This window comes from Sporosarcina sp. P3, assembly GCF_002743415.1.
Taxonomy (GTDB): Bacteria; Bacillota; Bacilli; order Bacillales_A; family Planococcaceae; genus Sporosarcina; species Sporosarcina ureae_A.
The window spans coordinates 288,358-346,028 of sequence record NZ_PDZE01000002.1 but is presented as its reverse complement, the minus strand read 5'-3'; the positions used below and the strand labels follow the sequence as shown (position 1 = coordinate 346,028).

60 protein-coding genes and 2 riboswitches (2 of these 62 only partly in view) are annotated in these 57,671 nt (G+C 41.5%); of the genes, 5 read left to right on the top strand and 55 right to left on the bottom strand.

All coding sequences use genetic code 11. From position 1 onward, the window contains the following. The 17 genes from spoIVA to CSV61_RS03775 form a co-directional block, all read right to left on the bottom strand. Nucleotides 1–1,315, bottom strand: partial view of a stage IV sporulation protein A gene (gene spoIVA / locus CSV61_RS03855; RefSeq protein WP_099638168.1) — the 5' portion only. The gene continues 164 nt to the left of window position 1, outside the view; 1,315 of the gene's 1,479 nt are visible here — the first part of the coding sequence; the start codon lies at nucleotides 1,313–1,315; its stop codon lies off the left edge, out of view. Nucleotides 1,316–1,654: 339 nt separating this feature from the next. Next, complete coding sequence (locus CSV61_RS03850; RefSeq protein WP_099638167.1) at nucleotides 1,655–2,365, bottom strand: LptM family lipoprotein; 711 nt, start codon at nucleotides 2,363–2,365, stop codon at nucleotides 1,655–1,657. A 3-nt stretch (nucleotides 2,366–2,368) separates the two neighbouring features. Continuing rightward, nucleotides 2,369–2,572 carry a DUF2768 domain-containing protein gene (locus CSV61_RS03845; protein ID WP_083035582.1) on the bottom strand — a complete coding sequence of 68 codons (204 nt, stop codon included), beginning with the start codon at nucleotides 2,570–2,572 and terminating at the stop codon, nucleotides 2,369–2,371. A gap of 20 nt (nucleotides 2,573–2,592) precedes the next feature. After that, entirely contained in the window at nucleotides 2,593–3,612 is a 1,020-nt protein-coding gene (locus CSV61_RS03840; RefSeq protein WP_099638166.1) for an NAD(P)H-dependent glycerol-3-phosphate dehydrogenase, read from the bottom strand. Between the two features lie 26 nt (nucleotides 3,613–3,638). Then, nucleotides 3,639–4,949: a ribosome biogenesis GTPase Der gene (gene der, locus CSV61_RS03835; protein ID WP_083035580.1), complete on the bottom strand. Its 1,311-nt coding sequence runs from the start codon at nucleotides 4,947–4,949 to the stop codon at nucleotides 3,639–3,641. Nucleotides 4,950–5,079: 130 nt separating this feature from the next. Beyond that, nucleotides 5,080–6,228 carry a 30S ribosomal protein S1 gene (gene rpsA / locus CSV61_RS03830; protein ID WP_083035579.1) on the bottom strand — a complete coding sequence of 383 codons (1,149 nt, stop codon included), beginning with the start codon at nucleotides 6,226–6,228 and terminating at the stop codon, nucleotides 5,080–5,082. A gap of 80 nt (nucleotides 6,229–6,308) precedes the next feature. Beyond that, nucleotides 6,309–6,893, bottom strand: a complete 585-nt coding sequence (locus tag CSV61_RS03825) for a lysophospholipid acyltransferase family protein (RefSeq protein ID WP_083035578.1) — start codon at nucleotides 6,891–6,893, stop codon at nucleotides 6,309–6,311. Further along, entirely contained in the window at nucleotides 6,890–7,567 is a 678-nt protein-coding gene (cmk, locus tag CSV61_RS03820; RefSeq protein WP_099638165.1) for a (d)CMP kinase, read from the bottom strand. The genes CSV61_RS03825 and cmk overlap by 4 nt, the downstream gene beginning before the upstream one ends. A 76-nt stretch (nucleotides 7,568–7,643) precedes the next feature. Further along, on the bottom strand, nucleotides 7,644–8,285 hold the full coding sequence (locus CSV61_RS03815) for a flagellar brake protein (RefSeq protein WP_099638164.1): 642 nt from the start codon (nucleotides 8,283–8,285) through the stop codon (nucleotides 7,644–7,646). 65 nt (nucleotides 8,286–8,350) lie between these two features. After that, nucleotides 8,351–9,634 carry a PepSY1/2 domain-containing protein gene (locus CSV61_RS03810; protein WP_099638163.1) on the bottom strand — a complete coding sequence of 428 codons (1,284 nt, stop codon included), beginning with the start codon at nucleotides 9,632–9,634 and terminating at the stop codon, nucleotides 8,351–8,353. A 23-nt stretch (nucleotides 9,635–9,657) separates the two neighbouring features. Then, nucleotides 9,658–10,455, bottom strand: coding sequence for a spore cortex-lytic enzyme (sleB, locus tag CSV61_RS03805; protein WP_099638162.1), 798 nt, complete (start codon nucleotides 10,453–10,455; stop codon nucleotides 9,658–9,660). 97 nt (nucleotides 10,456–10,552) lie between these two features. Beyond that, nucleotides 10,553–11,233 (bottom strand): glutamic-type intramembrane protease PrsW, encoded by a 681-nt coding sequence (prsW, locus tag CSV61_RS03800; protein ID WP_099638161.1) that lies wholly within the window; start codon nucleotides 11,231–11,233, stop codon nucleotides 10,553–10,555. A gap of 80 nt (nucleotides 11,234–11,313) precedes the next feature. Further along, on the bottom strand, nucleotides 11,314–12,276 hold the full coding sequence (locus CSV61_RS03795; RefSeq protein ID WP_099638160.1) for a YpdA family putative bacillithiol disulfide reductase: 963 nt from the start codon (nucleotides 12,274–12,276) through the stop codon (nucleotides 11,314–11,316). 28 nt (nucleotides 12,277–12,304) lie between these two features. Then, nucleotides 12,305–13,069: a metallophosphoesterase gene (locus tag CSV61_RS03790; protein WP_099638159.1), complete on the bottom strand. Its 765-nt coding sequence runs from the start codon at nucleotides 13,067–13,069 to the stop codon at nucleotides 12,305–12,307. A 92-nt stretch (nucleotides 13,070–13,161) separates the two neighbouring features. After that, nucleotides 13,162–13,485: a hypothetical protein gene (locus CSV61_RS03785; protein ID WP_099638158.1), complete on the bottom strand. Its 324-nt coding sequence runs from the start codon at nucleotides 13,483–13,485 to the stop codon at nucleotides 13,162–13,164. A 148-nt stretch (nucleotides 13,486–13,633) separates the two neighbouring features. Further along, nucleotides 13,634–15,073 (bottom strand): RecQ family ATP-dependent DNA helicase, encoded by a 1,440-nt coding sequence (locus tag CSV61_RS03780; protein ID WP_158233773.1) that lies wholly within the window; start codon nucleotides 15,071–15,073, stop codon nucleotides 13,634–13,636. After that, on the bottom strand, nucleotides 15,073–16,101 hold the full coding sequence (locus CSV61_RS03775; protein ID WP_099638156.1) for a YpbB family protein: 1,029 nt from the start codon (nucleotides 16,099–16,101) through the stop codon (nucleotides 15,073–15,075). The genes CSV61_RS03780 and CSV61_RS03775 overlap by 1 nt, the downstream gene beginning before the upstream one ends. A 113-nt stretch (nucleotides 16,102–16,214) precedes the next feature. On the opposite strand from CSV61_RS03775, the gene CSV61_RS03770 reads away from it, so the two are divergent. Next, a complete protein-coding gene (locus CSV61_RS03770) occupies nucleotides 16,215–16,472 on the top strand; it encodes a ferredoxin (protein ID WP_083036167.1) in 258 nt (85 codons plus the stop codon). Nucleotides 16,473–16,747: 275 nt separating this feature from the next. On the opposite strand, the gene CSV61_RS03765 is transcribed toward CSV61_RS03770, so the two are convergent. From CSV61_RS03765 to CSV61_RS03710, 12 genes are all read right to left on the bottom strand, one after another. Next, entirely contained in the window at nucleotides 16,748–17,329 is a 582-nt protein-coding gene (locus CSV61_RS03765; protein WP_083035567.1) for an ECF transporter S component, read from the bottom strand. Nucleotides 17,330–17,519: 190 nt separating this feature from the next. Further along, nucleotides 17,520–17,654: riboswitch (FMN riboswitch) on the bottom strand. 72 nt (nucleotides 17,655–17,726) lie between these two features. Then, nucleotides 17,727–18,926 (bottom strand): GerMN domain-containing protein, encoded by a 1,200-nt coding sequence (locus tag CSV61_RS03760; RefSeq protein ID WP_099638155.1) that lies wholly within the window; start codon nucleotides 18,924–18,926, stop codon nucleotides 17,727–17,729. A gap of 4 nt (nucleotides 18,927–18,930) precedes the next feature. Next, nucleotides 18,931–19,455: an RNA polymerase sigma factor SigX gene (locus CSV61_RS03755; protein ID WP_099638154.1), complete on the bottom strand. Its 525-nt coding sequence runs from the start codon at nucleotides 19,453–19,455 to the stop codon at nucleotides 18,931–18,933. Nucleotides 19,456–19,500: 45 nt separating this feature from the next. Next, nucleotides 19,501–21,303: an ATP-binding protein gene (locus CSV61_RS03750; protein WP_099638153.1), complete on the bottom strand. Its 1,803-nt coding sequence runs from the start codon at nucleotides 21,301–21,303 to the stop codon at nucleotides 19,501–19,503. Next, nucleotides 21,300–22,019 (bottom strand): response regulator transcription factor, encoded by a 720-nt coding sequence (locus tag CSV61_RS03745; protein ID WP_083035563.1) that lies wholly within the window; start codon nucleotides 22,017–22,019, stop codon nucleotides 21,300–21,302. Before CSV61_RS03745 ends, CSV61_RS03750 begins: the two co-directional genes overlap by 4 nt. A 104-nt stretch (nucleotides 22,020–22,123) precedes the next feature. Next, on the bottom strand, nucleotides 22,124–23,308 hold the full coding sequence (ccsB, locus tag CSV61_RS03740; protein ID WP_099638152.1) for a c-type cytochrome biogenesis protein CcsB: 1,185 nt from the start codon (nucleotides 23,306–23,308) through the stop codon (nucleotides 22,124–22,126). Further along, complete coding sequence (gene resB, locus CSV61_RS03735) at nucleotides 23,299–24,957, bottom strand: cytochrome c biogenesis protein ResB (RefSeq protein ID WP_099638151.1); 1,659 nt, start codon at nucleotides 24,955–24,957, stop codon at nucleotides 23,299–23,301. The genes ccsB and resB overlap by 10 nt, the downstream gene beginning before the upstream one ends. A gap of 15 nt (nucleotides 24,958–24,972) precedes the next feature. After that, entirely contained in the window at nucleotides 24,973–25,509 is a 537-nt protein-coding gene (gene resA, locus CSV61_RS03730) for a thiol-disulfide oxidoreductase ResA (RefSeq protein WP_099638150.1), read from the bottom strand. A 104-nt stretch (nucleotides 25,510–25,613) separates the two neighbouring features. Further along, on the bottom strand, nucleotides 25,614–26,345 hold the full coding sequence (locus tag CSV61_RS03725) for a pseudouridine synthase (RefSeq protein WP_099638149.1): 732 nt from the start codon (nucleotides 26,343–26,345) through the stop codon (nucleotides 25,614–25,616). A gap of 107 nt (nucleotides 26,346–26,452) precedes the next feature. Beyond that, nucleotides 26,453–27,457 (bottom strand): D-alanyl-D-alanine carboxypeptidase family protein, encoded by a 1,005-nt coding sequence (locus CSV61_RS03720; protein WP_099638148.1) that lies wholly within the window; start codon nucleotides 27,455–27,457, stop codon nucleotides 26,453–26,455. Beyond that, complete coding sequence (gene scpB / locus CSV61_RS03715) at nucleotides 27,454–28,065, bottom strand: SMC-Scp complex subunit ScpB (protein ID WP_099638147.1); 612 nt, start codon at nucleotides 28,063–28,065, stop codon at nucleotides 27,454–27,456. Before scpB ends, CSV61_RS03720 begins: the two co-directional genes overlap by 4 nt. A gap of 13 nt (nucleotides 28,066–28,078) precedes the next feature. After that, nucleotides 28,079–28,810, bottom strand: a complete 732-nt coding sequence (locus tag CSV61_RS03710; RefSeq protein WP_083035556.1) for a segregation/condensation protein A — start codon at nucleotides 28,808–28,810, stop codon at nucleotides 28,079–28,081. Nucleotides 28,811–28,846: 36 nt separating this feature from the next. Between CSV61_RS03710 and CSV61_RS03705 the strand changes: the two genes are divergently transcribed. Then, nucleotides 28,847–29,356 carry a DUF309 domain-containing protein gene (locus tag CSV61_RS03705; RefSeq protein WP_099638146.1) on the top strand — a complete coding sequence of 170 codons (510 nt, stop codon included), beginning with the start codon at nucleotides 28,847–28,849 and terminating at the stop codon, nucleotides 29,354–29,356. Here CSV61_RS03705 and CSV61_RS03700 read toward each other — a convergent pair. The 12 genes from CSV61_RS03700 to CSV61_RS03645 all read right to left on the bottom strand — a co-directional run bounded on the left by CSV61_RS03700 (nucleotide 29,353) and on the right by CSV61_RS03645 (nucleotide 39,899). Beyond that, complete coding sequence (locus CSV61_RS03700; protein ID WP_083035554.1) at nucleotides 29,353–29,727, bottom strand: GNAT family N-acetyltransferase; 375 nt, start codon at nucleotides 29,725–29,727, stop codon at nucleotides 29,353–29,355. The two genes, CSV61_RS03705 and CSV61_RS03700, sit on opposite strands and share 4 nt — an antisense overlap. A 180-nt stretch (nucleotides 29,728–29,907) precedes the next feature. After that, complete coding sequence (gene lysA, locus CSV61_RS03695; protein ID WP_099638145.1) at nucleotides 29,908–31,233, bottom strand: diaminopimelate decarboxylase; 1,326 nt, start codon at nucleotides 31,231–31,233, stop codon at nucleotides 29,908–29,910. Between the two features lie 86 nt (nucleotides 31,234–31,319). Then, the gene (locus tag CSV61_RS03690; RefSeq protein WP_099638144.1) at nucleotides 31,320–32,777 is read right to left on the bottom strand and encodes a spore germination protein; all 1,458 of its coding nucleotides are present in this window, start codon (nucleotides 32,775–32,777) and stop codon (nucleotides 31,320–31,322) included. Between the two features lies 1 nt (nucleotide 32,778). Next, nucleotides 32,779–33,567 (bottom strand): SigF/SigG family RNA polymerase sporulation sigma factor, encoded by a 789-nt coding sequence (locus CSV61_RS03685; RefSeq protein WP_099638143.1) that lies wholly within the window; start codon nucleotides 33,565–33,567, stop codon nucleotides 32,779–32,781. Nucleotides 33,568–33,570: 3 nt separating this feature from the next. Next, nucleotides 33,571–34,017: an anti-sigma F factor gene (spoIIAB, locus tag CSV61_RS03680; RefSeq protein ID WP_029053083.1), complete on the bottom strand. Its 447-nt coding sequence runs from the start codon at nucleotides 34,015–34,017 to the stop codon at nucleotides 33,571–33,573. Then, on the bottom strand, nucleotides 34,007–34,360 hold the full coding sequence (locus CSV61_RS03675; RefSeq protein ID WP_233193504.1) for an STAS domain-containing protein: 354 nt from the start codon (nucleotides 34,358–34,360) through the stop codon (nucleotides 34,007–34,009). The genes spoIIAB and CSV61_RS03675 overlap by 11 nt, the downstream gene beginning before the upstream one ends. A 390-nt stretch (nucleotides 34,361–34,750) precedes the next feature. Further along, a complete protein-coding gene (locus tag CSV61_RS03670) occupies nucleotides 34,751–36,046 on the bottom strand; it encodes a pyrimidine-nucleoside phosphorylase (RefSeq protein ID WP_099638230.1) in 1,296 nt (431 codons plus the stop codon). Between the two features lie 7 nt (nucleotides 36,047–36,053). Continuing rightward, complete coding sequence (gene deoB, locus CSV61_RS03665) at nucleotides 36,054–37,247, bottom strand: phosphopentomutase (protein WP_099638141.1); 1,194 nt, start codon at nucleotides 37,245–37,247, stop codon at nucleotides 36,054–36,056. A 24-nt stretch (nucleotides 37,248–37,271) separates the two neighbouring features. After that, complete coding sequence (gene xerD / locus CSV61_RS03660; protein ID WP_099638140.1) at nucleotides 37,272–38,162, bottom strand: site-specific tyrosine recombinase XerD; 891 nt, start codon at nucleotides 38,160–38,162, stop codon at nucleotides 37,272–37,274. Between the two features lie 44 nt (nucleotides 38,163–38,206). After that, nucleotides 38,207–38,692 (bottom strand): ferric iron uptake transcriptional regulator, encoded by a 486-nt coding sequence (gene fur / locus CSV61_RS03655; RefSeq protein WP_099638139.1) that lies wholly within the window; start codon nucleotides 38,690–38,692, stop codon nucleotides 38,207–38,209. 96 nt (nucleotides 38,693–38,788) lie between these two features. Next, nucleotides 38,789–39,301, bottom strand: coding sequence for a hypothetical protein (locus CSV61_RS03650; protein ID WP_083035546.1), 513 nt, complete (start codon nucleotides 39,299–39,301; stop codon nucleotides 38,789–38,791). A 64-nt stretch (nucleotides 39,302–39,365) separates the two neighbouring features. Further along, the gene (locus tag CSV61_RS03645; protein ID WP_099638138.1) at nucleotides 39,366–39,899 is read right to left on the bottom strand and encodes an NUDIX domain-containing protein; all 534 of its coding nucleotides are present in this window, start codon (nucleotides 39,897–39,899) and stop codon (nucleotides 39,366–39,368) included. 72 nt (nucleotides 39,900–39,971) lie between these two features. On the opposite strand from CSV61_RS03645, the gene CSV61_RS03640 reads away from it, so the two are divergent. Beyond that, nucleotides 39,972–40,874 (top strand): aldo/keto reductase, encoded by a 903-nt coding sequence (locus CSV61_RS03640; RefSeq protein ID WP_099638137.1) that lies wholly within the window; start codon nucleotides 39,972–39,974, stop codon nucleotides 40,872–40,874. Between the two features lie 266 nt (nucleotides 40,875–41,140). Here CSV61_RS03640 and CSV61_RS03635 read toward each other — a convergent pair whose 3' ends face one another. The 3 genes from CSV61_RS03635 to CSV61_RS03625 form a co-directional block, all read right to left on the bottom strand. Continuing rightward, on the bottom strand, nucleotides 41,141–42,496 hold the full coding sequence (locus CSV61_RS03635) for a nucleobase:cation symporter-2 family protein (protein WP_099638136.1): 1,356 nt from the start codon (nucleotides 42,494–42,496) through the stop codon (nucleotides 41,141–41,143). Next, nucleotides 42,493–43,080, bottom strand: a complete 588-nt coding sequence (locus tag CSV61_RS03630) for a xanthine phosphoribosyltransferase (RefSeq protein ID WP_099638135.1) — start codon at nucleotides 43,078–43,080, stop codon at nucleotides 42,493–42,495. Before CSV61_RS03630 ends, CSV61_RS03635 begins: the two co-directional genes overlap by 4 nt. A 130-nt stretch (nucleotides 43,081–43,210) precedes the next feature. Then, nucleotides 43,211–43,312: riboswitch (purine riboswitch) on the bottom strand. A gap of 234 nt (nucleotides 43,313–43,546) precedes the next feature. Further along, nucleotides 43,547–44,476: an AEC family transporter gene (locus CSV61_RS03625; RefSeq protein WP_099638134.1), complete on the bottom strand. Its 930-nt coding sequence runs from the start codon at nucleotides 44,474–44,476 to the stop codon at nucleotides 43,547–43,549. Between the two features lie 74 nt (nucleotides 44,477–44,550). On the opposite strand from CSV61_RS03625, the gene CSV61_RS03620 reads away from it, so the two are divergent. Next, nucleotides 44,551–45,783 (top strand): CynX/NimT family MFS transporter, encoded by a 1,233-nt coding sequence (locus CSV61_RS03620; RefSeq protein ID WP_099638133.1) that lies wholly within the window; start codon nucleotides 44,551–44,553, stop codon nucleotides 45,781–45,783. A 502-nt stretch (nucleotides 45,784–46,285) separates the two neighbouring features. Here the strand turns inward: CSV61_RS03620 and CSV61_RS03615 are convergent. From CSV61_RS03615 to CSV61_RS03600, 4 genes are all read right to left on the bottom strand, one after another. Then, a complete protein-coding gene (locus CSV61_RS03615; protein ID WP_233193503.1) occupies nucleotides 46,286–46,489 on the bottom strand; it encodes a hypothetical protein in 204 nt (67 codons plus the stop codon). 766 nt (nucleotides 46,490–47,255) lie between these two features. Then, on the bottom strand, nucleotides 47,256–48,011 hold the full coding sequence (locus tag CSV61_RS03610; RefSeq protein ID WP_099638131.1) for an exodeoxyribonuclease III: 756 nt from the start codon (nucleotides 48,009–48,011) through the stop codon (nucleotides 47,256–47,258). A gap of 20 nt (nucleotides 48,012–48,031) precedes the next feature. Then, nucleotides 48,032–48,943 carry a pseudouridine-5'-phosphate glycosidase gene (locus CSV61_RS03605; protein WP_099638130.1) on the bottom strand — a complete coding sequence of 304 codons (912 nt, stop codon included), beginning with the start codon at nucleotides 48,941–48,943 and terminating at the stop codon, nucleotides 48,032–48,034. A gap of 64 nt (nucleotides 48,944–49,007) precedes the next feature. Continuing rightward, on the bottom strand, nucleotides 49,008–50,132 hold the full coding sequence (locus CSV61_RS03600; protein WP_099638129.1) for an NAD(P)/FAD-dependent oxidoreductase: 1,125 nt from the start codon (nucleotides 50,130–50,132) through the stop codon (nucleotides 49,008–49,010). Nucleotides 50,133–50,262: 130 nt separating this feature from the next. Between CSV61_RS03600 and CSV61_RS03595 the strand changes: the two genes are divergently transcribed. Continuing rightward, a complete protein-coding gene (locus CSV61_RS03595) occupies nucleotides 50,263–51,363 on the top strand; it encodes a branched-chain amino acid aminotransferase (RefSeq protein ID WP_369824278.1) in 1,101 nt (366 codons plus the stop codon). 50 nt (nucleotides 51,364–51,413) lie between these two features. Here the strand turns inward: CSV61_RS03595 and CSV61_RS03590 are convergent, their stop codons facing one another. The 7 genes from CSV61_RS03590 to CSV61_RS03560 all read right to left on the bottom strand — a co-directional run. Beyond that, on the bottom strand, nucleotides 51,414–52,211 hold the full coding sequence (locus tag CSV61_RS03590; protein WP_083035532.1) for an ABC transporter ATP-binding protein: 798 nt from the start codon (nucleotides 52,209–52,211) through the stop codon (nucleotides 51,414–51,416). Beyond that, nucleotides 52,189–53,229: an ABC transporter permease gene (locus CSV61_RS03585; RefSeq protein WP_083035531.1), complete on the bottom strand. Its 1,041-nt coding sequence runs from the start codon at nucleotides 53,227–53,229 to the stop codon at nucleotides 52,189–52,191. The genes CSV61_RS03590 and CSV61_RS03585 overlap by 23 nt, the downstream gene beginning before the upstream one ends. 23 nt (nucleotides 53,230–53,252) lie before the next feature. After that, nucleotides 53,253–54,263, bottom strand: a complete 1,011-nt coding sequence (locus CSV61_RS03580) for an ABC transporter substrate-binding protein (protein ID WP_099638128.1) — start codon at nucleotides 54,261–54,263, stop codon at nucleotides 53,253–53,255. 239 nt (nucleotides 54,264–54,502) lie between these two features. Beyond that, nucleotides 54,503–55,252: an amino acid ABC transporter ATP-binding protein gene (locus tag CSV61_RS03575; protein ID WP_099638127.1), complete on the bottom strand. Its 750-nt coding sequence runs from the start codon at nucleotides 55,250–55,252 to the stop codon at nucleotides 54,503–54,505. Nucleotides 55,253–55,264: 12 nt separating this feature from the next. Beyond that, a complete protein-coding gene (locus CSV61_RS03570; RefSeq protein ID WP_083035528.1) occupies nucleotides 55,265–55,924 on the bottom strand; it encodes an amino acid ABC transporter permease in 660 nt (219 codons plus the stop codon). 110 nt (nucleotides 55,925–56,034) lie between these two features. Further along, entirely contained in the window at nucleotides 56,035–56,838 is an 804-nt protein-coding gene (locus CSV61_RS03565) for an amino acid ABC transporter substrate-binding protein (RefSeq protein WP_099638126.1), read from the bottom strand. Between the two features lie 167 nt (nucleotides 56,839–57,005). Then, nucleotides 57,006–57,671: the end of a SpoVR family protein gene (locus CSV61_RS03560; protein ID WP_083035526.1), read on the bottom strand. 726 nt of this gene lie beyond the right edge of the window; only the last 666 of its 1,392 coding nucleotides appear in the window; its start codon lies off the right edge, out of view; its stop codon occupies nucleotides 57,006–57,008.

The following is a 57,671-nucleotide window of genomic DNA, read 5'->3' as shown; positions in this document are numbered from 1 at the left end:
ATGCTTCCCGGTCATGTAAATAAGCATTTTTCAATTCCTTCAACAAGTGATGACTATGGAATTCAGAGCCAATCAATGGAGCAAATTCCGCTTCCATATCGATTCGTATAATATGAAGTGAAGGGGCTTTCGCTTTCATTTTCACACCATAAAATGTGTCTTGTTTAATCAATTCAGGAGCAGTTGGCTGGAAATCTTCAATCGATGGCAACGCGACGCCATAACCAGATTTTTTCGCTGTATCGATTGCTTCTGCATACATATCATACGATTTTTTCGCCTTAACTGCTTCTTGAATAAACACAAGCCAATCTTTTTTCGAACGCATTTCCGTTCCCATGAACTCTTCACACACATTCACAAAAGCTTGCTCATCCATATCAATTTTGACGATTGCCCGACCTTTTCCTGCATCCACTTCTATTACTTCCGCTTGTCTAACGAACTCTTCTTCTTGCAATAGTTCCGCAATCTCCTGAACTTTACGAATTTTAGAGACACCGAGGAATCCATCTGTAATTAGCTGATCGATACGTGCGTTCAGCTTGTGGCTATCTCCTAGTTCCTCCATCCAGTCAGGACGTTGTAGCTCAATATCCGTGATGGGGAACTCATAGAGCGCCTCTTTAAGAATGAGCTGGATCTCCGCTGCATTGAGCTGGTCCGCACTAATAGCAATTACGGGAACACCATACTTTTCATGTAATTGCTGTTTCAGTTCCAACGCTTTTTCATGGGCTGGCATTTTAGAGTTTAATACAATGACAAACGGTTTACCGATTTCTTGCAGTTTCAAAACAATTTCTTTCTCAGCGACTTCAGCAGATGCACGTGAAATGTTGTTCACTGTTCCGTCCGTTGTCAGCAAGATTCCGATGGTGGAGTGATCACGAATCACTTTGTCCGTTCCAATGCGCGCTGCTTCTTGGAACGGGATCGGCTCGTTGTGCCATGGTGTATGGACGTATTTCGGTCCTTCCTCATCCTCATATCCTTTAACGCCATCTATGACGTAGCCTACACAGTCCGCTAGGCGAATTTGGAATTCCAGTTCACCGTCCCCTATTGAAACGCTTGTGCCTTGGGCAGGTACGAATTTGGGTTCTGCAGTCATAATTACGGGACCTGGTGAACTTTGGGGAAGTTCGTCTTGTGCACGTATCCGATCGTTGGCATCCGTCATGTTGGGGATTACAACTTCCTCCATGACTCGTTTGACAAATGTGGATTTCCCTACTCGAACAGGGCCTACCACGCCTATATAAATGTCGCCGTCTGTTCTTCTAGCTAAGTTTTCGTATAGTTCTTCTTTCATCATTAGCCCTCCTTTTTCTCCGCATTGTAGCTTATGAAATAGAAAAACGTTTCATGCATAGTTGCATGAAACGTTTTTAGGTAATGGTGCTAATTTAGTTAATAAACTTTGTAACGGTTCGGGATTGGTACTCCAGATGGGAACGCTTTCCGGAGGGCGTGGCTTGAGCCTCCTCGTCCGCTTCGTTCCCTGCGGGGTCTCAAGGCGCACGCTGATCCTCCCGGAGTCGTCCCATCTTCCGTACCAATCCTAGTTACAATGTGGTGACAGTTTGTATCACTCTTTGAATATGTAAAAATCAAGTGCTACTACATGAGGCCACCTGTAAATTAGAGAATATTATTTCTTCATAAACACCGGTTCGTTGTTTTCGTCTACTGTGTACGGCAAGGAATATGCCGGAAGGACTAGGGAATCTTCGTATAGTAGGTAACGGATGTCTGTGCCTGGTTCTACTTCTGGCTTTTGTTCCATCAAGATCTTGTTGAGGTCGATGGAGTAGTCTACGTAGAAATTCCCGTCGCCACCTACTACGATGGGTAGATGGGCGTCAGAATACGGACTTTGGACGGTTAGTGGTTCTTTAAAGCCCATTTTCTTGAAGTCTACCGCGTAGACGTTGTCGCCAACTGGATCTAGGAATGGAAGTTCTCCATTGATAAATTTGCGCAAGTTTAAGTCGCGCAGTTTTTCAGTTGTACGCAAGTCAACAAGTTTAACTGTAGGATTTTCTTCTACATCCATCAGAACGTACTGGAAGATACCACCGTTTTCAAATGCGTTAGACGGAATCTTTTCAGTGAAGTCTGGAACGATTTTTGAGAACTCGATTGGATATTTGATGAATTGATCGGTTTCTTGATCACGTGTTTTAATTGGTAATAATCCGCCTGATTGTGCCTGGTAACGCTCCACAGCCTGTTGGATGGTTTCTTGCATTTCAGGGTACGGTGTTTCACTTGCTTGTTTTTCTTCAGGCGGACGGCCGCCACAAGCGGACAGTAAAAGTCCGCAGATTATAACTGAAAGTATAAGTATTCGTTTATTCATATGTTAGGCGCCTCCAGTCGGTCCGTTGAATACTAAATAGACCATTGCGAAGAACGATGTAATTAATAGTGTATAGGCAATAATCGCAAATAGAATTCGTACTACACGGTTTTTTATTTTATATCGGCTCAAATAAATCAAGCCCATTGAAATCACCATGAATCCCATTGCGTAAAAAGATAGCCACATTTTATCTAACGAGGACAAAATTGTCACCCTCCTACTGTTTAAATACCGAAAAATGTATCAATTTCCTGTTTCTTACCACGGGTCATTAATTGATCCACAGCTTGTTTAGGTGGAACGCCTCCAAATAGTATGGAATATAAGGCTTCTGTCAACGGCATGTTGACATCAAACTGTTGCGCCAACTGAAACGAAGCCTTTGTGGTACGCACACCTTCTATGACCATACCCATTTCTTCGGTCACTCTTTCTAAAGACTGACCTTTCCCAAGTAAGTTGCCTGCACGCCAGTTTCTCGAGTGGACACTTGTACATGTAACGACCAAGTCACCAAGTCCCGTCAATCCGGAAAATGTTTGTTGATCCGCACCCATTTTGACACCCAGACGTGTGATTTCTGCTAGACCTCTCGTAATAAGAGCAGCCTTTGCATTATCACCGTATCCAAGACCATCAGAAATTCCAGCAGCTAAAGCGATGACATTTTTCAATGCTCCGCCAAGCTCCACGCCGATTACATCTTTATTCGTATAGACACGGAAATAATTGCTCATGAATAAATCTTGTATTTGTTCTGCCGCTACCATGTTGCTCGAAGCCACCGCCACCGTCGTAGGATGTCGACGTACGACTTCCTCTGCGTGACTCGGTCCAGACAGTACTACAATAGCATCGCGTAATGTTTCATCAATTTCGTCTGCAATAATTTCAGATATCCGTTCCAATGAATCCGGATCAATTCCTTTGGAGACATGGACAAATATAGCCGGTTCGGTTAGTAATTTCTGTATATGGCGACACGTCTCACGCATCGCAACGGTCGGTACGGCCAGTATGATCGTTTTTGCATGCTGGACCGCTACCTGTAGTTCACTAGTAGAGCTAAGGTTATCGGGCAGTTTCACATCTGGCAAATACTGGTTGTTCGTGTGCTGATTATGGATTTCATCCGCTTGTTCTGCACGTCTTGTCCAAAGTAAGCTGTCATGTCCATTTTCAGCCAGCACGACAGCGAGTGCGGTTCCCCAACTGCCTGCACCGAATATAGAGACTTTCTCCATTACCTCCACCCTTTCTGTTTGTGTAGTTAGCTTCTCGCTCTTGTGATCAAGCGGATTGGTGTGCCTTCAAATCCAAAGGCTTCACGTAATCGGTTCTGTAAAAAGCGTTCATAAGAAAAGTGCATAAGTTCTGGTTCGTTGACAAAAACCACGAATGTCGGTGGCTTCACAGCAACTTGTGTTGCATAGTAAATCCGCAAACGACGCCCTTTATCTGAAGGTGCAGGATTTCTAGCTACTGCATCTTCTACTACCTCATTCAAGACACTTGACTGAATGCGCATCGCATGATTTTCGCTAATCAATTGGATATTAGAGAATAACGTATGCACACGTTGCTTCGTTTTAGCTGAAACAAAGAAAATAGGTGCATAGTCTAGAAATCTAAACTGATCACGAATTTCATCGATAAATTTATTCATCGTCTTATCATTTTTCTCAAGCGTATCCCACTTGTTGACAACAAACATGACGCCTTTTCCTGCTTCTTCCGCAAAGCCAGCTACGCGCTTGTCCTGCTCACGAATACCTTCTTCTGCATTCATGACAATCAACACAACGTCAGAGCGATCAATTGCTTTTAAAGCACGTAGTACGCTGTATTTCTCTGTGTTTTCGTATACTTTCCCTTTTTTACGCATTCCCGCAGTATCGATAATTTTAAATTCTTGCCCGTCTACTACTTTTGTAGAGTCAATCGCATCTGTTGTCGTTCCAGCGATATCGCTGACGATAACCCGATCTTCACCAAGTAATGCGTTAACAAGTGACGACTTTCCGACATTCGGACGTCCAATTAAACAGAACTTGATGGAATCGTCTTCCTCTTCTTCCAAGTTCATATCTTTAAAGCTCTCTGCGACTGCGTCCAATAAATCACCAAGGCCTAAGCCGTGTGATCCGGACAGCGGATATGGTTCGCCAAATCCAAGTGAGTAGAAATCGTAAATCATATCTCTCATCTCTGGGTTATCCACTTTATTTACAGCCAATACGACTGGCTTGTTCGTTTTATACAGCATACGTGCGACTTGTTCATCTGAATCTGTCACACCATCTCGACCATTCGTCAAGAAGATGATGACGTCTGCTTCTTCAATGGCGATTTCAGCTTGCATACGGATTTGATCAAGTAATGGCTCATTACTTAGTTCAATACCACCTGTATCGATTAAGTTAAATTCATAATTCAACCATTCTGCTGCGCTGTATATACGATCTCGCGTTACACCGGCAACGTCTTCTACGATCGAAATACGTTCGCCTACGATCCGGTTAAAGATTGTCGACTTACCGACGTTTGGTCTTCCTACGATTGCTACTGTTGGTTTTTTCATTTTCTTTCATTACACCCTTCCGACCTATCTTTGAATATTATACACAAAAAGAATGATGATGCATATGAAAGCATCATCATTCCGGTTACGCTTATTTATCATTTGTGGCTAGTTTATCACATTCTGAAGATTATTTTTGGAATTTCTTCAGTTGATCACCGATCACATCTCCTAAAGAGAAGCCAGTTGTTTCTTCAGGCATTTCATAACTAAAGTTTTCTTCACGTGCTTCTTGAGGCTTTTCAACAAGATCTTTAATGCTCAATGAAATACGTTTTTCTTGTGGATTTACGTCTAATACTTTGACTTGTATAGACTGTCCTTCTTCAAGGACTTCTTGTGGTGTACCGATATGCTCATGTGCAATACGTGAAATGTGAACGAGTCCTTCCACGCCAGGCAAGATCTCAACGAATGCGCCATAGGCTACAAGACGTTTCACCGTGCCATCCAGTACAGAGCCGACCTCTGCCTTTTCTTCGATATTTTCCCATGGTCCAGGCAATGTATCTTTAATGGATAGAGATACGCGTTCTGCATCACGGTCGACAGACAATACTTTGACTTGGATTTCGTCTCCTTCTTTCAACACGTCCGACACACTCTCAATATGTCCGTGTGAAATTTGCGAAATGTGTACCAAACCGTCTACCCCGCCGATATCAACGAATGCACCGAAAGAAGCGATACGTTGTACTGTACCATCTAGAATGTCACCTTCTTGAATTTCAGAAAGTGCAGCTTCTTTTTTCTGCTCGTTCTGCGCTTGGACAACCGCACGGTGAGACAAGATTAACCGGTTCTTTTCTTTATCCATTTCAACAATTTTAAATGTCATCGTACGTCCTTTATAGTCATCAAATGATTCTACAAAGTGATCTTCTACTAAAGAAGCTGGAATAAACCCGCGAACACCAAGGTCGACAACGAGTCCGCCTTTTACTACGTCCTTTACTTCTGTTTCGATGATTTCACCGCTTTCAAACTTCTCTTCTAATGAATCCCATGCATTTTCTGCATCTACTTGGCGCTTGGACAAGACATACGCCTCGTCTTCCACTTTGGTAATCGCCAATTCTAATTCGTCACCGACTGAGACTGCATCTGCTGCTTTTTCAATATGCAAGCTAGAAAGTTCACTGATCGGAATCACACCGTCAAAAGGAGCACCGGCGATTTCAACCGTCACCGATTTCTCTTCAACCTTTGTTACTACACCCGTTACGTGTGCACCTTCACCGTATTCTTTAACTTCATCCATATTCATCTCTTCAGTCATATGTAGCCCTCCTCCATAATGAATCTTATCTCTATATTATGCGAATTGAGACTTAAAAACAAAAAATTACACTTATTCTTTTATTTGTACTGTTCTATCAACTTGGATATCTCTGCCATAATGGCCTCTGTTACCTCTTCAGCAGATGCTTTTCTTTCGCGATATGGCGTCATATCCATCGCTTCCCCATATACGACCTTCAATTGAGAAAAGGCTTTATACGGTCCAATAATTGCACAAGGGACGACTTTCGCCTCTCCACCTTTTAACGCAAAGAATCCTGCACCTGCCAAACCTTTTCCAATCTCTCCCGTTTTGCTTCTAGTTCCTTCTGGGAAAAGACCCACCACTTTGTCTTCGCGTAATAGTTTAATGGTTTTACGGAATGCTTCCCGGTCACTCATGCCGCGTTTTACGGGATATGCTTGAACTTTTGGTAACAACGTTTTAAGAACCGGCTTATCAAATAACTCTTCTTTGGCCATAAAGTGAACCGTTCTCGGACATGTAATACCGACAATAGGCGGATCTAAATTATCTATATGATTTGTACATAAGAGCACGCCGCCTTGTTTCGGGAAATTTTCTTTGCCGATTACCTTAATTCGATAAAGTGGAAAACAAACAGTACTAATCAAAAATTTGCCTAGTGGATATAAATTCATTTAGATAACCTCTTTTCGGCATATTCGACAATACTATTCGTCACTTCTTCTATTGTTTTCCCTGTTGTGTCAATTATAATCGCATCTTCTGCTTTTTTTAATGGAGAAATTTTACGTTGAGTGTCCGCTTGATCTCTCTCACTGATTTCTCTTTTCAATGTTTCATAATCCGACTTCATTCCACGCTTCTGCTCTTCTAGTAAGCGACGCTTTGCACGCTCTTCCACGGAAGCTGTCATGAACACTTTCAACTCCGCTTCAGGCAAGACGGCAGTCCCTATATCCCTGCCATCCATTACAACGGGTGATTCCGCTGCCAGAATTCGCTGTTTAGCGACCAAAAGTTCACGAACAGATGTCAAAGCCGCTATCGCTGAAACATTGGTCGTTACTTCATGCGAACGTATCGAATCGGTTACCTCTATACCATCTAGCAAAACTTTTTGCACTTGTTCACCCGGTTGCAATTCGATTTCTGTTTGTGCAATCAACCGCGTGATTTCTTCTTCATTGCGTGGATCGATGGCGCTTTGAAGTACTTTGTAAGTAATCGCACGATACATAGCTCCTGTATCGATATACGTATATCCTAATTTTTTAGCAACTAATTTAGCAATTGTACTTTTACCTGCTGCTGCAGGTCCATCAATTGCGATTCTCATTCCACCTGTCATGATGAAAACCCCTCCATTTACGCCTTTATTGTACCATAAGCAAAAAGGAAAAGTCTGCTCTCGACAGACTTTTCCTTTAGCTATTTCGTAATTCTAACTGTCGCTCAAAACAATAGCGAATAATGTGTTGTCGATCTTTGTCGTCTATTTCTTCAAACATGAAAGAGCTCAATCTACGCTTTTCGCTTTCCCAGTTTCTGACTACTTTCGCTTTACATGAAACATATTTGATTTCTGTTTTCGAGAAATGCAATACGATCAATAATGTCACTTCTGTATTTTGCGTGAAGTAGTCATGGTCTTTCATATTGACTGCTAATCCGCCAGCGCTGAGATCTAACGATACCAATTGCAACGATGCGGAATCTGCTTGTAATGCCACGTCCAAAGACGTTTCAACACGAACAAATTCTCTTCTTTGGATTTTTATCAGATGCTGATCACCAGGATATTTAAGTTTAAGCATCGGTATCGTTTGGTTAACTCGGCTATGCACCTCTGTACGAAATGCATAGGACATCTTATACTGATCTACGAATGTAACGAGAAGCTGTGTACCATCTATGAAGAATGCTGTCTTGCCCGTCATCATGTTGATCGGGTAATCCATCATGAAATGCCCTTCATCTTCAATATCGACGACGCGGCATTTAAATTTCTCCGATTCCTCGGTATAATCTTTTTCTAATGTTAATACTGTCCCGATACTTAGTCTCATTTCTCCACCTGCCATTCGTCCTATACTATCATTATGTCATGTGGAGTAAATTTTTCCAATCCTTTTTATTGTTTTTCTGTCGTAATGACCTCTAACGTTTCCGTGTCAACGAGAATCTTGTACGTTTCCACATTTTCTTCTCCAGAAACAACGGTTAAATAATGCGCAAGTCGTTGCTCCATTTGACTATTTTCCACGTACGCAAGCTCTTGAGCCATTACTGTAACATCCGGTCTAAAGAACGTGTGCCACTCCGCTGTTCGAAGAGGCTGTGGTTTCAGCTGTTCTTTACGAATGTATTCCGACGCATTCAAACCGATCACTTCACCATTGTCTTTTGCTAATTTAATATGAATTGGGTCTGAGAATACTTTAGCGTCATTCTCAGGATCCACCCGAACGTAAACAAAGTGCCATGCGGTATCATTTTCTCTAGCTTCTTCTAAAACCAAATCTGTATAATCCGCCTTCCGTAAAAACTCATCTGCCATTTTCTCTAGCTCTTCATAGGATACGGTTGGCTTGCCCATGCGACGCTCCACGAGATACGACAGAACATGTCCACCTTTTTCAGTTACGTCTATATAGCCGATTGAAGAGTTTTCTGCAAAACGAATATGGTAAAACGGATATGGTGCACCTTTCCTACTTCTTTCCGCTGCAATGACATCATTCGATACACTCGGTAGAAGTTTTTTGAACTTTTGAATCGCTTCATCCTCGGTAATTTTCTTATCCTTAATATTACGCAACTCTTTTTTCTTTTCTGCATCAGACTCACTTGCTGTTAAAGGAAATACTGCTTCTGTGTATTCCATAACTGACTCGCCCATTTTCGACCAATTCGCCTGACCATCGGGTGAGTCACGTAATTTTTTCTCCCAGTTGCTCATAGACATTCTTTTTGAAAACATATCTTTGGTTGCCAACTGCCATTCACTTGTCAATTCATTCAAATTTTCTGAAGCACGTTGCATCACACCATAATATTCATCTGGGTCTCCTTGTTCTGTAGATTCCTTTGCGAAATTCCCTAACCGGCCTAAGTAATTCATCCAAGAAGTAGAGAAACTTTGGTCTACAGGTAGTGAAGATATAGATGATTTAATGTCTGAAGATAATCGCCAAATGTCTTCTCGTTCCTTCGCAGAACTTTTTTGATCTTCAAAGAGTAACGACTTGTTCACTGCTTCTTCCAACTCACCAAGTTTTTGCGAGGCGTCCGTCATACTTTTGGAGTATTGAGCATTCAACGCAATCGATAAATCTTCATTTTCACGTACCGTTCCAAACGTATATATCCCCAATACAATACATGCATAGGTCAGAATGAAAATCATTTGCTTCATAATAAGCTAGGTCCTCCTTTCAATTAGTCACAAAATATGTGTAAACCGATTTTCTTTATTTGCGGTCTCGACCAAATCCATTTACTAGTAGCCGTGATTGGATTGAAATAGTAAATTGCATTTTCAGAAGGATCCCAGCCGTTGATTGCATCGATTACCGCTTCTTTCGCGCGTTCATTTGGAGTTAGCCAAATCTGTCCGTCTGCAACCGCAGTAAACGCTCCTGGTTGAAAGATAACGCCACCTATTGAATCAGGAAAGTCTGGATGTTCGACACGGTTTAAAATAACCGCTGCGACCGCCACTTGTCCTTCGTACGGTTCTCCACGGGATTCACCATACACTGCATTGGCCAATAAATTAATATCCTGATCGGTATATTTAGGCGGAGCTTGCATTTGGGTTTGCGACTGCTTGTGTGGCGCACTCCCCTTTTTCACTTGCGATTCCAGCGACTGACCGCCGTAATAGGTAAATTGGTTTCCTTTCGCTATTTGTCCCTTTACATACTTTTCATCGTAATCAGAAATTCCTTGCAACTTCTTCTGGGTTCCTTTTCCTGCAATCCCATCAAGCGGTAGGCCGTATTGCTCTTGGAAATTGCGTAACGCCCAGTAAGTTCCAAATCCAAAATTGCCATCAATCTCTCCATGATAAAAACCAATATATTGGAGCCTCGCTTGCAACTCAATGACATCGTCTCCTTTTGCACCTTTAGCCAAGTCACGTCCGCTAAATGCTTCACTATGACTCACAAAGATAGAAAACACCATGATGCCTGCCAGGAATAAAAATAAGAAGCGTTTTGTAGTTCGCTTCATCGACATCCACCTCCAAAAAATTATGCTTCCTTGTAGTTTGTCCAATTTCCAGTATTTTATAAGGCAAAAAATCCGTCTGAGTAATTCAGACGGATTTCTAAAAGTTTGATTGATTTCTTTTTCTAAATTGCTGCATCGCAAAAGTGTGCGCGTACTTCACTCGTGTCAGCCCGAACCACCAAAGGAACAACATAAAAGGAATCATCAAATATAGCCAATCATCATAGGTAAATAAAATCGAATTGTAGAATACATGAAGCAAGAATGGCGCTAAAAATGCAATGGCAATCCATTTCGCTTTTTCTGACGCAGCAGAAAACTTCGCTTTACCAAAATAATACCCCATGACAATACCAAATAATGCGTGACTGGAAACAGGGAGTAATGCACGAATAAATGCCGTATCCAAACCGAAAGACAATAGATATAAAATGTTTTCTACTGTGGCGAATCCAAGCGATACACTCGCTCCATACAAAATCCCATCATAGGCATCTTCAAATTCAATGGTTTTATATACGAAAATAAAAATAATGATCCATTTAAAAAATTCTTCTAAACTGCTCGTAAATAATACATTGCGGAAAAACTCATGATTAAATACATGCTCTTCTTCAAATACATGCTGAATAAATAAAATAGGAAATGTCATGATTGCACCGTAAATGAATGCATGGAATAGCGACTTGGATGGCTCCTTAGCAATTTGTTTACGTAAATATAAATAACTGAAAAGTGCCAGCGCCGGCGCTATTGCGACTGTCAGTAAAATAAACATAGGCGCCTCCTCATGAAGCTAGTATAGCACATCCAAAACAGTAAAAGCCGCTTGACTTAAAAGGCAAGCGACTCATCCATTCACTTATTTTGCGCAATATATTTCGCAATCATTCCACCATGGAAACGACCATTTTCGATAAAGATTTCGTTCGCATTATTACCTGCTGCAATAACACCTGCAACGAATAAATTAGTCACGTTCGTTTCCATCGTATCTTCATTGAAGACTGGTCGTCCAGATTGTTCATCTACTTCAATACCTATTTTACGTAAAAAGGCATGATCCGGGTGATAACCAATCATCGCAAAGACATAGTCGCTTTCAAGATCAAATGTTGTCCCTTGCTGATTGACAGTGACCGCTTTTTCCGTAATCTTCGTTACAGACGCGTTAAAGTGCATATCGATTTGACCGTTACGCACTAAACTTTCAAAGCCTGGCAATATCCAAGGCTTTACACTTTTCGAATACGTTTCATTTCGATAGACGACAGTTACATGCGCACCTGCACGCTGTAATTCCAACGCTGCGTCGACAGCGGAGTTTTTTCCGCCAATGACTGTCACTTTTTTATTGAAGTACGGATGGGCTTCTTTGAAGTAATGGTAGACAGTAGGCAAGTTCTCTCCTTCGACATCTAAACGATTGGGTTGGTCATAATAACCTGTCGCCACTACGACATATTTCGCATCATAGACCGCTTTATTCGTCGTTACGACAAATCGATCATGCTGTTGATCTACATTTTCCACTCGCTCGTGACTGTTGATCTGCAAGTTTTCGATTTGCGCAACAGTTCTATAATAGACTAAGGCGTCATTACGCTTTGGTTTATCGATAGCTGTAATGAATGGTGTCTTGCCTATCGATAATTTTATACTGGAACTAAAAAATGTTTGGTGAGTCGGATAGTTATAAATGGAATGCACGATATTTCCTTTTTCGATCACCACTACCGACAAACCTATATTTTGCAATTCGATTGCCGCTGACAAGCCACACGGACCGCCACCGACAATTACTGCATCTACAGAATTCATGATATCTACTCTCCTAATTTCTTGCGTTCTAGTAATGAACTTCCACTATATGACACTCGGGTTTCGCACCCAAACGCAACGGCACCATCGTCGTTCCATAGCCATTACTAATTAATTTCGCGCTATTTCCCGTCGTCTCGAAACGACCCAGGTCTTGCATACCCCAAGGCCCTAGTCTGATCTGACCTCCATGTGTATGGCCGGCAAGAGATAGTTCCGCGTGCAACTTTTCTTCAAACTTTCGGAAATAGGAAGGATTATGTACAGCGAGTATGAGATGATCATATCCTTTTGCAGAATCCACGGCCGAGTCAATTTCTACTTTTCCGTTATTTGGATCTTGCAGCCCACATATACCGAAGCATGGGTGGTTCGGTATCGATGCCGTACTGTTGACTAGTACTTTTCCGCCAACTTGCTCCATTACACGTAGTATATTTTCTGTACCGACTTCTTGGTCATTATTGCCGAAAATATAATAAATCGGTCCTATTGAGGCGAGCAAACGCATGTTGCGTTCGATTCGCTCAATTGGCACACCACCTTCTGCCACATCTCCACCGACGATCACTGCATCAATAGACCGCGTACGTAAATCATCAATCAGCCGTTGAGGAATACTGCGCCTGTGAATATCCGAAATAAAGAACACGTTCAATTGATTCGTTGGATTGGAATTAACATGCAACGTATGTGTAAGCACACGATTCCGATGGGCTAAGGCAAACATATAGGTCAGCATGGTTGCCACTGACAAAAAAACTGATAATCCCGCTATTCGAACCTTTTTCATTAGTCAACTCCCATAGAAAAAAGCAAAGCGTCTACTTTGCTTTTGTAGTAGTAATTTTCATTAGTAGTATAGCAAGTATTCAATAAAAACCCCTAACCATTGTACTGCATGTTAGAAACGGCATGCATGTAATCTGCCATGGCTGGGTATAACCCTACCGATAACTCCACTTTTTCAACAGGTACTTGATCGGGAACGTCAGGAGAATAGAGATCCGATAATACATAGAGGAGTATAACAATAGGTATTAAAGTGAAAATCGCCAGAAAAATGTTGATGACTTTCACCCGACCATATTGTTCCTCTTTCTTCTTTCCGTGTACTTCTGCACGAGAAGGAAGTTTATCGAAAGGCACTTTTTCTTTTATCTCTTTTCGCTGTTGTTCAAAATCCATTTTATATTGTTCGTTTAACATGTCTAATTTCTCCTTCACACCGCATAATGTCTATTACTATTATATGATGCAATTCCTTTATTCACTCATGAAAAGTACGTCCGTTCACAAACTCATCTATATCTATTATGCCGAATTTTGTCTAAAAAGTAAATACAGACAGTCTGCATCAACCTAACAATTGATGCAGGCGTTCACGCCAATGTAACGCTTCAACTACTTGTTCAGTTGATGAGTTTGACTTGATTAGCCAGTCCTCATCAAGATTTTGACAGTTCGAACAGCAATCTGCTTCTGCAGGCGAAGTATTTTCTCCAAAAAAACGCACTAATTTTTCTCGCAAACAACTGTCACTTTTTGCATAGCTCTCCATCTCCGCAATCTGTTTCTCTTTCACTTGATATATTTGTTGGATTTGTCGTACAACATTTGCCACATCAAATTGTTCCAAATAATAATCAAGTAAACGACTAGATACTTCGGTTAGCCCGGCTTGTTCAGAAGCCAATTGATTACCAGTACCTGATTGCAGTAAAGAATGATAATACATAGTTTGCTGTTCATCTGGTAGGTCCTCATACACTATAAACTTTACTTTCTGAATATCCCGCTCACTATACAATAGAGTAGCCGCAGCTTTTTCCCCGTCACGTCCTGCACGTCCTACCTCCTGGATATAGGCGCTAGGTGTAGCCGGTAGATGCTCATGAATAACTTGCCGGATGTCATCTTTATGAATTCCCATCCCAAATGCATTGGTCGCACAAATCCACTCAAGTTCACCTTGTACAAATTGTTGTTGAATAATGGATCGTTCATCCTGTTCCTTGCCACCGTGATAGCTGGCTGTCGGGATTCCTCTTTCTCGAATAATGGTAGCGAGTTCTTCTGCACGTTTCCGTGAAGCAACATAAATAACACCAGGACCGATTGTTGTAGCAAGCCTTTGTATAATCCATTCTGTTTTTTCCCATTCATTATCCATATGCATCACGCGATACGATATATTCGGACGGTCGATTGATTGTCTTTCGATGTGAGGGTTTCGCATGTGCAAATACGTGGTAATGTCTTCCACTACTTTATCATTCGCAGTAGCAGTCAATGCCAGTACTGGTGCTCTCTCTAAAACTGAGAATAATTCCTTTAGCCGTAAATAGTCTGGTCTAAAATCAAACCCCCACTCTGAAATACAATGGGCTTCATCTACCACAAAAAAAGCTATAGATAATTGTTGAACAAGTTGACGGACATGCTCTTGCATCACCATTTCAGGCGATAGAAAAATGAACTTATATTGCGCTAAAGTAGAAAGCGCTAATTCCTTTTCCTGCCTCGATAAAAATGAATTGATAGCGACAACACGCTTCTCTTTATGTTTACGCAAGTTAGCTACTTGATCTTCCATCAACGCAACGAGAGGAGAGATGATGATCACCGCACCGTCCTGCATGTAGGCGGGTAATTGATAGCAAAGTGATTTCCCTGTACCCGTTGGAAAAATCGCCACGGTGTCTCGTCCAGCTAGTAACTCGGTAATGACTTCTTGTTGTCCGGGACGGAATGATTCATACCCAAATTTTTGACGCAATATGTCTTGAAGTTCCATCAACTCTCCCTCCTTCCGATCATGATGATTAATCGCAATTGGAAATACGATAATTCTGGGCATTGCTGTTTCAGCAAACGTAATCGTTTCGTCTGTAACTGTTCAACATGACGCCAAACCGCATCTATTTGTTCTTCTTTTACAAAATCTTTATAGGGAAAGCTATCCATATTCGCTGCCATTTCAATAAAATGATCTTCGATTGTACTTAATTTCAAATTTCGTAGAGAGGCGATTTGCTCTACCGAATACCCCCTGTCGAATAGTTTTCGTGTTCGTTCTGCAGATTGTGTCAAATACGTATCCACTCGACAACCTGCCGCTAATTCTGTAAGCAATGGACAGTTCGGTTGCTGTTGTATGAAATCAAGCAAAATATGTAATGCCTCTATATAGTACAATTGTATAGTCTGAACCGGTAGATTTACATTATCCGCCATCTGTTCCCAAGTAGATGCAGTGAGCCGATAGCCCGTCAATCGATCGCTCACGATCGTGCGTTGTAATTCTGTTAACGAGGAGTGAGTTAGCACATATTCCAGTTCTATTCGCAATGACGTAGATAGATGGGTCATACTACTTGATTGATTACGCAAAAACTCTTTGACAAATTGCTGCGTAGGCAACTCTTTCTGAATCGGCATGAACATAGTTTCACCGCTGCGTAAATTCGACAATGTCTGAACTAGCAATGCCAACCGTCTAGCAAACTCTCTTTCACGTCCGCGATAATTCCAGCCATTAAATCGCCACATTTCACTACCTGTCGCCATTTGTCCTTTTGCCGTTACATAGACGAGCTCATGTATATAAATTAAACCATCTGCTTGCATCCGCTCTAACGCTCGTTGAAAGTCACTTGCCGTCAATTGCGGCAACAATGCATAGTATGATTTGACTTGATAATATTCGACGTCTTGTAATGTCTGTCCTGATCGTTTTCCGCGAAGTATATGGTAGACACCTTGCGCTGAACGCTCACCATGGAGGCGTTGAAAGATCGTTAATAAGATGGAATCAAAACTCATTTGAGCTACCCCCCTGAAGAAATAACGTTTTTTTGTTGAAAAGTGATGAAAACAGCTTTAGAATAGAGGAGATACAAAATAGGTTGAGTGAATGGAAGAAGGGAGAAAGACAAATGTCTAGCAAAAAGTATACAATTGTCGATCAGGATACATGTATAGCCTGCGGGGCCTGCGGGGCTGCTGCGCCGGATATCTATGATTATGACGATGAGGGGATTGCATTTGTTATTTTAGATGATAACATGGGAAACACTGAAGTTCCAGAAGAACTGATGGAGGACCTTGAGGATGCGTATGATGGCTGCCCTACCGATTCAATTAAAATTGCGGACGAAGCCTTCGAAGGTGATCCGTTAAAATATGAAGATTGATTTAATCTTAACAACACTTCCGATTTTCGGATGTGTTGTTTTTTATTTTTGCATTAAGTAGGTAGGCTACAGGATGGGATTTAAGCACTAAGCGGACGCTTCCTTGCGGGCCTTCAGTGAGTCAACCAATCGCAAGCTCCATTGGCACTCCCATCTAATTAGGCTAAACCATCGAGAGCCGCCTGTCGCATCAATCCCTTGGTACTCATTACTTAACTTTTTAAACACAAAAAAACGCCAGCCTCCCTTTTGAGGGAAGATTGGCGCGTATTTATTTAGAACGATAATTTCTTTTGTTGCTGAAGAATCCACTTCTCCATGCTTCTATATAACATCAACGTGATGGCTAATAGCATAACACCCTTAACCAGGTTGAATGGTAAGATTCCCAATATGATCATCTGATACAACGAGTCGCCTGTAACTGCTGGCATACCTAGGAAATATGTGTACATCGGCAAGAACACTAAGTAATTTAGTACACTCATACCTACTGCCATTGCTACTGTACCGGCGATCAAACCTGATGCAAGACCTTTAGTAGAACGATATTTCATGAAAATCCAATAGATCGGCATAATGAATAGCATACCTGTCACAAAGTTTGCGACTTCTCCTACTGGTACTCCTGTCGGGCTTCCTGATAAGAACCAATGCATGACGTTTTTCAATAACTCTACGCCTATTCCTGCAACTGGTCCCATCGTCATGATTGCCATAACTGCAGGGATTTCACTAAAATCGATCTTTAAAAATCCAGGCATTGCCGGGATCGGAAAGTTGAACTGCATTAATACAGTTGAAATACTTCCCAAAATGGCCACCAAAATTAACTTACGTAACTTCTTGTTATTCACTTGTTCCTCTCTCCTTTTGCGATTCACTTCAAAAGAGGAAAGGCTTGCTCATCTATTGTCCCGCTAAAAATCCCTAAAGCAAAATATGCCTTAGGGAGAGTAAAATGCACTGTTAAGAACAGATAAATTATACAAACTTATCCGTCAGGAAACAAGCACCACTTTTGCGTACACAAAAAGATGGCTGCACCTTCACCTTCTCCCATCCAGACTATACTGTCGGCTCCGGAATCTCACCAGAATCAGCTGTTAAGCTCGCGGGCTAAAAGTAGAATTCTACTTCATTTCCGCCGGTCGGGAATTACACCCTGCCCCGAAGATGAATCAATATTTGATTATGAACCTATTATAACGTAAAAAAACTGTTTTGTAAACTTCGCGAGTTTACAAAACAGAATTATTCGTTAATTAAATATTGTGGATTTGCACCAATCGGCTTTTCTACAGGCTGAGTGAAGTCAAATTCATTCCAGTATTTTTGCTTAACTTGATCAAACTTTACATATTTATCAAAACTTGCCACTGTCAGCGAGATGCCGTCTATTAATTGCATCGCTTCCTCCGGTTGCATCTGATCTAAATCAAGCTCTTCAGTAAATTTTACGTTGACAACCTCATCGTCTACTTTGACCGTGAAATCTATTTCTTTAGGTACAACAGTCGAATACACATCATTTGGTGAAACCTTCATGTCATTCAAAGCTTGCTCTACCGTTTCAGTAGTCTTACCAAAATTAGTGGAGAGTACTACTTCACCATCTGATTTTAAAAATCGATAATAGGCTTGATGCGAAACCATTCCTGACAAAGCGATAGGTTCTTCCACTTGACCTACTTGATCAAACATAATGGGCGAGGCATCTTCTTGTAAAAATTTTATTTCATCATATCCTAAAAACGTATCTTGTACGGATCGATTCAGCATCTCAAGTGTCGCACTCGATGTATCATACGTATGGTCCGCAGTAAATTTCATTTGAACTTGCTTACCGTTCGAGGAAATCATCGCTTTATACGGATGATACTCTATAAAACCTAGCGCCTCTTCGTCAAGTGTTTTAGCATACTCATTATAAAGCGCGACTGCATCTGGAGAGGTACCTAAGCGTTCAGCAAGGCGTTCATTCGGTATCAAGAATGTCACAGGAACAATGGTGGCCTGATTGGTAGCCAGGCCAATATGAAACACTGTGTGACCTATGAGATCGGAAGGATAAGCAGCATATGACAGCGGTGTCGAAGCCTGTCTAGTAAACACAGATGCGTCACTTGTGTCATTCGACTGCATCTCTTCACTACTCTCCATTTCGATAGGATCAGCCGATTCCTCTGTCGTTGCTTGATCCATCGATACTTCATTGTTTTGCTGAATGAATGTTGGCACAAGGATGGTGAGCAATACAATTGCTGCAACAGCTGCAAGGATGGGAGGCCATTTTGATTTCGACGACTTCTTCTTTGGCTCGTTCGGCTCAGAAAGTCTTGAGTCTTCCTTTAACCGTTGCATAATCTCATCTTTGGAACGCTGATCTTTCACGACAGGCATGTCACGTAAACGTTTCTCGATATGATCTTCATTCCATTTGTCTTTACTCATCTCATCACCCCTCCCTCGCGGAATGCGCTTCCAACTTCACTTGCAATACTTTGATTGCACGATGCTGTGTCGTTTTCACTTTGCTTTCAGTCCAGCCCAAAACTTCAGCCGTTTCAGCAACTGACAGATCTTGAAAGAAGCGCATGAGGATGACCATTTTCTGATCACCCGTACACGTGTGCAACACATCAAGCACCTGCTCTTGTTCTTCATCCGCTTCAATCAATTGTTCAGGCAAACGGTCAGTTGAGGCTAATTGCTCTGTTTCCCAATCAAAATGAATGTTTGCATGTTTGTTGATGGTGGATTGTTTTCGAAAATAGTCAATCGAGACATTTTTCGCAATCGCAAACAGCCAAGTTTTTTCAGAACTTTTCCCTTCAAAACGGCCATATGATTTGAGTACCCGCACATATACTTCATGCATCAAATCTTCGGCTACTTCCCGATTGCGAGTCAAATAAGTGAGGAAGTTGAATACGTCACGGTTATAGTCTTCATATAATCGTTGAAAAACTAAATCATTCATTCAATCCCCTCGCTCTATAGTAGTCGTTTCAGTATAGAAGAAGTTTCATTTATTTATTGCGTCAAATGGAAGCGAACAAATAAAGATAGTTCCTTTTTCATCGCCCCGGGTTGCTAAAATCGAGCCATTATGTGCTTCCATAATGTTTTTTGCAATAGCCAAACCAAGTCCTGTTCCACCTTTTCCTCTTGTTCTCGCTTTATCCGCCTTATAAAAACGCTCAAAGACGAATGGCAAATCTTTTTCAGGTATACCGACACCTGTATCGGCTACTGTAATATCAAGTGCTCCCGAAGACCGGTAGACACCTAGCGTCACCGCTCCACCATCTGGAGTATGACGGATGGCGTTATCGATCAAATTAGTGAACACTTGCTCAAGACGGTCTTCATCAGCCGTGACGAGTAGTGTATTCGGTTCCTCCGTTACCAAAGACAGATCCACTTTCGCATCTTTTGCTACTTGTGAGAACTTGGTTACCATACGTTCCAAAAACTCCACAATCGACAGAGGGTTTTTACTCAGTTGAATGTAGCCAGACTCCATTCTTGCTAGATTCAGCAAGTCTGTGACAAGGCGACTCATACGCTTAGATTCATCGTGGATGATCTGTACCATTTCCATACGTTCTTCTTCACTGCTCACTACATCATCTATGATGGCTTCACTATATCCTTGCAACATCGAAATGGGTGTTCGCAATTCATGTGAGACGTTGGCAATGAAATCCGAACGTAATTTATCTAGTTTATGCTGTTCCGTCATATCACGGAATACGGCCACCGCTCCACGGATACTATTTTCACTGTACAATGGACTAATGGAAATCACATAAAACTGTCCACCCAATTCCAACTCATCTTCTACTTCCTCAGCGAATGAAATGGCATGCTCTAGCATATGGAAGACTTCTTTAGGCAACGGATGATGACTTTTCTGATTATATCCATACCACTTTTTTAACAGTAGCTCGGCTTGTGGATTTTTTAGAAGAATGGAATAATCTTGATTAAACGTTACGACTGCATCTGTCATAGATGTAAGAATGCTAGAAAGCTGTTCTTTCTCCTGCTTAATCAACTCAATATTATATTTCAACTGACGTCCCATCTGATTGAAAGCAGTAGCTAACTGACCAATTTCATCTTTTTGTGTGACCGGCAAATGTGTATCGAAATTCCCTTTAGATAACTCAAACGCTGCTTGCTTCATCTTACGCAACGGCAATGTGATTTGCGTAGATAAGAAAAATGCAAAAAATGTAGTTAAAATAAACGCGATAAATGCGGATAGGAAGACTATGTTCGTCGTGCTCTTTGTTGTACGGTGCACAGCATCTAAGCTTTGGTACATGAGTACACTCGCTTGTTCGCCACTTGCTTGTTTAAATGGGTAAGACAGAATCAAAAATTGCTCCATGACATCTTGTTCTGTCAATGAAGGCAGTATCATTTCTTTGATTTTTTGCTTACCTGATTCAGGCGACTCAAACAGACTATCTTCCGATAAAAGTTCTTCTTCAATTTCTTTTTTACTTGAAGATGTATGGAATGAATACAACACATCCCCTTGTCGATCGACGACAATTGCATTGGTCTCTAAATCGAGGATATCATCTATAATCTGGTTCATAGACTGGTTCATGGAACTTGCCGTTTGTTCGTTATAATCATTGACAATTTTGCCGATGGTAGCAGCTTCTCTTTGCAAAGATTCTTCCGCTTGTTTCGTGTGGAAATTATCAAGGAATTCGAGCAGGAACAGTGTCACGATAAACAAGACAAAGGAAACGAGAAGCAATATGGTGGCCCATAGCTTCCCGACAATTGAATTCCATATTCTAATCATTCGTTTGGAACCTCGAACTTATAACCGACACCCCAAACAGTCACAATCATTTTCGCTGCGCGGTCTGAAACACGGCTCAGTTTTTCACGCAGCCGTTTGACATGAGTATCCACTGTACGTAAATCTCCGAAGAATTCGTAATGCCATACTTCTTTCAGCAATTGTTCACGATCGAACACTTTGTCTGGTGACTTTGCCAAGAAATACAATAATTCGTATTCCTTCGGTGTTAAATTAACTTCTTTCCCTTCAGCTGTTACACGATGTGCATCGTGATCGATTGTCAGCTGTGGAAATACTACTAAATCTTTTGATGTTGTGTTAGACGACACATTCGGAAAAGCCACGGAACGTCTGAGCATAGCTTTTACGCGTAACACTACTTCTCTCGGGCTGAACGGCTTGACAATGTAATCATCTGCACCACTTTCAAATCCGCTCACACGGTCTGCCTCTTCACCTTTTGCCGTCAATAAAATAACAGGTGTCATAATTTTATTTTCACGTAGTTCAGCTAATACTTCCATGCCGTCCTTCTCAGGCATCATTACGTCGAGCAATATACAATCATATTGTCCGGCAAACACTTTTTCTAGCGCATCTGCTCCATCGACTGCTTCTTCAATTTCATAACCTTCTCTAGATAAATACATATTCAATAGGCGACGAATGCGATCCTCATCATCCACCACTAAGAGCTTCACTGTTTCTTCCACAATTCATTACCCCTTTCGACAACCTTCTATCTCTATTGTACAATTACTGACCTATAAAAAGAAATAAAAAGACTGCATGACAGTTATTGTCATGCAGTCGAAGATTATGCGTATGAGTGTAAACCTGCAATAATTAAGTTTACAGCAATTAAGTTGAACATGATGATCACAAATCCGATGACAGCAAGCCATGCGGACTTTTTACCTTCCCAACCTTTTGATAATCGCAAGTGAAGGAATGCAGCATAGAACAACCATGTAATGAGTGCCCATACTTCTTTTGGATCCCAACCCCAGAATCGCGACCAGGCTTCATGTGCCCAAATCATGGCGAAAATCAAAGCACCGAGCGTGAAGACCGGGAAACCGATTAATACAGCACGATAGCCGATTTCATCCATCAGCTGAGAATTGGCCTTCTTCGCTAGCGGCTGGAATACCGCGGCAAGAGGTTTGCGTGCAATCAAGCGTAATAATACGTAAAGCACTGTACCTACAGCTATAGACCAAACAAGCGAAGACATTTTTTGCGCATTGATGATCGGAGGCAATTCAGCCCAAGGCGTCATTTTATCCGGCGTCATCGCTTCATACTCATTCATCCCGAATAACGGGGGAACGTGATACGTAATTTCAGCAGGTACTTCGTCTTTATTTATATAAGTGAATTCCGCTTCATAGTCCATTACTTTGAATGTCGTAGAAGATACGACAAATCCAAGAACTAGAATTAACGTATACATCACTGCTTCTATCCAAAAACGTGATTTGGATTTTTTCGTCATATCAATATTTTTCACCAAGAATACAAGCCCTGCTATCGCACTGATTGCAAGTATAGATTCACCAATAACCGTTGTGATTACGTGAATAAACAACCATTTACTTTGAAGTGCAGGGATCAATGGAGTAACTTCTGTCGGAAACATCGTTGCATATGAAATAATGATAATCGCAACGGGTAACGCGAACAATCCAAGAGATGGTGTTCGGTAAATAATATACAGCATGATGAATGCCCCTACGAGCATCATGCCGAATGCAGTCGTAAACTCGAACATATTACTAAGTGGTGCGTGACCTGACGCAGCCCATCTTGTAAAGAAATAGCCTAAGTGAGTAAGGAATCCGATAATCGTGATAATTAGACCAATCGTTCCCCACTTACTATTATGATAAGCTTTTTCGGATTTTGATTTTTTAATAGCGCCTCCGAAAAACAAAGTAGCTACTAAATAGGCAATAAATGAAACTAATAATAAGTTACTACTGATGGCTACTAAGTCCATATTTCCTCGTCCCCTTCCTGTTCTGGCTTGTCCAACTCAGGATCTTGACGATCTATATAAGCAGGCAAGTCTACAGTTTCTCGTAATGTATCCAGCTCTTTACGTAAAGAGAACCAGTTTTTATTCGTATGTGCAGCAATCAACAAATGTCCTTCTGTATCTTCTTGGATCCATACTCTGCGGTGTTGCCAATACATTCCTTGAATAACACCAATCATAAATACTAGACCACCGAATAAGAGGATATATAACGTTTTGTCTTTACGGATTGTTAAACCTGAAATGTTTCGCGTCTCAGCAGCTGCAAACTTAATCGCGTAGTCGTTCTCTTCTACTTCCAACGTTTGACGAATAGCAACAAAACTCTTTTCACCTTCAGGCTTATCCGGTGTGTTCATTTGGAAAATGAACGCTGGATTATTCGGAACGGGCGACTTCGAATACGGCTCGCCGTCCTTTATTCCATCATAGTCTGGATAGAAACCGAGCATATTGACAGTGGAGCCGTTCCCAAGATCATATTCCTTTTCTGGGTCACTTAAATCAACTGTGAATTCCCCTAGAGAGTCTTCAGAAGACTTATTTACCAAATGGAATGTCATGTTTTTAAGCTCGTCCAGTTTATAATCCATCTGGAATACATTGTACCCATCAAATTTCAACGGTTCGTTGACATTGATGGCGTAATCTTTCACTTTTTCTAGACTATCGCTACCAGGTAGTGCTTCCTCATCTTGTTTATACAACGTAACATCTGTCGTATACGACTTCACAATTGCGCCATTCTTCTCCAACGCCTCGCCGAATACTTCTTCTGCTTCTTCTTTAGTGTAATTCTCTAATGTGAACTTTTTATTTTCCAGTACATAACCCGGTGCACCAACGATATTACGCGTTTCCCCTTCACGGAGCCACATCGCCTCGTCAACGTAAAAACCAGGAATTCCTCTAAGCAGAACACCCGAAATGAAAATAATTAATCCGACGTGATTGACATATGGGCCCCAACGTGAAAATCGATACTTTTCAGCTAGGATCGCGCCATTCTCTGTTTTCACATTATAGCGCATGCCTTTTAGTTTCTCTTCCGCTTCCGCAAGAGATTCTTGTGTATTTTGGACATCACCTTCTCCAAAAATCCGCTGACGCTTCATAAAGGATGGATGACGACGTGTACGTTGCTTTTTAAGCGATTTATAAAGCGGAATCACACGGTCTATACTTGCGATGATAATAGAAGTGGCAAGCATACCGACTAGGACTTTAAACCACCAGCTATTATACATATCATAAAAGCCGAGTTGGTAATACAGTTTTCCTACCGTGCCATATAGACGCTCATAGTATTCCAAATAGCCTTCCGGCGTAGTAGCAGGTACATAGAACTTCTGCGGAAAGATTGTTCCAAAAGCGGACGCGATTAATACCGCCGCAATAATACTGACACCTATCTTTACACTGGAGAAGAAGTTCCATATTTTATCGACAATGGAACTCTTATAGGTTTGGGATCTTCTAGAAGATCCCTCGTAACGCATATCTACAATATCACTTTTCTTCGCTTTTTCAGATAAGGGACGACCACACTTCTCACAAAGCTCTGTACCATAAGGATTTTCATGCCCACATTGGCATTTGATTTTGCTCATTGAGTAACAAACTCCTTACTTTGGTTGAATGCTTTCTAAATACTGATAAATTTGTTCATCTGTCATTCCCTGTTTAATGACTTTCGTAATCTTTCCTTCTGGATTGATCAGGAAGGTCGTAGGTAGTGGTTTTATATTATACAGATCCATAACAGTTTTGTTCTTATCCCATAACATAGGGAATGAAAGGTTCATGTCGTCTCTAAAGAGCTCTATTTTCACTTTTGGTTCTCCTACGTTGACTGTCAGGATATGTACACCCTTCGCTTCAAAGTCTTTATAGAGTTCCTCCATATGTGGCATTTCCTTTTTACAAGGTGGACACCATGTACCCCAGAAATTCAAGAATACACCTTTCCCTTTGTAGTCCGACAACCGATGTTCATTTCCTTCTAAATCTACAAGCTCGAAATCAGGTGCCATATCACCTTCCGCCAAGACTTTCACTTTATCTTTTGAAGTAATTGCGTAGAGCATAATTGCAGCTAAAACTACTAGAAGGGCTGTTCTGCTAATCAGCCTAATAGTCTTTTTATTTTTCTTTTTGGCCAATCATGTAACCTCCTGTCTAATTTACGTTCCAATTGCCATTATACCAAAACATAAAATCAGTTGGCACTGCACTAGTGATAGGTTTGTGAACTTTCGACGTTTTATTAGCCGATCTTTCCTGTTTCTGCTAATACGCGTAATTGTTTCAATTCATGTGTCGTGAGTTCACGCGCTTCTCCAGCATTTAGTCCACGTGTAGTCAAGTTCGCAAACTCTTCACGTTTCAATTTTTGCACTGGACAATTAATCGCATCGAACATTCTTCGTACTTGACGATTACGTCCTTCATGGATTGTGATCTCGACAATTGCAGAATTTGTTTTCTTATCCGAACTTGTCATTTTCACACGAGCAGGAGCAGTACTTCCATCATCTAATTCAATTCCTGTCTCCAATTTTTTGAGATCATCACGGGAAGGAATTCCTTTTACTTTCGCTACATATTTCTTTTTAATTTCGAATTTCGGATGAGTCATTAAGTACGAGAAATCTCCGTCGTTCGTCATTAGCAATACGCCTGATGTATCGTAGTCTAGTCTACCAACCGGGAATATTCTTTGGCTGACTTCTGGAATTAAATCCATCACCGTTTTACGGCCTTTTTCATCATCTACTGTTGAAATATAACCACGTGGTTTATAAAGCAGATAATAGACAGGTGTTTCTTTTGTCAATTGAACGCCTTCCACTTCAATTGTGTCCATTCTGCTAACTTTTGTACCCAGTTCCGTTATGACCTGACCATTTACTTTAACTAAACCGTCCAGTATTAGTTTTTCTGACTTTCTTCTTGATGCTACACCGGCCTGTGCCAGTACCTTTTGTAATCTTTCCATGGGTTCCTCCTTGATGTTACATACTGAAAAAATTATGTCACACTTTCGGGCAAATGAAAAGAAGACTGACCTATGTAGGACAATCTTCGAAATAGTATGTTTTTAATTCACTGATCGGACACGATATCTACTGCTACCGTCTTAATTGGTTCTGTACCTAAATAAATAGACCAATACCCTTTTTTCTGTTGTTCATCTGCTTGTGGAATTTGTAACACATTGGACAGCATTTTCTTCTCTTCTTTCGTTACGAGTAACTTAACAGATTGATCCAATTTTGCAATCATATGAGGAAATACTTGATACTTTCCCTTTTTCACTGCTGTATACGATTGATATTCAGAGAATACTCGCTGGGATAACTGTTTGTGAACTTGCCAATCATCTCCGTTATTTAACGTAACGACAATGACGGACTTTCCATCCTGTTTGAAATAGGTAGCCAATGTACGTCCTGCTGCTTTCGTGAAGCCTGTTTTACCTGCAACGGCAGTCGGTTCAGATATGACTAGACGATGCTTGTTTTGCCAACTGTTTTTACCTTGTTCCGTTTCAAAAGGATAGTTCTTTGTGGAAGCTATTTCACGAAACTCTGGGTTCTTCATAGCATAATACAACATTTTAGCCGTATCATACGCTGAAGACAGGTGATGTTCACCGTGCAATCCGGATGGATTCATAAAATGCGTTTGTTCCAAGCCGTGACTTTGCGCTACTTCATTCATTAGATAGACGAATCCTTCAAGCGAACCACCCGCATGTTCAGCAAGCGCTTGCGCTGCATCATTACCTGAACGAAGCATTAATCCATACAGCAGATCTTTTGTTTTCATTACTTGACCTGCTTCAAGATAAATGGAAGACCCTTCCGCTGTAGCCGCTTCTGCGGAAATGACTGTCTCTTGCTCACTAGGCTTTAGCTCCAAAAAGGTATAAGCCGTCCACATTTTAGTTAAACTTGCGATAGGGAGTGGTTCATGTTCATTTGAGCCCAACAACAATCTACCATTCTCTGCGTCTATCACTGCAAATGATGAACCTGCCGCCTGGCTCTTTGCGGGATTTATCAATAATCCGACTATGAGTAGAGCGATGACCGAAATTTTTCTCAAGCATCATGTCCTCCTTCTTCAGTAATGGAAAATGCTTCTTGGAATTTCGTCATGAATAAATCTGTTTCTTCCGATGTTTCTTGTTCTTCTTCAAGTGTCAGTGGTGGCATATCTTCGAGTGATGCCAGTCCAAAACGATCTAGGAAGAAAGTTGTCGTGCCATATAAAATAGGTCTGCCAGGTCCATCCATGCGCCCCACTTCCTCTACAAAGCCTTTGCCAGCCAATGAAGTCAGTGCTCGCTCGGACTTTACACCACGCAAGTCATCGATCTCCACACGCGTTACAGGTTGCTTGTAGGCAATGATGGCAAGTACCTCAAGCGCGGCTTGGGTAAACGTAGACGGTTTTGGATCTTCTAGCATTCTTTTAATATCATCTGCCCATTCACTCTTCGTCACTAAGCGGAAACTTCCACCATAACTTTTCAAAGTTATGCCACGTGTGTCATCTCCGTCATACGTTGCTTGCAGTGTGTTCAATACTTGTTCTGCTTTTTGCTCTTCGCATTCCAACAGTGCGGCTAACTGTGCAAGAGATAATCCTTCTTCACCTGCCACGAATAAAAAACTTTCCGTCATCCCGACGAAACGTGTTTCAATATCCATCCCTATCATCCCTTCACATCAACGAGATTCGTAATTCTTCAAAATTATTACTTTGTCGCACTCGAACTTCTTGTAATTTCATCAGTTCAAGCAATGATAAAAATGTTAATACGAGCTCGGGCACAGTCGTCGTTTCAAAAAGTGTATGGAAATCACATTCTCCACCACATAGTTCTAATTTGCTCATGATCGATGACATCTTATCCCCGACAGATTGCTCAGATTTTGTTATACTCGCTGTTAGGGGCAGTTTCAGCTTCTTTCTGTGTAGCATTTTTTGAAATGCGCCAATTAGGTCAAACACATTCAGCTGATCTTCTGTCTCTGTTACAAGTGGTTCACCGTAACCCGTTAAGTCTTCAGGCTCTTTGGTGAAATGCTCATCGCGATGTGCAGCGGACTCACGAAGCGAGTTGGCCGCTTCTTTAAATTTCCGATATTCCATTAAACGGGCTATCAATTCTTCACGTGGATCTTCTTCATAACCGAATTCTTCGATGAATGCTTCCTCTTCATTGACTGGCAACAGCATTTTGCTCTTCACTTCTAGCAACGTCGCTGCTAGTACGAGGTATTCGCTTAATTCATCCAATCGAAGAACACGCATGGCATGCAAATGTTCTATGTACTGCTGTGTTAGCTCCGCCATGGGGATGTCGTAAATATCAATTTCGAGCCGATTGATCAAATGTAGCAACAGATCAAGTGGCCCTTCGAAGACTTCGAGTTTTACACTATAACTCATTTTACCAACCTACCTAACCAGAAAGGAATGATTTGAATGCACCCTTACTACCATCCTCTTTTTCTACAGTTTATTGTGTATTTCAATGACAATCAAGATTATTTCGAGTGTCACGAGGTGCTGGAAGAATATTGGAAAGAACAAAAAAACTTTTCAAAAGATCATCCACTAACCGGCTTCATTCTTATGGCTACCGGATTATATCATTGGCGCAGAGGAAATACATTAGGTGCTTCGCGTACTTTCACTAAAGCCATCACACGCTTCCGCGAAATGCCTGTACAATTTGGCGACTATCTCGAAGAAGTGGCCATTGATGAAATCATCCTGCAACTAGAGCATTGTCTTACACGCATTAAAGCAGGTGAAGATTTCTATACATTCCCACTTCCCATCTCTCCAGAATTGCAAATGGAGGCAGAGAAATCCAAGCCTCTACTTTCATTACTCCCCAAAAACAGCGCATCTGTTATTCATAAGCATATGCAACGAGACAGGTCAGATATTCTTTTACAACGTGAAGAAAAGAAGAAGGGCAGCCGTTAAAGATCTGCGCCTTCTTCTTTCCTCAAACAACTTTGTATAAATGGTTCGGTAAAATCGGTCCCTTTACAGCCGTATCCTGGATAGATCTCTTGCAATTCCTTCATCATCTTAAATGCAATTCCTTCTCCACGAAACGATGGATTGACCGATATATGCTGAACGGTGTACATCTTGTCACTGTCGTTGACTTCTACCCCTATTAACCCGATGTAATCTTCTGCTTCTTTGTAGAGATATAGCTGCCACTGTTCAACGCATAGATATTGCTGAACAGTCTCTTGCAATTTGCATAACATCTTTTCACTAGGGATATAAGATAAAAAGCCCATAGCAATTTTCTCTTGTGCCTTCTTAAAACGAATAAGATTCAATAGTAACCCCTTCTTTTCAGAAATCCTTTATACAGTTTACACCAATGTCCCGTTTACTTCAACTCGCGACTTATTTTTAGCGTGGATCAATTACTGGAACAACCAAATACCAATAGATGACTCCCCAAATTATAGCGACGGCAACAATCGAAGCAAAAAGAATAATGTTTTTCTTTTTCATTAGTAATTCTCCTTCTCATCTGATTGCAACGGAAGGTCCAATTTTATGATGTCTTCGTAGGTTTCGCGTCTTACGACTAACTGATGTTGCCCTTTTTCCACAAACACAACGGCAGGTCGAGGTAATCTATTATAGTTGCTAGCCATGGAGTATGTGTAGGCTCCTGTACAAAAGACAGCCAGTAAATCGCCGGTTTCTACATTGGGGAGATCGGCTTTTTCAATTAATTTATCACCGGACTCACAGCACTTACCTGCAATTGTCCATTGCTGGTCATGTGGCTCGTTCATCCGATTAGCAAGCGCACTGGAATAGTGTGCGTCATATAGAGCCGGACGAATATTATCAGACATTCCGCCATCTACTGCTACGTATGTACGGACACCCGGCACAACTTTCGTACTGCCAGCAGAATAAATAGTCGTTCCTGCATCTCCGACAAGCGAGCGGCCGGGTTCAATCCACACTTCAGGAATTGGATACTCACATTCCTCAGCCATCTCTTTCACTACATCTGCCATTTCTTCAACATAGACAGCTGGCTCAAGTGGCGTATCTTCCTCAGTATAACGAATACCAAATCCGCCACCTAAATTCAGGACAGGACAGATAAATTGATAATTCTTTCGCCATTCCACCATTCTCTCCATCAGCACTTCAGCCGCGAACCTGAATGCGTCGGTTTCAAAGATCTGTGAGCCTATATGACAATGCATGCCAAGGAAATGAATATAGCCATGATCATATAAAGCAAGGAACGCTTGATCCGTTTGTCCATTTTTCAAATCAAAACCAAACTTTGAATCTTCCTGGCCTGTTGTAATATAGTCATGGGTATGTGCTTCAATTCCTGGTGTGACACGGACTAAGACATTCATCGTTTGCTTTCGCTCATCTGCAATTTCTTTAATCATGTCGATTTCCAAGAAATTATCGATTACGATGCACCCAATTTTCTCTTCAAATGCATATTCTATTTCTTCTCTGCTCTTATTATTGCCATGGAAATGAATCCGTTCGCGTGGGAATCCAGCCGCTACTGCTGTATATAATTCTCCACCTGAAACCACGTCAAGTGACAACCCTTGCTGTTCTGCCAATTGATAAATTGCAATTGATGAAAAGGCTTTACTCGCATAGGCAACTTGTGCTTTAATATCTTTTTTCTCAAACGTTTCTTTAAATGCTTGCGCACGCTCTTTGAATAACTCTGTATCATAGACCATGACCGGAGTTCCATACTGTGAAGCTAGTTCTGAAACGTCCACTCCACCGATGGTTAGATGACCGTTTTCGTTCACTGCCTGTGTTCCATAAAGATGCATGTCCCATACCCCTTCCCAATTCTCTCAAATAACTTTATCACAAGAAGATGGAAAGTGGCAACGACATGCAAAATATCGAAATACCTTTATGACATCCTGTCACGGTTTGGTGAGTCCGTGATAAACGGCCGCGGATCGTCGATTGTCATAGGGAAACGAATCAATACACGCAACAAAGCCTTCGGGAAGAATGGCGTGAACGGCCACAAATATGGCACATTCATCGGCTTTAATGAGCATAAATAATAATAAATCACAGCAAGTGCTATGAAGAAGCCTGGAGCTCCAAGCAATGCGGTTGAGACAAGTAAGAAAATCCGAAACACTTTTGTCGTAATACTTAATTCAAACGAAGGTATCGCAAATGTGAAAATAGCACTAACCGCCACATATAATACGACTTCCGAAGAAAATAAGCCTACATCAATCGCTACTTGCCCAATGACAATGGCAGCCACGAGTCCCATAGCGGTCGATAGCGGTGTAGGTGTATGAATTGCGGCCATTCGCAATACTTCTATTCCGACATCCGCCACTAATAATTGGACAAATAACGGAACTTCTCCCCATTCATTCGGACCAATATATTTGATCGCATCTGGAACGAATTGATTTTCAACCGACATTAAATACCAAAATGGCAACATCACTAAACTAAAAAATGTTCCTATGAAACGTACCATTCGTATAAATGTTCCGATTAAAGGTGCTTGCCTATATTCTTCCGCATGTTGTAAATGATGCACAAGTGTAACAGGGACCAATATAACGGACGGAGATGTATCGACGATGATCGCAATATGTCCTTCGAGTAAATGCGCTGCACAAATATCCGCGCGTTCCGTATACCGTACGAACGGCATCGGGTGAAACCCTTGTTTAAAGAGAAATTCCTCGAGTGATTTATCGGTCATCGTCAAGCCATCCGTTTTCAACGCATCTAGTCGTTCTCTCACAAAATCCAAATGCTCTTCATTGGCAGCACCTTTCATAAAGGCGATCGCAATGTCCGTTTTACCTTTTACGGACGTCTCATGCATTTCAAATCGTAGCTCCGTTGTACGTAAACGTCTTCTGATTAATGCTGTGTTTGTCAGAATGTTTTCTGTAAATCCATCCCTTGAGCCACGTATGACTTTTTCAGTATCTGGTTCCTCAGGAGTTCTGCCTGGATATGACCGTACATCAAGCGCGAATGTAAAACCGTCTTTCATAATGAATACAGCTAACCCACTTAAAATAACTTTCGCGAGTTGGTCTTCATCTTTCACAATTTCTAGCGAATGATATGGAAAATAATCCATCATTGCGCGGTCAAGATTTTCAACAGATTCACCTGTAAATAATTCATTACGATACTGCATTTCCGTCATTAAAGTAGTTAAGACCTCGCCGTCCACTAAACCGTTCATATACAAAAGAAGTATTTCTTTATCCCATAGGTGGATCAACCGTTTGGTCGCATCGTATGTTTCGTCTTTGCCAAACTGGTTGACAAACCACCTGTCCCCTTCTCGTATGGACGTAAATAGTGTATCGGTCAAATTAGGGTCTCCTCACCTTCTCGAGCGCTTCTTCTGCATCCGCGCCCATCCATGTCTTCATTTGGGTTAGAATTTTCTTTTCCAACCGTGATACTTGAACCTGTGATATGCCAATCCGTTTCGCAATATCACTTTGTGTGTAATCTAAATAATAGCGCATATAAATGATCGTTTGATCGCGTTTATTCAACCGTGTAATGACATCTCGTAACGGAATATGATCGAATACTCTCTCCGATCTATCGTCCCGAAGCTGATCCATTAGCGTTAAGCTATCCCCATCACTCTCATACAATTGTTCGTGCAGCGAAGCGGGATCACGAAGCGCATCAGAGGCTAGAATGATATCTTCTTGTTTCACTTCTAATATTTCCGCCATTTCTGAAATGGAAGGTGAACGTCCGTTTTTCTTAAAGAAGTCATCGGTTGCGTGACGAATTTTATAGCTTAATTCACGAATAGTGCGACCTACTTTCACCATTCCATCATCACGTAAATAACGTTGAATTTCTCCTACAATCATCGGTACCGCATACGTTGAAAACTTCACCTCATAGGATAAATCGAACTTATCTATTGATTTCATCAAGCCAATGCAACCTATTTGAAATAAATCTTCTAAATCCGCACCACGCGAAGCGAAGCGTTGAACGATGGACCACACGAGCCTTGTATTGCCTTCTACCATCATTCGTCTAGCTTCTTTGTCACCCGCTTGTGATTCTTTGATGAGTTCTCGCATTTTTTCTTGTGACAATAGAGCGTGTTGCTTCTCAACAGATGCTTCCATACGTCACCTCATTCTACTTACTTCTGTGACCGGAGAAAAATTTTTCTCAAATGTCACGATTGTCCCATTTCCAAGGGTAGAATCTACACGGATACCGTCCGAGAAACTTTCCATGATGGTAAAGCCCATACCGGAGCGTTCCATTTGTGGTTTGGTTGTGAACATCGGCTCCATTGCTTGCTCTATATCGAAAATTCCCATTCCTTCATCTGTTACCGTCATTTTTACTGAGCGGTCATCAATTGTCGCATGGACCTTCACCATACTTTTACCGTCGCATTCGTAACCGTGGATAATGGCATTAGTAACAGCTTCCGAAACAATTGTTTTAAATTCCGAAAGTTCATCCAATGTCGGATCCAATGGTGCAATAAAACAGGTGAGCGCCATTCTGGCAAGTGCTTCATTTTGTTCTATCGCTAGAAACGACAAGGTCATTTCATTTTTCATGTACAACCCCTCCGATTTCGTCGATTGCTTCTTCGACTGTACATATTCTGACGACATCACCAAGACCCGAAAATTGGAATAGCTTCTGCATTGTCGGAGATGGATTCAATATGAGTGTTTCTCCGTTTACAGGGATTAGATCGCGCATTCTGCCGAGTATAAGTCCAATTCCTGCGCTGTCCATGAAGCCTAGTTGGTAGAGGTCCCAGATTATTGCACGCGTCTTTCCTGTGAATATAGCGGTAGATACTTCTTCTCTAATTTGATTGGCTTCGTGGTTGTCGAGTTCTCCTGCTAGCGTGATTAGGACAATGCCATTTTCCAGTTGTGTAATAGTTGCCATGTGTGGATACGCCTCCTTCATGAAGGCATTGTCGCACATTTAGAACCACTATCCTTTAGTTTTGACAAAACTAGTCAGCCATCCCTAAAACTTCTTACGTTGTGACAAGGTCTCAAGCTGACTGGCTGACCCCATTGATCTGAATTCTAAACTGACACTCTCTTGCAGGCATGGCAATGAGACCATGATGCGCACTTCCTATCTGGCTCATCATGCTAGCCATCCATAAATGTAACAGGAGCTACCCTATCGACACCTCTGTCGCTCTTCACTCGAGCTACACAAGAGTATGTACAGTTGAATTTGTTTTTACACATGAACAACAAAAAAGCCATATGCTCCGAAGTAGACCAATTTCTTGGAGTACTTCAGGCACATGGCTTTTACGGATTATACGGCATGTATAAGAGATGGTGCTGCCGTTTTTTCTTTTGAGATATGCATATGGGATTGTAGTAGTTTGATCGAGTCGTCCACTTCTTCAGTGTTTGCATGAAGTATCGCGAGCGCTTCTCCTTTTTCTACAAAGTCACCTATTTTCTTGCGCAAGACAATCCCGACTGCCAGGTCAATCACGTCTTCTTTTGTTGCACGACCTGCGCCAAGAAGCATGGCGGCTACACCTATTTCATCCGCGTCGATCATGGATACATAGCCACTTTCGATAGCTGGAACTTCAATTTGATACTGTGCTTGCGGCAATAGATTTGTATTCTCTATCACTTTCTCGTTACCACCTTGTGCTTTGATCAACTCACCGAACAAGCGCAGGGCCTCACCGTTTTCTATGACGCGTTGCAATTGTTTACGTGCATCTTCTTCAGTTTCCACTTTGTTCGCTGCTAACAACATCTTGCTGCCGAGGACAAAGCATAATTCCGTTAGATCAGCCGGTCCTTTTCCTTGTAGCGTATCAACAGCTTCTTTTACTTCAAGAGCATTGCCAATCGCAAATCCAAGCGGCTGGCTCATATCCGATATCACAGCACTTGTGTTTCTTCCAACTTCATTTCCAATTGCCATCATGGCGTCCGCTAATCGCTTGGAGTCTTCCAACGTTTTCATGAAGGCTCCCGCGCCTGTTTTGACGTCCAAAACGATAGCATCTGCCCCTGCCGCAAGCTTTTTGCTCATAATAGAGCTTGCGATAAGCGGAATACTATTGACTGTCGCCGTGACGTCCCGTAACGCATACAGCTTTTTATCAGCTGGCGTCAAATTACCGCTTTGACCAATGACAGCGATTTTCAAATCGTTGACCTGTTGAATAAATTGTTCCGTAGAAATTTCAACATGGAAGCCGTCAATTGCTTCAAGTTTATCAAGTGTACCGCCTGTATGACCTAGTCCTCGACCACTCATTTTAGCAATCGGCACACCGCATGCTGCGACAAGTGGAGCTAAGATGAGTGTCGTAGTATCACCTACTCCACCTGTCGAGTGCTTATCTACCTTCACTCCTTCAATGGCAGATAAATCGATTTGATCACCAGATTCTGCCATTGACTTCGTTAAGTATCCTTGTTCCTCTGTTGTCATACCCTTAAAATAAATGGCCATCAAAAAAGCACTGGCCTGATAGTCAGGGATTGAGCCATCCGTATAACCCGTCACGAAGAACTCTATCTCTTCTTTAGTTAGCTCTACACCGTCCCGCTTATTTTCAATGATATCTACCATGCGCAACATAGAATTAATCCTCCTTAACCAGTGCAGACAAGAAGCTTTCACCATGTTCTGGCTGATCTACTTGGAAATTCTCGGCAATTGTCGCACCGACATCAGCGAATGTTTTACGAATCGGCAGTTGTCCTGCTCCTTTATTTGAAGGTGAGTAGACTAATAATGGTACATATTCTCTTGTGTGGTCCGTTCCTTCATGCGTCGGGTCATTCCCATGATCTGCCGTGATGATTAATAAATCATCCGGTTGCAGTGCATCCATAATCTCAGGTAAGCGCGCATCAAATTCCTCAAGTGCATTACCATAACCAATCGGATCCCGACGGTGACCATATAATGCATCAAAGTCTACTAGATTAACAAAACTGATGCCTTCAAATTCTTTTTTCATCACCGTGACAAGCTGATCTACACCATCCATATTCCCTGTTGTACGAACGGCTTCCGTTACACCCTCACCATTGTATATATCAGCAATCTTGCCAATTGCGATTACATCATAGCCTTTATCTTGTAATTCGTTCATCACCGTTTTACCGAATGGCTTCAATGCATAGTCATGACGATTGGTTGTACGTGTGAACGTACCGGGTTCGCCAACAAATGGACGTGCAATGACACGACCCACTAAAAATTCAGGTTGCAACGTAAGTTCCCTTGCGATTTCACAAATACGGTATTGTTCTTCAATAGGAATGATTTCCTCATGTGCTGCAATTTGCAATACAGGGTCGCCTGACGTATAGACGATGAGAGCGCCTGTCTTCATATGCTCTTCACCAAGCTCTTCAATAATTTCCGTACCGCTTGCCGGCTTATTTCCGATAACTTTTCTACCCGTTTTCAATTCCAATTCATCAATTAACTCTTTTGGAAAACCGTTCGGATAAACTTTGAATGCATCATCGATACGCAAACCCATGATTTCCCAGTGTCCCGTCATCGTATCTTTCCCAACAGACGCTTCTTGCATCTTAGTATAATAGGCTTGCGCTTCTTTTTGAGGTGCTAGACCTTTGATAGGTGCAATATTCGCAAGACCGAGGCGTTCCAAGTTTGGTAGTTTCAGACCATCCATCTCTTCTCCGATATGTCCAAGTGTATTGGATCCCACATCGCCAAATGCTTCAGCGTCCGGAGCTTCACCGATCCCTACTGAATCAAGCACAATTAAATGAATACGATTATAACGAAATTTTTCCATATGAAAACCTCCAGTAATAGTAGTCTACGCTCTAGGATGATGTTGACTATAGACATCTTTTAAGCGTTTCTTGCTGACATGCGTGTAAAGTTGTGTGGTGGAAATATCGGCATGACCTAGCATTTCCTGAACTGCGCGCAAGTCGGCTCCATTTTCGATTAAATGTGTGGCGAATGAGTGACGCAATAAATGCGGTGTAATCACTTTTTGGATTTCCGCTTTCACACCTGCCTCTTTTAGGATCTTCCAACACCCTTGTCTCGTCAAACGTCTACCATGCATGTTGAGGAATAAGGCCTCAGTATCTTTAATGGACTTAGGACGCCCTTCATTTAAATACAGAGTACAGGCATCGATTGCAGAACGTCCAAGCGGTACAATCCGTTCCTTACTTCCTTTTCCGAAGACCCGCACAAAACCCATCGTCAAGTGAAGATCCGCCAAATCAATCGCTATCAACTCACTTACCCTCATTCCCGTCCCGTATAACAATTCTAGCAGCGCAATATCACGCATTCCTTGTGGAGTATTGCCATCAACAGCATGAATCAGTCGTTCGATTTCAGGTATAGAGAGCACAACCGGTAACTGCTGTTCAATTTTAGGCAATTCGACGTGAATCGTGCAATCATGTGTCGTCACTTGCTCTCTCACTAAAAATTGATGAAATGAACGAATAGAAGAAATATGCCGGGATAGTGTACGACTGGATTTACCGCCATCTTTCAACTTCTGCAAATATTGAAGAACCATCGCACGTTCAATCGAATTAACTGTATCTACATTCAAACTTTCAATGAAACGTAAATAGGCAGTTAGGTCGCGTTGATATGATTTTACTGTGTTTTGAGCCAACTGTCTTTCAACCGTTAAAAAGTGCACATAATCTTCTAACGCAAACTGGGCATCTTTCATAGACTTTCCTCCTTTCTTATGTAAAAAGTAAAAAAGGACAGCGCTTAGGCCATCCCATTGTCTTTCTGTTCTTCCTGTTCTTTCTCTTCGTCTTTCGCCTTACAACGTTTACAAATACCATGGAACGTCAACCAATGATCTTTGACTGTAAATCCATAACGGCCTTCTACGACTTTTTCTACTTCGCCAAGTAGGTCCTCCTGAATTTCATCAACCGTCCCACATTCTAGACAAATTAAGTGATGATGGAACCGCGCAGCGCCTTCTTCACGCAAATCATAGCGTGCAACACCATCGCCAAAGTTAATTTTATCGACAACTTTTAGTTCAGTTAATAACTCTAATGTACGGTATACAGTCGCCAGACCAATATCTGGCGCTTTTTCTTTTACTAACAAAAACACATCTTCTGCACTTAAATGGTCTTCTTCATTTTCCAGAAGAACTGCTACAGTCGCTTCACGCTGAGGCGTCAACTTGTAGCTGGCCCCGTGCAATTGCTTCTTGATTCGTTCAATACGGCTTTCCATACGACGCCCCCCTCAAATTGTTTCCATTATACCAAACTGTCGTTCCAGATGACAATAGAAAGGAAAGGTTCAGTTCATTACAGTGTGTAGTGGATATTATTTTATAAAATGGAAGATCGATAGTTCCAGTATTTGCGTGATCAGCAACAGTGCAATCAATGGTGGCACAGCAGTTAATGGACGATCTCTCTTACTAGCCGGTGTAGCGAAAAATGGCGGGCTTAACACCGAACATAAAATCAGAAACAACAAGCAGCTGATTAATTGAAATGGGAACCACCAAATCGTATAAGATACCAATTTTAATCCTGTTGATAATAAATAGGTGGATGACAAACCAAAAAAAGCACATTTAATCGCACCGAGAAACATAGTGATAAAACGGACTCTTTTATATTTAGACAGAATGATGGCTACTAGAATAAAGCTCAACGTCACCACGATAGGCGACCACAGAGCCGCTTCAGATCCTTTCACTACGCGTTGGTCATATAAGCCGATAATTTGCTCCAATGACGTGACCGGCCACTCCCTGAATAATAAAGCCCCTCCTATGTAACTGATTGCGAGTATAACGAATAAATAAACAAAAGACAATGATCGAGCCATAAATAGGACACCTCCGCATCGTTTTTATAACATATGCTTGTCCGTCCTGAAATAGCTCAATCCTTTATAGGTTTTTTACATACCAGACAGCAGCAACCGTCTTGGCATCATAAATCCTTTCATTCGCAATGAATTCCTCAGCCTCTTCAACTGTTACCTCTAGTACATCAATGAATTCATCTTCATCTCCTACAACAGGCTGCTCCACTTTTTCAAGCTCTTTTGCTACATATAAGTGAATGATTTCATCCGCGAAGCCTGGTGAAGTGGAGAAAGTCTGCAAATATTCGAATGTATGTGCACGATACCCTGTCTCTTCTTCCAGTTCACGAATTGCTGTCAGTTTAGGTTCTTCGCCCGGCTCGATCTTGCCTGCAGGTATTTCTAGCATCGTTCGTTCCAAAGGCTTTCTGTACTGTTCAACTAATACGATTTTTTTATCTTCAGTCAAGGCGATAATCGCCACAGCTCCTGGATGTTTTACTAATTCTCTTTTCGCTAGTTTTCCATCAGGCAATTCTACTTCGTCTACTTGCACCGAAATGATTTTACCTGTAAATATCTGTTCTGTTGAGAGGGTTCTTTCTTCAAACTTCATCCAGCACTCAACCCTTTCCATTGGTTTTATATCCCGTTTTCATTGTACCATGAAACGAAAGGAGTGAGGCACATGAAAAAGCGTACAATAGGCACTAGCAAATTGTTAGTTTCCGAACTTGGATTGGGCTGCATGTCATTACCTACTGAACTGGAAGCGGCTCGTTCTGTACTTGACGAAGCAGTTGATCATGGCATCAACTATTTTGATACAGCTGACCTATATGATAAAGGAATAAATGAGGAACTCGTAGGAAAAGTACTGAAAGAAAAGCGTCAAGACTTGATCATCGCGACGAAAGCCGGTAATAAGTGGGCGTCAGGAGAAGATTCTTGGACATGGGACCCATCAAAAGCACATATCATGGAAGCTGTAAAACAAAGTTTACAACGTTTGCAACTGGATTACATCGATTTGTATCAACTTCACGGCGGTACAATGGAAGATGATGCGAGAGAAACGATTGAAGCTTTTGAAACATTAAAGAAAGAAGGTGTCATACTCGAATACGGTATATCAAGTATTCGTCCTACTGTTATCGAACGCTTCCTAAGTAATAGCAACGCGATGTCCGTCATGATGCAGTATAACTTGCTTGATCGACGTCCAGAAGAATATTTTTCTATGATTTCAAAAAAAGGTGCATCTGTCGTCACAAGAGGTACATTGGCAAAAGGTTTGCTGACGAATGAAGGTGTGGAGCGTGCGAAGAAATTAAATGGCTTCGTATCGTATTCGCCTTCTGAGTTACAGCAGACAGTTCAATCACTGTCTAAAGAAACGAACGACTTACATGCTTATGCTCTTGCATTTGCACTTAAAGAACCTGCTGTAGCCTCGGCTTTAATTGGTTCGAGAACACAACAACAACTTCGTGAGTCATTGAATGCTTATGAAACGCAAATTGATCCACAACTACTTTCACTCTTGATAAACAAAACAGAGCAACATCAGTATGCACAACATCGAGTGTAAACATAGAAAAAGAGAGGTTGGGACAGAACAGAAAAAACGTAAGGGGAATGTCCTTACGCTTTTTTCTGTTCTTATCAGTAAATATTTTTTTAGAGTAACAGAGTGTACCGGAACGGAGAAAGGCCGACTCCTGAGGGATCAGCGTGCGTCTTGAGACCCTGGACGGAGCAAAGCGAAGGAAGCGGCTCAAGCCACGCCCCTCGGAAAGCGTGCCTTTCGGAGTGCAGGGAAACGGGGTGAGATAGTTATGTCCCAGCCTCCCTTTTTTATTTATGGTCAGCTGTTGCACTTACCAATACAGAAGATGGTCCTTCTTTAACGCTAAGCGGTTTAGCTTTGATATCAGCTGCATGTTGAGCAGTTTGCTTCTTTTTTGACGGAATCATATTGAAAATAATATTCAAGAAAATGGCAGTGATACTTCCGAGTACAATACCATTACTTGTTAAGATCTGTACACTTTCCGGCAACTCTTTAAATAAATCCGGTACAACTGAAACTCCAAGACCAATACCGATAGAACATGCTACGATCATTGCGTTATCTTGAGTTTTTGAAATTACAGGGCTTAACATTTTAATTCCTTGTGAAACCACCATGCCGAACATGGCAACCATCGCGCCACCAAGTACTGCTGGAGGGATGATCGTTGCAAGAGCTGCTATTTTCGGCAAGAATCCTAATGAAATTAGCATAATCGCTGTAGCGAGTATTACCCGTCTTGACTTCACACCAGACAACTGCATCAAGCCAACGTTCTGTGAAAATGTCGTGTAAGGAAACGCATTGAAAATACCTCCAATAACAGAAGCTAACCCTTCTGCACGATACCCTTTTTCCAACATTTTCTGATCGATTTCTTCCTCACAAATATCCCCTAATGCAAAGTATACCCCCGTAGATTCTACGAGCGACACCATCGCCACCAACGTCATAATCGCAATTGGCAATAAATGGAACGTAGGTGTTGCTAAATAAAACGGCATGACTATATGAACATAAGAAGCATCATGCACATTCGAAAAATCTACTACACCCAGGAATATCGCTGCGATTGTACCACCGACTAATCCTAACAAAATAGCGATAGACTGCATAAAACCTGAAGTGAATCGGAACATCAAAATAATGAATAGCAACGTTCCAAACGACAGTAAAATATTTGTCATGGAACCGAAATCTTCCGCACCTTGTCCACCACCCATATTGTTGATCGCTACAGGAATCAATGTGATTCCAATAATGGTTACAACAGAACCGGTAACGATTGGCGGAAAGAATTTTACAAGACTTCCAAAGAAGCGGCTAATGAAGAAAATGATTACGCCTGAAGCAATAACCGCTCCGTAAATAGCCGAAATTCCATAATCATTGCCGATCAATATCATAGGGCCGACAGCGGTGAATGTACATCCGAGAACTACAGGTAAACCAATACCGAAATATTTATTACGGGAGATTTGTAAGATTGTCGCAACACCACACATTAAAATATCAATCGACACAAGATATGTCAGCTGCGTTGGCGTTAACCCAATGGCATTCCCCACGATAAGTGGTACCAATACTGCGCCTGCATACATAGCTAGTAAATGCTGGAAGCCTAGCAGTGTAGTTTTCATTGTTCCGTTTCCTCCCCGACAAACTGGACTTGACCATTTTGTAACGACTGAAGCTCAGCTAGTGATTCCAAACGGACGCCCTCTTTGCGAATTAGATCTCCGCCTGGCTGGAAGCATTTTTCAATCACTATTCCAACACCTGCAATCGTTGCGCCTGCTTGTTTTGCGATATCTATTAGTCCAAGTGCGGCTTGTCCATTCGCAAGGAAATCATCAATGAGCAATACCGTATCTTCATTTGAAATAAAATCTTTAGAAACCGAAATATCATTTGATTCTTTCTTAGTGAATGAATACACTTCTGCGGTGTATAAATGATCCGTCAATGTAAGAGATTTACGTTTTCTGGCAAACACTACTGGAACGCCTAATATCATTCCTGCCATTGTCGCTGGAGCAATACCTGAAGATTCAATCGTGATGATTTTCGTAATGTGTTGATCGCTGAATCGGCTAACAAACTCTTTCCCGATCTCCTGCATCAATAATGGATCAATTTGATGATTTAAAAATGAATCCACTTTTAGTACCTCTTCCGATAATACTTTACCTTCTTGTCGAATCTTGTTTTTTAGCAACTCCACGCTGATATGCTCCCTTCATTTTTTCGAATAAAAAAAGCGTATATGCCATACTCCCATATAACAACTATGAGAGAGCGGCATGTACGCTTGTAAAAATGAAAAAGCAATTTCTTGTCGAACGACAAAGAAAGCTGCTTTTCATTCTCCCCATAGGCGGTCTATTTTCGGTAGACCGGTAGAAACTTACGGGCCATATCCCCGTGATTATATGAGTCTTATTTAACTGAATGCTAACAGTATAGCACGATTCGACAAATTTTCAATACGAATATATACCAATAAGTTTGAAAGCTTTAAGCGAGCAAGCATATGGACATATTCTAGACAAAAAGTTAGAAGCGATTGACTCTCCAGTTCAAATACGCAATTGATTACAATCCTATGTCCACTGTACGTACAGCGTTCCCCTCATAGCGTGAATCCCTTACCCAACAACCACGCTGTGTTAAATTACCAGTTTTATTGTTTACCCGAACAATAGTGAAGAGAGATAAATCACTACGCCTACTGTAAAGCTACTAGCTACGGTATTGAACAAGACGATTTGTGCTGCTAGCTCGGATTCAACATCGTATTCCAGTGCCAGTGTGGAGCTATTCCTCGACGTTGGGAATGAGCTGGCGATCCATAGTGATTGAGCCGTGATTCCATCTATCCCAAGAAGTAAAATCAACAATAACGCCACGGTTGGCGAGATAAGTAGTCGGCCGATGGCGCTTAAATAGATTAATCGGTTCCATAGTGTCTTTACCTTAATCTGCGCTAACTGCGCACCAAGTGTGATGAGTGCGATCGCAATAAAAGCATCCGATAAATGACTGATCGGCAATTCGATAAACTGAGGCAACCGGATATCTGCCAAGTTAAGCAAAGCACCTAGCCACAAAGCATGAATAATCGGCATTCGAAGGAACTGTTTCACAATGTCTTTCCCCGACTGCGTCGAAGATACAAGATTATACAGACCATATGAATATGTCAGTAAGTTCTGATAGACAATCAAAACAATTTGAATAGAAACCCCAAGTGGATTCGCATGAAACACTAGCTGACTGACAGGTAACCCATAGTTTCCTGAGTTGATTAGAACAATACTGTTTTTCATAACAGCGGTCTGCTGGCGATTCAAACGCAAGAGTTTGCTAAATAAATGGCCAGTAATTATTAAAGTGCTAGTGAATAATACAACAAACAGTAAGACGTCGAGCAGGATCTCTACATCTATGACAGTATGGTATAAGTTCATGAAAACGGCGGCCGGTATTAAACAATATGTCAGAATATTCCCCAGTGCCTTAACATTAAAAGTAAACTTTAATTGTAAAACTACGCCAATTGTTAATAAAATAAGCATAGGTGTGATAACATTTATAAAGACTATGAGTAAGTACTCCACAAAGGAATCTCCTTTCTGCTGTTTCGGCTGCATACTTCTCAGAACAATCTTCAAGTAATACAGGAGGCTTCATAATGGAAAAAGAACGACCAAGTAAACATTTACATTTCCCTAAGAGTCAGTGGGTGTTATTAGCAGGTATTTTATTTTTAGCCGCTACCATCCGTTCCCCACTAACTTCTGTCGGGCCTATTATCGGGAACATTCGTGATCAACTGCAAATCTCTAACTCGTTGGCTGGATTTCTAACAACTATCCCATTGTTGGCATTTGCTATTGTATCACCTTTTACACCACGTATTGCCAAACGGTTCGGTATGTCGAGAACACTTTTCTATGCAATGATTATTTTAATGCTAGGAATTATTATGCGTTCTGTAGGCAATAGTCCTTTGCTATTGATCGGTACATTTTTAATTGGGGTAGGAATCGCTTTTGCAAACGTCCTATTACCAAGTCTTCTTAAACTGAGCTTTCCCTTACATATCGGATTGATGACAGGACTGTACTCCGTGTCTATGAGTATATCTGCCACACTCGCTTCTGGTATCGCTTCTCCAATTGCCAATGAAACAGTTTATGGCTGGCAGGGCGCGCTAGGCATTTGGGGAGTCATTACGTTGTTAGCCATTATCGTATGGATACCGCAGATTCGCAAAAAGAAAGAAGTCATTAAATCAGTTCAGAAAAACATGAAGTCAAAACCTGCCCTGCCTATGTGGCGTTCCCCACTAGCCTGGAGCATCACAATTTTCATGGGTCTGCAATCATTCCTATTTTATACGACGGCATCGTGGATTCCTATTGTGTTACAAACGAATGGGATGACTGCTGATGCTGCTGGATGGATGTTAGCGCTTGTCCAGCTCGCACAATTGCCTATGATGTTTATCATACCAGTGGTCGCTGATAAAGTACGCGATCAACGCATCCTGGTCGCAGCTGTTTTCGCTTGCTATTTAATTGGCTACGGTGGTGTACAGTTTGGAAGCGAAAGCTTGACTGCACTTTGGATGATTTTCATCGGTCTAGGAGGCGGTTCGGCATTTGGACTCGCTATGATGTTCTTCACTTTACGAACCAATACACCAGACCAAGCGGCTTCGATTTCAGGAATGGCGCAGTCGATCGGCTACTTGTTAGCAGCGATCGGCCCCGTGTTGTTCGGTATTCTTCATGACTATACGGGTTCATGGACGGCACCGCTTTATACCTTCTTAGTTGTTGCGACTATAATATTCATCAGTGGAATGTACGCAGGGAAAAAGCGTTATATTTCGCTTGAACCCAAACAGAATATGTCGTAACGGAAAATGCATGTCAACAATAAAACGAAGAGCCGCAATTCGCATGTGAATTGCGGCTCTTCGTTTTATTTATGTATCTATCTAAGGTTATAAGACGCAAACAGTTTTATATAGCTGATCAGCGAACTGTTTACTAGGCATTCATTTATTGCTATCAATATAGGAAGTATACTTGCTAATACTACCGTGATTGGCAATACTTTAGTAAGTATTGTCCATCTCGGTGCCCATCATTTTCTCAATCTAGACCTTATTATGTTACAGCGTTGTCTTACATTCGCCCTCGATAACAGGATAATGGTTGCACCCCATTGATCTGCGCTCCAGCCGGACGCGTTCCGGAGGGTGGGCGGTGAACCACACCTCTTCGCTTCGCTTCGACGGGTGTTTCACCTGTCCCACTGATCCTCCCGGAGTCGCCGGCTTCCGCTCCGATCAACTAGCCAACTACAAAGAAATCTTCTCCATAAACGCGCCCGTTAGCAGAAATAAAAAGATGAAATCACTTACTTTTATTATAAATTTTCTGCTTTAAATCAAAGAAACTCATTGTTCCACAGACGAAAACACCCAATCCTAAAACCCCTGTAAGAACCCAGCTATTACCCCAACTAATGATTAAAACAATTAAACAAGTGAATGCAATAACTAAAGCTCCGTATTGCCCTCTCCATATATCTATTTTTGAGGATTGTTCATTTTCCAAAACAACCAACTCCAATCCTAAAGACATTTCTCAAACAATATGGCCCGATTGAGGCACAATCCTTATCCCGCAAACGCGCCCGATTCTAAACTTTATCCATATCGCTCGTGGTAAATAATAAAGCTACTAACGTTAGAAAAGAGGCTATTATAATTACTGTAAGAATAAGCATAATCGAACTCCTCCTTTTCGTTAAACTGGCCCGTTTGTTGAATAGTCTTTTTATACTTAGTATGTTCTGTTGCTTGGAGTGCAGGCGCCGACTCCGGGAGGATCAGCAGGACAGGTGAAACACCTAGCGAGCGCAGCGAGGAGTGTGGTTCACCGCCTGCCCATAGGACACGCGTGCGCCGGAACGCAAAGCAACAGCTTGCACAATGCGAACTTTGGCCCTATTCTTGAATAATTGCTTTTTTATAACTGCGCTCCGTTGCTTGGAGCGAAAGACGGCCGACTCCAAAGGGATCAACGCGCTCCTTGATACCTCGCAGGACGCGTTTTTTGTGACCGGTGAGGCTCAATCACGCCCTTCGGAAAACATGCTGCCTAGAGCGCAGTGCAACATTTTGTATACTGTATAGTGACCCATTTCCTAAACACTGAGCCTACGCTTTTTAAAGTTAGTAAAGCAGAGTCACTTCAAAAGTATAAAAAAACGGCACGGTTAATCACGGTGCCATTTGATGTTCTACTTTAATTATAATTCGCTAACTAAGCTTTTGAAGCTTTTATCTGAACAGAGTAACTTGAAATGCACTTACTCGTTTTATATTTCTAACTCTGCAGAAATTGGGCAATGGTCACTGCCCATGATTTCTGAATGAATGTCTGTTGTTTTCAGAGCGGACTGGAGACGTTCTGAGATGATAATGTAATCGATACGCCAGCCGATATTTCGTGCACGTACGTCGCGCATATAAGACCACCACGTATAGCTTTCATCTAGATCGGGATTCATAAAACGAAATGTATCAATGAATCCAGCGTCTAATAACCGTGTCATTTTCCCGCGTTCTTCATTCGTAAATCCTGAATTACCAATATTAGATTTAACGTTCCGAATATCGATTTCTTCATGCGCTACGTTCAAATCTCCGCAATAGATAACTGGCTTGATGGCATCCAGCGACTGTAAATGCTTAAGTAAATCATCTTCCCAAGTCAGTCGAAATGATAATCGTGCCAAGTCCCGTTGTGAATTGGGCGTATAACAATTGACGAGAAAGAATTTTTCGAATTCTAGCGTCAGCACACGCCCCTCTACCTCGTGATCTAGATCATTCAATCCGTAGCGTACAGAAAGAGGCGTTTCCTTCGTAAATACTGCCGTACCAGAATATCCTTTTTTCTCTGCATAGTTCCAATAGGATTCATACCCATCGAGAGAAAGATCGATTTGTCCTTCTTGACATTTGATCTCCTGGACACAGAAAATGTCTGCCTGTACTTGTTCAAAAAAGTCACTGAAACCTTTTTTCACACATGCCCTAATACCGTTTACATTCCAAGATACTACTTTCAATACTACACAACCTATCTTTATTAATTGCCGTTAAAACTCACTGCCAATTTTGCCGCAAGTTCGGCGTTTGACTTCACTAATGCAATATTGGCTTCCAGGCTTTTACCACCTGTCATTTCCTGAACTCTTTTTAACATATGTGGTGTCAGATTTTTTCCGCGAATGCCTAGTTGTTCAGCTTCTTTAAGCGCATCTGACACCAATCCATCTATATACTCTTGATTCATGGCATACTCTTCAGGGATTGGATTGGCAATAATCGCACTGCCTTCCAAGCCTAAATTCCATTTAACGCGTAGCATCTCTGCCAACATGTCGATTTCATCTACTCGATAATCTACAGGATGTGCACTGTTTCTTGTATAAAAGGCAGGGAATATATCTGTCTGATACCCCATCACTGGCACACCTTTTGTTTCCAGGTACTCAAGCGTTTTTCCAAGATCCAAAATAGACTTCGCACCCGAACAAACAACTGCTACACTTGTGCGCGCGAACTCTTCCAGATCAGCAGAAATATCCATCGTATCTTCCACGCCTCTATGGACACCGCCAATGGCCCCGGTCGTGAACACACGAATTCTCGCCAAGTCAGCAAAGAACATCGATGCAGCAACCGTCGTTGCACCCGGTTGTTTAGTAGCAATTAAGTAACTAATATCGCGCCTAGAGGCTTTAATCACACCCTTGCTGTCCCCAAAACGTTCCAATTCTTCATCAGTTAGACCGATTTTTATTTTACCGTCCATAATCGCAATGGTTGCCGGAACCGCTCCATGATCTCGCACTATCTGCTGAACTTCACGTGCAGCTTTCACATTTTCAGGGTACGGCATGCCATACGTAATTATCGTAGATTCCAATGCGACTAGCGGCTTACCGTATTTCATCGCCTCTTTTACTTCCTCTGAATACGAAACGTATCTTCTCATTCTGAATCTTCCCCTTTACCGATCAATTACTATATATTCATACTAATCATTATACGCGCTTTATTCAATGTTCATCGGCAATTATTTGGTTAATAGAGTAGCTTTCCAAATCCCATCCAGTTTCATGGTCTAGCACTAACTGAGATAAAAGCTTGCCGAGAAGAGGTCCGACTGTTAAACCAGATGAACCAAGTCCATTAGCAATCCAAATCTCCGGATAATCAGGCAGGTGACCAATCACCGGCATGAAGTTTGGTGTATGTGGACGAATGCCGACCCGTACTTCAGTCAATTCTGCGCTACTCAGTGCAGGTGCAATGGGTAGAGCATGCGATAATACTTCCAGCACCCCACCTGTTGTCGGTTGAATATCGAAATCATCCGTATCTTCATGTGTTGCGCCCGCCACGAATCTACCATCTTGGAAAGGTACAATATACTGAGTACTTGGCGGCATGATGACCGGCCACTCACCCGACGCTTCATGTGTTGACTGTAAATGAAGTATTTGCGCTTTCTGTCCTGCTACCTGTAGCTTCTTACCTAATGGCTCTGTAAATTCACTAGCCCATGCACCTGCCGCTACGATGATTTGATCTCCTTCAATTATTTGTCCTTCCACGATAACACCACAGACTTTCCCTTCTTTTATGTACGGTGTAGCAGAGCCTTTAATAATTTGTACACCACGTGTAACTGCTACACGTTTCAACGCATCAAGTAGTTGATCACCTTCGACTTTGGCTACGCCAGAAATACGGACAGCTGAATGACCATCAGAAAGCACTGGAAAATAACTAGCTGCCTGCTCTGGAGATAGTAATTCTACTTCTCCGATCTCAGGAGCTTGTTCTTTTCTTTTATTCAATAACTCGACTTTCTTCTCTAAACGACTTAAATCCGTGTGAATAGCTAAAGCTCCCACTTTCTTGTAACCTGTTTCCAGCTCGCCCTGCTCTTCCAATGAACGAATGAATGCGGGATAATAAGCAGCTCCAGCTGACGCTAATGCATACCAAGCCTTATTACGGCGCTGAGATGCCCACGGACAAATAATGCCTGCTGCAGCTTTTGTGGCCTGTCCTGGCTCCTGTCTATCGATTAGCACGACTTCTGCATGTTCCATAGACAAATGGTAAGCCGCAGAAGCACCGACTATTCCGGCACCTACAATCAAGATTTTTTTCATGAAAATCCGCTCCTTTTTACAATAGTTTTGAATATCGACAAACTTTTCACTTTATTTTTTCTGAAAAAGCAGTATAATTACATTATTCGGAATCAAAGTTTCGGAATATTCTATATCTTAAGGGGTTTTGATGATTATGACGAGAATACCTATGCAAATTCAACTTGCACAAAATAAAAAAGAAAAGCCAGATCCTAGCACGCTGGTTTTTGGGAAATCATTTACAGACCACATGCTCATTATAGACTATGAGGAAGGCAAAGGTTGGCATAATCACCGCATTACTCCTTACGCTCCTTTAACACTGGACCCAGCTGCAATTGTTTTGCATTACGGACAAACGGTTTTTGAAGGAATGAAGGCGTACCGGTCTGAAGAAGGAACTATACGTTTGTTCCGCCCCGATCAAAATATGAAGCGCCTAAACTATTCTCTTGATCGTCTATGTATGCCACGTATTGATGAAGAAAATGCACTGTACGCACTTAATCAGTTGTTGCAAATTGAGCAGGACTGGATTCCGACACTAGAAGGAACCTCATTATATATCCGCCCATTTGTCATTGCAACAGAAGCATTCCTAGGTGTAGCACCCGCTAAGAATTATCAATTTTACATGATTCTCTCACCTGTTGGCTCGTACTATAAAGAAGGAATTCATCCAGTAAAGATTCTCGTGGAAAATGAATTCGTCCGGGCTGCAAAAGGCGGAACAGGTAGCGCTAAAACTGCCGGTAATTACGCATCTGCTTTAAAGGCACAAGAGACAGCAGACAAACAGGGCTACTCCCAAGTTTTATGGCTCGATAGCGTCGAGCGTAAATATGTCGAAGAAGTTGGTAGCATGAATATCTTCTTCAAAATCAACGGTGAAGTCGTAACACCCGCAATCAACGGCAGCATCCTCGAAGGTATTACACGGAAATCAATCTTGCAGTTATTGCGACACTGGAATATGCCAGTAGCAGAGCGTCAAATCTCGATGGATGAAATTCGATCTGCCTATGAAAGCGGAGAACTAGAAGAAGTATTCGGTACAGGTACAGCTGCTGTCATCTCTCCTGTAGGTGAATTGAATTGGGACGGATATAAAATGATTATCGCTAACGGTGAAACAGGCGAATTATCCACTCGTCTTTATAACACATTAACAAATATCCAAACAGGCAAAGAAAAAGATCCATTTGACTGGGTATACGAAATCAAGAAACATATAGCGCAGTTGGCTTAATACGACGAAAAATCCCCTATTTTCCGTAATTGGAAAACAGGGGATTTTGTTTATACAGAAAGTAAAGCTGCATCACTTGTAAGTTGTTCTCCACGAATACGTTGGAATTCATCCATCAACTTCGCAATCGTTAAATGCTTTTTCTGTTCTTCTTCCACTTCTAGAATGATTTGTCCTTTATCCATCATGATCAAGCGATTACCAAGGTCGAGTGCTTGTTGCATGTTATGCGTTACCATCAACGTCGTTAGTTGATCTTGTTCAACTAAACGTTTCGTTAAATCGGTGATCAGCTCCGCGCGAGATGGATCAAGTGCAGCGGTATGCTCGTCTAGCAACAATATAGATGGTTGTGTAAACGTCGCCATTAACAATGATAACGCTTGACGCTCACCACCCGACAATAAACCAACATTCGCTGTCATCCGATTTTCGAGGTTCAAGTGCAATGTTTCAAGAGATGTACGGAATAAATCTTTCCGTTTCTTATCTACTCCACGATGCAATGAACGACGTCGGTTGCGAGAATACGCCATCGCCAAATTCTCTTCAATCGTCATAGTAGGTGCTGTACCTGACATAGGATCTTGGAATACGCGTCCAATCATTTTAGAGCGTTTGAATTCCGCCAAACGTGTAACGTCTTTTTTATCGATATAAATAGAGCCAAAATCCGGTGTTAATGCGCCTGATATCATATTCATCATGGTGGATTTCCCAGCACCGTTACTACCGATCACTGTTACAAAATCACCCGGTTGTAAGTGCAAGTTAATCTGGTCTAGCGCTACTTTTTCATCCGGAGTCGATTCATTGAATACTTTATTAACTTGATCCAGTCTCAACAACGCTATGACCTCCTTGTGAAGATTTCATTGCCATTCGTTCCGCTTGCCTTTTCACTTTTCTCGATTTCTCTCGTCTCTTTTCAAGAATCTGCGGAATAATCAATGCTGCAATTACGATGACTGCAGTGATCAATTTCATATCACCAGAATCGAGAATTTTCACACGTAGTGAGAGACCGAGTACAATACGATAAATAACTGCACCGATCACTACAGCTAATGTAGTACGGAAGATAGTTTTCGTTCCAAAGATTGCTTCACCAATAATAACAGAAGCTAATCCGATAATAATCATACCAATTCCCATACCATTATCTGCAAACTTTCCGTACTGTGCGATTAATGAGCCTGAGAAAGCTACTAGTGCGTTAGAAATTCCTAAGCCAAGAATAACGAGAGTATCTGTATTGGCAGAGAAACTACGAATCATTTTTTTATTATCGCCGGTTGCACGGATAGCCAAACCAACTTCGGTTTGCAAGAACCAGTCCGCGATGAATTTAATGATTACCACAACTAGAATCATTAAAACTACCGTTCCCCAAGTCGAAGGTAAATGCTCCAAGCCAAGTCCTGCTAAGAAGCCATTGATTGCTTCATCAATCCCAAGATTACTCCAGAAACCTTGAAACTTGCTAAAAATTGTTTCGGAATTTAAAAGCGGAATGTTTGGGCGGCCTACTGAATTTTCGGTAGTCAGTCCCATTATCCGAAGGTTTATCGAGTAAAGAGCTATCATCATGAGGATTCCGGATAGTAGTGGATTGATTTTTCCTTTGGTATGTAATAAACCTGTTACACATCCAGCAAAAAAGCCGACCAAGATCGCGGTAAGTGTTGCAACAAGTGGATGATAATCAAATACAATCATCGTAGCCGCTACTGCGGCACCCGTAACAAAACTTCCGTCCACTGTTAAATCTGGAAAATCAAGCACCCGAAATGTTAGATACACTCCGAGTGCCATAATCGCATAGATGATACCCTGCTCAACTGAGCCAAATACAGCTGAAAACATGCAAGATCATCTCCTAGTTTTATTTATTTTACAAGTTCCGCATTCCAATCGTCTTGAATCTCTAAACCAATTGCGTTTGCAGTCTCTTCATTCATCACTAACTTTAAGTTCTGGGGTAATTGCACTGGTAATGATTCAGGCGTTTCTTCACCCTTTAGAATCTTTACTGCCATTTCACCCGCTTCATAGCCGATATCATAGTACTCAAAGCCGTACGCTCCAAGTCCACCACGTTTCACAGAATCGAACTCACCGACCATCATCGGGATCTTATTGTCGTTCGCAACAGAGATGACTGATTCCAGTGCGGATACTACTGTGTTATCCGTGATGATGTAAAATGAATCTACTGAACCGATCAATGATTCAGCCGCTTGTTTTACGTCTGCTGAAGTTGCAACAGATGCTTCAACCACTTCCATATCCATATCTGCAAGAATTTCTTTTACATGATCCACTTGCAAGCGAGAGTTTTGCTCTCCTGAGTTGAAAATCATACCAACCTTTTTTGCACCTACGTTTTCTTTCAAGAATTTCATTGTATTTGGAATAGCATCCGGATGGTTATCGGTTGTTCCTGTAACATTCCCACCTGGCTCTTCATTAGATGCAACGAGTTCTGCAGCTACTGCATCCGTAACTGACGTAAAGATGATAGGAATATCTTGGGTCGCGCTAGCTGCTGCTTGTGCACTTGGCGTAGAGTTTGCAAATATTAAATCTACGCCTGCGCCTGCCAAGTTGTTCGCAATTGTTGAATTGGAACTATTATCATTTTGTGCATTTTGTTTATCATATTCGACATGTAAGCCAGCATCTTCAATTGCCTTTTGGAACCCTTCAAACGCCGCATCCAATGATGGGTGTTCAACGATTTGTGTAACACCAATTGTATATTTCTCTTCAGTGCTAGCTTTGTCATCATTTTTATCATCTGTTGCCGGATCAGATGACTCCTCTTTTCCACCGCACGCAGCGAGAATGAGCACAATACTAAATAGTGCTGCTGCATAAGTCACCCAATGTTTTCTCATGTAAATCCCCCTCAACTATAATCTACTACCTATTCGATATATTCGAAAAAGGTATAATTATACGTAATCGTACCCTTTACCAAGTTATTCGTCAATGCATTATTCAATATTTTGCGCGAATTCTAATAAGTTCATGAACTACCTGCCGCAATATTTCATATATTGCAATAATTTGGTCGAAAAATGAGTATTCAATAAAAAAAGTGATGCGAACATTACATTCGCATCACTACTTTTAGTTATTTGCTCAACTCGTAATTCAGGAATCTCTTAGTACGTATTTCTTTCGGTGATTTGATTACTTCATCTGGAGTACCTGATTCAACAATCATTCCCTCGTCCATGAAAATCACATGATTTGCGACATTACTTGCAAATTCCATTTCATGGGTCACCACAATCATCGTCATATGCTCATCTGCAAGATTCCTCATTACTTGTAATACTTCTTTCGTCAATTGCGGATCCAAGGCAGAAGTTGGTTCATCGAATAATAATATTTCCGGATCCATCATCAATGCTCTCGCAATCGCCACACGTTGTTTCTGGCCGCCTGATAGTCTGGAAGGTAATTCATCCGCTTTTGAAGCCAATCCGACTTTTTCAAGTAACTCGATACTTCTATGGCCATAATCACCGGCTTTTTCTTTCTTCACTAATTTCGGTGCTAGTTCCAAATTTTGCTTAACAGTTAAATGGGGAAATAAGTTAAATTGTTGAAATACCATTCCCATTTTGGAATTGATTATTTTACTATCGTTTGGATTTGTGTAAATGCCATCTTTCACTAGGTAATCCCCGTCAACTCTAATACTTCCGCCACCGACTTGCTCTAATTGAATCAAACTTCTTAACATCGTACTTTTTCCAGAGCCTGAAGGTCCGATAATGGCCATCACATCGTTTTGTTGAACATCAAACGATATATCTTTTAAAACTTCCAATGGACCGAATGATTTTTGTAAGTTGCGTACTTCAATGAACGACATAGTTTTCTCTCCTCAATCATATTGCAGCTTTCTCTCTAAATACTTGAACACTACAGTCAATCCGAACGCGATTAACAAGTAGATCCCCGCAGCAATGAAGAACGGAATGATGGTGAAGTCTCTGTTCACGACTGTTTGTGCATAATGTAGCAGTTCAGGAACAGCTACCGCATATAAAAGCGCCGTATCTTTTACTAAAGATACCGATTCATTTGCAATAGGTGGTAGCGTTACGCGAAACATTTGTGGCAAGATGACTCGCACAGTCGTTTGCCATTTCGATAAGCCAAGTACTTGAGAAGCCTCATATTGTCCTTTATCGATCGAGAGCAATCCACCCCGGAATATTTCAGCAAAGTACGCTGAATAGTTCAAAATGAACGCGATTGTAGCTGCGACGAAACGGTCAAAAACTAAATACTCACCAATTACCGGCAGAAGTGGTAAACCAAATACAAAGAACAGTAGCTGTAATAACAAAGGGGTCCCACGCATGACGTATATAAAGGTCTGCGCCAAATAAGAAATTGGTTTAATACTACTTCTTACGGCAAGTGTCAGCAAGAATCCGAGTGGAATGGATGAGACAATCGCTAATACAAATAATAGGACAGTCGCTTTAGCACCCTCCAACATGGGGATCAGCATAGACATAAAATATTCATAACTCATTAGTCAATTCCTCCAAAAAACCATTTAAGGTTTTATGTACTTCTCTTACAATACAAATACCAACGGAAGCCACAGCTGGCACTTCCGCTGATATCAGTTACTCTACTTCATTAACGAAGAACCTTGTCTTCTCCAAACCATTCCGTGGAAATATCAGCTGAAGTACCGTCTTCATTCATAGTATCCAACGCGTTCTGAAGATTTTCAAGCAATTCTTCATTGCCTTTTTTCACTCCAACACCGTATTCTTCCACCGCCAAAGAGCCATCAAGTTTCGAAAAGACACCTTCTTCAGTTGTCATATAGTAATCGATAACGACTTCATCTAGTACAACTGCATCGAGACGACCTGTTTTTAAATCCGTCAATGCTAAAACATTGTCTGCGTATTCAGTAACATTTTTCACTTTTTCATGAATTGGATGACTCTCTAGTGCTGGTCCAGCAGATGACAATGCTTGTACACCTACTGTTTTTCCATCTAGATCTTCAATTGCTTTCACATCAGAATCTACTAACGTTACAATGACTTGATTATTATCCAAATATGGCTTTGTGAATAACACTTTTTCTTGACGTTCTTTTGTGATCGTATAGCCGTTCCAAATTAAATCAATTCGTCCGCTACTCAGTTCCGTTTCTTTCGTCTTCCAATCGATCGGTTGGAACTTTGCCGTAGCCCCCATATGCTCAGCCGCTGCTGTTGCCATGTCAATATCGAAACCGACTAAATTATTTTTATCGTCACGGAATCCCATGGGTGCAAATTTGTCATCTACACCGATGATAATTTCTTTCGTCCCTTCTTTACCTGTGTCCGCTGTAGATTCTTCACCGTCAGAAGACTTGTCGGAACATCCGGTCAGTACTAGGAATAATGCTGCAAATAATAGAGCAATAGTCGTCTTTTTCAATGATCTTCCTCTTTTCTTTACTCTTTAGTACGTTAATGAGTTAGTATACTATAAAAATAACATTAGATGCACGAAATGAAAAGTAGTAAAGTAAAAAAACTGAAGGCAATCTCCATATTACTGGAGTTGTCTTCAGTTTAAGAATAAGCTGTACCTACTGTCTTACGTTATTTACTTCTCCTAAACACTTTGTGTCCATCGTATGAAAAGACTAAAGGTTTATTTTCAAGTACTGTTTCGATATGCACAATGCGTCCCCAAAGTTGATGGATATGGGGTAGAACATGTTCTAAATACGGCAAATCAAGTTCAGTGTCTTCGTAGCGGTGAATGAGATACAGTTCACCATTACGCATGTAGTCACCATCGTCTACTACTATATAAGGAAAGCCACCGTTCACTCGCTGTCCAATAAGTTGGTTCCGAACGGCTTCCGTCTGTTTGTCAGATACTTTGTATTGGTCCTCTTGCTTTTGAAATACGTACAGATCTTCTTGTTTAATCAAGTCATCCGTCAAATAATTGCGGATGAAGGATGTGTCATTTTCAATTTCACGTGCTTCAAATATTTTTTCTCGTCCTGTCATCGCCTCCTCACCACGTCCACTGGCTTCTTTAGCTAATATGTCGTAGCGTTTCTCTATATCTTCGTATATTTTAACGCCGAGATAATATGGATTAATTGAGGTCTTGGAAGGTTGCAGTACGCTAGCATTAAGTTTTGCGAACTCAATTGTCTCAGAAGGCGTCAAATCCATTTGACGAAGGATGGTTTGATGCCAATAAGATGCCCAACCTTCATTCATAATTTTCGTCTCTAGTTGCGGCCAGAA

Bases quoted from the DNA above. Each gene is read 5' to 3' on its own strand.
- CSV61_RS03755 (WP_099638154.1), bottom strand. From the start codon at position 19,455: ATGAATGATTTAGTTTTTCAACGATTATATGAAGACTATAACCGTGAC.
- CSV61_RS03685 (WP_099638143.1), bottom strand. From the start codon at position 33,567: ATGGAAGCATCTGTTGAGAAGCAACACGCTCTATTGTCACAAGAAAAA.
- CSV61_RS03850 (WP_099638167.1), bottom strand. From the start codon at position 2,365: ATGAATAAACGAATACTTATACTTTCAGTTATAATCTGCGGACTTTTA.
- CSV61_RS03725 (WP_099638149.1), bottom strand. From the start codon at position 26,345: ATGGAAAGATTACAAAAGGTACTGGCACAGGCCGGTGTAGCATCAAGA.
- cmk (WP_099638165.1), bottom strand. From the start codon at position 7,567: ATGACAGGTGGAATGAGAATCGCAATTGATGGACCTGCAGCAGCAGGT.
- CSV61_RS03635 (WP_099638136.1), bottom strand. From the start codon at position 42,496: ATGAAAACTACACTGCTAGGCTTCCAGCATTTACTAGCTATGTATGCA.
- CSV61_RS03620 (WP_099638133.1), top strand. From the start codon at position 44,551: ATGGAAAAAGAACGACCAAGTAAACATTTACATTTCCCTAAGAGTCAG.
- fur (WP_099638139.1), bottom strand. From the start codon at position 38,692: ATGGAAAGCCGTATTGAACGAATCAAGAAGCAATTGCACGGGGCCAGC.
- CSV61_RS03785 (WP_099638158.1), bottom strand. From the start codon at position 13,485: ATGTTAAACGAACAATATAAAATGGATTTTGAACAACAGCGAAAAGAG.
- CSV61_RS03815 (WP_099638164.1), bottom strand. From the start codon at position 8,285: ATGAGACTAAGTATCGGGACAGTATTAACATTAGAAAAAGATTATACC.
- CSV61_RS03595 (WP_369824278.1), top strand. From the start codon at position 50,263: ATGATTATGACGAGAATACCTATGCAAATTCAACTTGCACAAAATAAA.
- CSV61_RS03825 (WP_083035578.1), bottom strand. From the start codon at position 6,893: ATGAATTTATATCCACTAGGCAAATTTTTGATTAGTACTGTTTGTTTT.
- rpsA (WP_083035579.1), bottom strand. From the start codon at position 6,228: ATGACTGAAGAGATGAATATGGATGAAGTTAAAGAATACGGTGAAGGT.
- CSV61_RS03775 (WP_099638156.1), bottom strand. From the start codon at position 16,101: ATGAGTTTTGATTCCATCTTATTAACGATCTTTCAACGCCTCCATGGT.
- CSV61_RS03770 (WP_083036167.1), top strand. From the start codon at position 16,215: ATGTCTAGCAAAAAGTATACAATTGTCGATCAGGATACATGTATAGCC.
- CSV61_RS03575 (WP_099638127.1), bottom strand. From the start codon at position 55,252: ATGTCGTTCATTGAAGTACGCAACTTACAAAAATCATTCGGTCCATTG.
- lysA (WP_099638145.1), bottom strand. From the start codon at position 31,233: ATGCATCTTTATGGAACACAGGCAGTGAACGAAAACGGTCATCTAACC.
- spoIIAB (WP_029053083.1), bottom strand. From the start codon at position 34,017: ATGAAAAATGAAATGACCTTGTCGTTTCTAGCGATAGAACAAAATGAA.
- scpB (WP_099638147.1), bottom strand. From the start codon at position 28,065: ATGGATATTGAAACACGTTTCGTCGGGATGACGGAAAGTTTTTTATTC.
- CSV61_RS03600 (WP_099638129.1), bottom strand. From the start codon at position 50,132: ATGAAAAAAATCTTGATTGTAGGTGCCGGAATAGTCGGTGCTTCTGCG.
- CSV61_RS03705 (WP_099638146.1), top strand. From the start codon at position 28,847: ATGCACCCTTACTACCATCCTCTTTTTCTACAGTTTATTGTGTATTTC.
- ccsB (WP_099638152.1), bottom strand. From the start codon at position 23,308: ATGGACTTAGTAGCCATCAGTAGTAACTTATTATTAGTTTCATTTATT.
- der (WP_083035580.1), bottom strand. From the start codon at position 4,949: ATGAAAAAACCAACAGTAGCAATCGTAGGAAGACCAAACGTCGGTAAG.
- CSV61_RS03585 (WP_083035531.1), bottom strand. From the start codon at position 53,229: ATGTTTTCAGCTGTATTTGGCTCAGTTGAGCAGGGTATCATCTATGCG.
- CSV61_RS03750 (WP_099638153.1), bottom strand. From the start codon at position 21,303: ATGATTAGAATATGGAATTCAATTGTCGGGAAGCTATGGGCCACCATA.
- CSV61_RS03640 (WP_099638137.1), top strand. From the start codon at position 39,972: ATGAAAAAGCGTACAATAGGCACTAGCAAATTGTTAGTTTCCGAACTT.
- CSV61_RS03605 (WP_099638130.1), bottom strand. From the start codon at position 48,943: ATGAGAAGATACGTTTCGTATTCAGAGGAAGTAAAAGAGGCGATGAAA.
- CSV61_RS03675 (WP_233193504.1), bottom strand. From the start codon at position 34,360: ATGGCAACTATTACACAACTGGAAAATGGCATTGTCCTAATCACGCTA.
- CSV61_RS03645 (WP_099638138.1), bottom strand. From the start codon at position 39,899: ATGAAGTTTGAAGAAAGAACCCTCTCAACAGAACAGATATTTACAGGT.
- CSV61_RS03570 (WP_083035528.1), bottom strand. From the start codon at position 55,924: ATGAGTTATGAATATTTTATGTCTATGCTGATCCCCATGTTGGAGGGT.
- CSV61_RS03760 (WP_099638155.1), bottom strand. From the start codon at position 18,926: ATGAGTAAAGACAAATGGAATGAAGATCATATCGAGAAACGTTTACGT.
- CSV61_RS03795 (WP_099638160.1), bottom strand. From the start codon at position 12,276: ATGAATTCTGTAGATGCAGTAATTGTCGGTGGCGGTCCGTGTGGCTTG.
- xerD (WP_099638140.1), bottom strand. From the start codon at position 38,162: ATGAAAGATGCCCAGTTTGCGTTAGAAGATTATGTGCACTTTTTAACG.
- CSV61_RS03580 (WP_099638128.1), bottom strand. From the start codon at position 54,263: ATGAGAAAACATTGGGTGACTTATGCAGCAGCACTATTTAGTATTGTG.
- prsW (WP_099638161.1), bottom strand. From the start codon at position 11,233: ATGTTTATTTTACTGACAGTCGCAATAGCGCCGGCGCTGGCACTTTTC.
- deoB (WP_099638141.1), bottom strand. From the start codon at position 37,247: ATGGAAAAATTTCGTTATAATCGTATTCATTTAATTGTGCTTGATTCA.
- CSV61_RS03840 (WP_099638166.1), bottom strand. From the start codon at position 3,612: ATGGAGAAAGTCTCTATATTCGGTGCAGGCAGTTGGGGAACCGCACTC.
- resB (WP_099638151.1), bottom strand. From the start codon at position 24,957: ATGAGCAAAATCAAATGCCAATGTGGGCATGAAAATCCTTATGGTACA.
- sleB (WP_099638162.1), bottom strand. From the start codon at position 10,455: ATGAAGCGAACTACAAAACGCTTCTTATTTTTATTCCTGGCAGGCATC.
- CSV61_RS03810 (WP_099638163.1), bottom strand. From the start codon at position 9,634: ATGAAGCAAATGATTTTCATTCTGACCTATGCATGTATTGTATTGGGG.
- CSV61_RS03650 (WP_083035546.1), bottom strand. From the start codon at position 39,301: ATGGCTCGATCATTGTCTTTTGTTTATTTATTCGTTATACTCGCAATC.
- CSV61_RS03790 (WP_099638159.1), bottom strand. From the start codon at position 13,069: ATGAAAAAGGTTCGAATAGCGGGATTATCAGTTTTTTTGTCAGTGGCA.
- CSV61_RS03710 (WP_083035556.1), bottom strand. From the start codon at position 28,810: ATGAGTTATAGTGTAAAACTCGAAGTCTTCGAAGGGCCACTTGATCTG.
- CSV61_RS03780 (WP_158233773.1), bottom strand. From the start codon at position 15,073: ATGGAACTTCAAGACATATTGCGTCAAAAATTTGGGTATGAATCATTC.